Genomic DNA, 56,210 nt, shown 5'->3' on the forward strand with positions numbered 1-56,210 from the left:
GCGATCGAGTCGGGCACGACCGGCGTCGCGGGATCGGCGCCCAGGACCGCGCCGCGCGGATAGCGGTAGCCCAGTGCCACGTTGAGGATGCCGCCCTTCCCGCCGCCGGGGCCGCCGGGCCCGCCGGCGGGTGTGTATCCGGGGTGGCTGTGCTCCACCGAGCGGGACGAGGCGCGGGCACTGGTCGCCTCCGCGACGGGCCGGCGTTCGGCGTCGTACGACCGCAGCAGCGCGGGGCCGGCCCAGCCACCGAGCACGGCGGCCAGCTTCCAGGCGAGGTTGTGGGCGTCCTGGATCCCGGTGTTGGAGCCGAACGCCCCGGTGGGTGACATCTCGTGGGCCGAGTCACCGGCCAGGAACACCCGGCCCTCGGCGTACCGCTCGGCGACCCGCTCGGCGGCGTGCCAGGCGGCCCGGCCGGTGATCGTCACGTCGAGGTCGGGCACCCCGACGGCGCGCCGGATGTGGGCCACGCACCGCTCGTCGGTGAACTCCTCCAGGGTTTCGCCGTGTTCGGGGTGCCAGGGAGCGTGGAACACCCAGTGCTCCCGGTTGTCGACCGGCAGCAGGGCCCCGTCGGCGTCGGGACCGGTGAGGTAGCAGACGATGAACCTCCGGTCGCCGACGACCTCGGCGAGGTCGCGGGAGGTGAAGGTGACGCTGACGTTGTGGAACAGGTCACCCGGGCCGTTCTGCCCGATGCCGAGCCGCTCGCGGACCGGGCTGCGCGGACCGTCCGCGGCCACGAGATAGTCCGCCCGTAGGGTGGTGTGCTCGCCCGTCTCACGGCTCTTGACCAGCGCCGTCACCCCGTCGGGGTCCTGGTCGAACGACATCATCTCGGTGCCGAAGCGCAGGTCCCCGCCGAGTTCCCGGGCACTCCTCAGCAGCACGGGTTCGAGGTCGTTCTGGCTGCACAGGCACCAACCGGCGGGGCTGAACCGGGCGAGCCCGCCGCCCGGGTCGATCCGCCGGAACAGCCACTCGCCGGCGTCACCCACCAAGGTCGGCGTCTGCAGGATGCCGTGGTTGTCCGCCAGGACCGACGCGGCCTCCTCGATGCGCCGGTCGACCCCGGCCGCCCGGAACAGCTCCATCGTGCGCACGTTGTTTCCGCGACCGCGCGGGTGGATCGAGGTGCCCGCGTGGCGTTCCACCAGCGTGTGCGGCACCCCGAGCCGCCCCAGGAACAGGGACATGGACAGACCCACCAGGGAGCCGCCGACGATGAGGACGGGCGTGCGGTGCCCCACCTCGTCGGCCGTGTCCGATCGGTTCATTGAAACGCCTCCAGCGTCGCCCTCGACGGGCTGAGGAACGGGACGCACATTCCATGCCCGGTGCGGGCCGTGCCGCGTCCCGGCGGCACCCGGATGGCGCGCGGTTCACCCAGGTGCGCCACGTCGCTCGCGCGCACCGTGGGTCGCGTCAACGATCGACACATGGCGACCCCGGCCCATCGGACACGGAGGTCGTTCCTGATCTTCCGGAAGAAGAGGAGAGGTGCGCCGTATGACCACGTCGGGACGCATATCGCAGTCGGCTTTCGACGGCTCGAGGCTGCGGGTGATCCTTCTGCTCGACTTGTACGAAGGAGCCCAGGAGCAGTTCCTCGACGCGTACGAGCACATGCGCAACAAGGTCGCGTCCGTCCCCGGTCACATCAGTGACCAGCTGTGCCAGTCGATCGAGAACCCCTCGCAGTGGCTCATCACCAGCGAGTGGGAGAGCGCCCCGCCGTTCCTCGCGTGGGTGAACAGCGAGGAGCACGTCGAGACCGTCCGCCCGATGCACAGCTGTGTCCGGGACACCCGGTCGATGCGCTACAGCATCCTCCGCGAGACCCGCCCCGGCCGGCCGCTCACCCCCGAGGCCGCTAAGGCCGGCCTGCAGGCGGCGGCCCGTGTGGGCGACGGTGTGGCGCGCCACGCCCTCACCTTCACCGTCAAGCCGGGCTCCGAGTCCAAGGTCGCGGAGCTCCTGGCCGGCTACAAGTCGCCCAGGGCGCAGGTCGACGACACCACGCGGCTGTGCCGCACCTCGCTGTTCATGCACGGCAACCGCGTCGTGCGGGCCGTGGAGGTGGAGGGCGACCTGCTGGCCGCTCTGCGGCATGTCGCACGTCAGCCGGAGGTGCGCGCGGTCGAGGAAGCCATCAACCCCTACCTGGAGCAGGACCGGGATCTGACCGACCCCGAGTCCGCGCGGGTGTTCTTCACCCGGGCCGCGCTCCCGGCCGTGCACCATGTGATGGCCGGGAGCCCGGAACCCGCCGGTCTGCGGCGGCACGCGCTGTACTACCCGGCCGTGGCGGGCCGCGGCATGGATCTGGCCCGGTTCCTCGCCCACCAGGACGAGGCCGCGGCGGACGAACCGGACAGCCCGGTGTACGCGAGCACCGTGTTCCAGCGGGACGACATCGTGGTGCGCCTCGTCGACGTCACCGGCGAACTCGACCGGGACCCGCTCGCCGCCCTCGGCGTCAAGGGCCCGGGGAAGGCGGCGGAACTGGGACGTCTCCTGGACGGCGCCGCGATCGGCGTCGAGGGCGCCCTGGACTCGGAACGCAACCTCAACCGGCTTCTGGCGCACGCCGACATGCTGCCCATCACCGACCGCAGTTCGGCGGAGTCCTGACGCTCGACCGCGGTGACGTCCGCGGCCGTGTCCGCCCGGACGTCACCGGCACACCCGGAGGTATCGATCATGACCAAGCAGCATCCACGCATCGTGGACCTGAGCGAGACGGAACCCAACCGACGGCGCGGAGGTGACCTCAGGACCCTGCTCACACCGGCCACCGTGGGCTCCACCAGCGGCTTCATGGGGCTGGCCATCATCCAGCCCGGCGAGCGCATCGGCGAGCACTACCACCCGTACTCCGAGGAGTTCGTGTACGTCGTCAGCGGCGCCCTCGAAGTGGACCTGGACGGTGAGCCGTTCGGGCTCCGCACCGACCAGGGGCTGATGATCCCCGTCGACATGCGGCACCGCTTCCGCAACGTCGGCGACCGGGAGGCCCGCATGGTCTTCCACCTCGGCCCGCTCGCCCCGCACCCGAGCCTCGGCCACGTCGACACGGAGGAGACGGAAGGCAACACCGCCGGGCCGCAGTTGACGGTCGGCGGGCCCGAGCGCGGCCGGACGGCCGAGCCCAGTGAGGCCATAAAATGACCCGGCGAGTGGCCGTCACCGGTATCGGTGTGGTCGCTCCCGGCGGCATCGGGGCGACGGCGTTCTGGGATCTCCTCGCAGCCGGCCGCACCGCGACCCGCGGCATCTCCCTGTTCGATCCGGAGGGCCTGCGCTCGCGCATCGCCGCCGAATGCGACTTCGACCCGTACGAGCACGGCCTGGACGCGGAGCTGTGCCAACACGCGGACCGCTACATCCAGTTCGCCGTGGTCGCGGCCGGTGAGGCCGTCCGCGACGCCGGACTCGACACGGGGGTCGTGGACCCCTGGCGCACCGCGGTGTCCCTGGGCAGCGCGGTCGGCGGGACCACCCGACTGGAACAGGACTACGTGCTGGTCAGCGAGCGTGGCCGGCGCTGGGACGTGGACCACCGGGCGGCGGATCCCCAGCTCCATCTGGCGTTCTCGCCGAGCACCCTCGCCTCGGTCGTCGCCGAGCGGTTCGACGCCCGGGGCCCGGTGCAGACCGTCTCCACCGGCTGCACCTCCGGACTCGACGCGGTCGGCTACGCCTTCCACACCATCGCCGAGGGCCGGGCCGACGTCTGCGTCGCGGGGGCGTCGGACTCGCCGATCTCACCGATCACGATGGCCTGCTTCGACGCCATCAAGGCGACGTCGCCCAACAACGACGACCCGGAGCACGCCTCCCGGCCCTTCGACGCCCACCGCGACGGCTTCGTGATGGGTGAGGGCGCGGCGGTGCTCGTCCTCGAGGAGTACGAGCACGCCCGGGCCCGCGGCGCCGAGGTCCTCTGTGAGATCAGCGGCTACGCCACCTACGGCAACGCCTACCACATGACCGGTCTGACCAGTGAGGGACTGGAGATGGCCCGGGCGATCGACACCACGCTCGACCAGGCCCGTATCGACCCCACTGCGATCGACTACGTCAACGCGCACGGTTCCGGCACCCGCCAGAACGACCGGCACGAGACGGCCGCCGTGAAGCGGTCCCTGGGCGCCCACGCCTACGAGACGCCCATGAGCTCCATCAAGTCCATGGTGGGTCACTCACTGGGCGCGATCGGCGCGATCGAGGTGGTCGCCTGCGTCCTCGCGCTGAAGCACCAGGTCGTGCCGCCCACGGCGAACTACGAGACCCCCGACCCGGAATGCGACCTGGACTACGTCCCGCGCACCGCCCGCCCGCGGAAGCTGAACAACGTGCTCTCCGTGGGCAGCGGGTTCGGCGGCTTCCAGTCCGCGGTGCTGCTGACCGGGCCGGGCGGGAGGACACGATGAGCAATCGGCGCACCCGGCGCGCGGCCGTCACCGGCATCGGTGTGGTCGCGCCCAACGGACTGGGGACCGACGCCTACGGGAAGTCCGTCGGCGAGGGCCTCGGCGTGCTGGACCTGATCAGCCGTGAGGGCTGCGAGCACCTTCCGCTGCGTGTGGCGGGCGAGGTCCGGGCCTTCGACCCGGCGGCCCTCATCGAGGAGAAGTTCCTCGTCCAGACCGACCGGTTCAGCCACTTCGCGATGGCAGCGGCCGCGCTCGCCCTCGACGACGCCGGACTCGGCGGCGACCCCGCCGAGCCGTTCTCCATCGGGGTGGTGACCGCCGCCGGATCGGGAGGCGGCGAGTTCGGCCAGCGCGAGCTGCAGAAGCTGTGGGGACAGGGCTCGAAGTTCGTCGGCCCGTACCAGTCCATCGCCTGGTTCTACGCGGCGAGCACCGGCCAGATCTCCATCCGCGGCGGCTTCAAGGGGCCGTGCGGGGTGGTGGCGAGCGACGAGGCGGGCGGTCTCGACTCCCTCGCGCACGCGGCGCGTGCCGTGCGGCGCGGCACCGACGTCATGGTGGTGGGAGCCGCGGAGGCACCCCTCGCCCCGTACTCGATGGTCTGCCAGCTCGGCTACCCCGAGCTCAGCACCGTCGACGACCCCGACCGGGCCTACCGCCCGTTCACCGAGAAGGCATGCGGTTTTGTGCCCGCCGAGGGCGGTGCCCTGCTCGTCGTCGAGGACGAGACGCGGGCCCGCGAGCGCGGGGTGCCCGTCCGGGCCACCGTGGCCGGCCATGCCGCCACGTTCACCGGGGCCTCCCGCTGGGCGGAGTCCCGGGAGGGTCTCGCCCGCGCGATCCGCGGCGCCCTCGACGAGGCGGGCTGCGCCCCGGAGGAGATAGACGTCGTGTTCGCCGACGCCCTGGGCGTCCCGGAGGCGGACCGCGCCGAGGCGCTGGCGATCGCCGACGCCCTGGGCGCGCACGGCACCCGGGTCCCGGTCACGGCACCGAAGACCGGCATCGGCCGCGCCTACTGCGCGGCACCCGTGCTGGACACGGTGGCCGCGGTGCTCGCCATGGAACAAGGCCGGGTGCCCCCCACGCCCAACGTGTTCGACATCTGCCACGACCTCGACCTGGTGATGTCGCGCGCTCGCCCCACCGAGCTGCGCACCGCCCTCGTCCTCAGCAGGGGACTGATGGGCTCCAACGCGGCGCTGGTCGTGCGCCGCGGTGACGAATCCGCCCGGTAGTCCGGGCGGGGAAGGAGCAGTCACCCATGATCACCACCGAAGTGACCTTCGACGAGCTGGCCGCCCTGATCAAGCAGGCGGCGGGCATCACCGTCGACCCCAAGGAACTGAAGCAGTCCGCGGATTCCCCCTTCGACTCCTTCGGCCTCGACTCGCTCGGCCTGCTCGGCATCGTCGGCGAGCTGGAGAACCGGTACGGCCGCTCGCTCCCCCCCGACTCGGAGCGCTGCCGGACGCCCCAGGAGTTCCTGAACCTCGTCAACAGCACCCTCAAGGCTGGAGCCTGAACGTGGCCGGACACACCGAGAACAGCATCACCATCGACGCTCCCCTCGACCTGGTGTGGGAGATGACCAACGACCTCGAGAACTGGCCGCGGCTCTTCAGCGAGTACGCGTCCGTCGAGGTCCTCTCCCGTGAGGGGGACACGACGACGTTCCGGCTGACCATGCACCCGGACGAGAACGGCAAGGTGTGGAGCTGGGTGTCGGAGCGCACCCCGGACCGCGAGAAGCTGACCGTCCGCGCCCGCCGCGTCGAGACGGGCCCCTTCGCGCACATGGACATCCTGTGGGAGTACACGGAGCTGCCCGGCGGTGTCCGGATGCGCTGGACGCAGGACTTCGCGATGAAGCCCGACGCCCCGGTCGACGACGAGTGGATGACGGACAACATCAACCGCAACTCCCGCACGCAGATGGCCCTCATCCGGGACCGGATCGAGCAGGTCGCCCGCGACAGCGAGAACGCGTCCGTCGCGTCCTCCCGCTGAGACCCGGTCCAGGAAAGGACAGCCGATGCACCACGCCCTCATCGTCGCCCGCATGGCGCCCGGTTCGGCGCCGCGGATCGCCGACGTGTTCGCCGCCTCCGACCGGGGTGAACTCCCCCACCTGGTCGGTGTCAGCCGGCGCAGCCTCTTCCAGTTCGGTGACGACCTGTACCTGCACCTCATCGAGGCCGAGCAGGACCCTGCGCCCGCCATCGCGAAGGTCGCCGCACACCCCGAGTTCCGCAGCATCAGCGAGCAGCTTCAGGCGTACGTCAGCCCGTACGACCCCCTGACGTGGCGCAGCCCCAAGGACGCCATGGCGCAGTGCTTCTACCGCTGGGAGCGCGGCGCCGGTTCCTGAGCCGACGCCCGGCCGAACCCCGAGGCCGCCGGTCCCGCGTCAGTCGCGGGCCGGCGGCCTCGGGGTTTCGTGGTGGGTGCGCTCAGCCGGGGACGGTGCACTCGAAGGCGTGGAGATAGGCGTTGACCGGGCGGATGCCGTCGATGACCAGGCCCGCGTCGGTCAGGCGGTCGATCATGCTCTGCCGGGTGTGCTTGGCGCCTCCGACGTTGAGGAGCAGCAGCAGGTCCATGGCGGTGGTGAACCGCATCGAGGGGGTGTCGTCGACGAGGTTCTCGATGACCACGACCCGGGCTCCGGGCCGCGCCGCCCCGCGGACGTTGGCCAGCGCCCGGCGGGTGCTGTCGTCGTCCCACTCCAGGACGTTCTTGATGATGTACACGTCCGCCTGGACCGGGACGTCCTCGCGGCAGTCCCCGGACACCACCTCGACCCGGCCGGACAGGGAGCCGCCCGCGCGCAGCCGCGGGTCGGCGTTCTCGACGACGCCGGGCAGATCGAGCAGGGTGCCGCGGAGGTGGGCGTGCTTCTCCAGGAGGCTGGCCAGGACGTGCCCCTGACCGCCCCCGATGTCCACGACCGAGGACGCGTCGCCGAGGTCGAGCAGCAGGGCCACGTCACGTGCGGACTGCTCGCTGGACGTCGTCATGGCCCGGTTGAACACATGGGCCGACTCCGGGGCCGACTCGTTGAGGTACGTGAAGAACTCACGGTCGTACACGTCCTCGAAGACGTTGCGGCCGGAGCGCACCGCCTCGTCGAGCAGTGGCCAGACGTTCCAGGTCCACGGCTCGGTGCACCACAGGGCGATGTACCGCAGGCTGTGCGGATCGTCCTCGCGCAGCAGCCGGGACATCTCGGTGTGCTCGAAGGTGCCGTCGGGGTTCTCGGTGAAGACGCCCTGGCAGGACAGCGCGCGCAGCAGTCTGCGCAGGGTGTGCGGCTGGCTCTTCACCGCCGCCGCCAGGTCGTCCACGGTCATGGGGTTGTCGTCCAGCGCGTCCGCCACGCCCAGGCGGACGGCCGCGCGGACGGCGGCGGCGCACGCCGCCCCGAATACGAGCTCCCTCAGCCGCATGGGCGGCGGCGGAGCCGGATCAACGGTGGTCATCCGTTGCCTCGCTTCTGCTGTTGTGCCGTTTGTGGGGGGGGCGAGTCGGTCAGCACATACCGGCGGGCTCGGAGAGCGTGCAGGTGTTGCTGCTGAACGTGTTGCTCTTCGCGGTGTCCCGGTTGGCCAGGTCGGCCGGGCTGTTGCCGGTCACCAGGTTGTCCCGGATGTCGTTGCGCTCGTTGGGGGTGCCGACGAGGCTCTTGAAGAGGACGATGCCGCCGGACAGCGGGGACGTGCCCTTGTTGTTCTCCACCCGGTTCCAGGCGACCAGCGTCTCCTCGGCGCCGGTGAGGACGATGCCCGAGCCCTGCAGGAAGGGCAGCCGCGGTGTCTTGGCGCAGTACTTGTTGTTGGCGTGGAGGTGATTGCGCGTCACGCTCAGCGCGCCGGCGCGCGGCTTGGACTCGTCGCCCACGACGAACACGGCGGCGCAGTTGCCGGTGGCCTCGTTGCGGTCGACGGTCAGGTTCCGCAGCCGCCGCACGGTGACGCCGACCCGGTTGCCGGTCGTCGTGTTGTGCCGGATCACCGTCTTGTCGGCGTCGCGGGCGCCTTCCTCGGTGTCGACGGTGTTGGCCACGAACAGTCCGGCGTCGCCGTTGTTCCGCGCGATGTTGTGGCTGAGCACGCTGTGTACGGAGCGTTCCTCGGCGATGCCCCACTGGCCGTTCTTCTCCGCGATGACCTCCCGGACCTTCAGCCGGTCGGTGCCGGTGGCCCACAGTCCGTTCTTCGCGAAGCCCCGAAGCGTCAGCGACCGAACGGTGACGTCCTTGAGGGGAGCCTTGTCGCTGCCGGTCACACAGACGCCGTTCCCGGCCTTGGCGCAGGCGTTCTGGCCGGCCGCAGAGGGGGGCGTCAGCACGGTGAGCCGCGCACTGGTGCCGCGCAGGGTGATGTCCGACTCGGTGATGTCGACGCTCTGCCGGTAGGTGCCGGGCGCGAGGAGGACGGTGTCCCCCGGCTCGGCGGCGTCCACGGCCTTCTGGATGGACTGCCCCGGCTGAACGCTGTGCACGGTCGGATGGTGGACCGACGGAGCGGCCCCCAGCCCCGCGGCCACGACGGCGGTGGTGCAGGCGAGATACGCGATGTGTCGTTTGTTCATGAGGCCGAAGCTATGAGCGGGGGTTGCGCCCCGCCACCGGTGATCACCCAGCCGGGCAGGAGACACCCGGCTGCCCGACCGGACCGCCCCGGCACGGCCGCCCGGCAGCGTCACGTTCGTCCTCGGCGCGGTCGTCGAACATCGTGCTTCTCTCGGCGGTTTGTCGGTGCGGGTGTCGGTGCGTGTGAGGACCGCCGTTGACGTCGTGGGTCACTCCGGTGAGGTAGGCGGATGACGGGCGGGCGAGGAAGGCGATCACGTCGGCGACGGTGCGCCCTACCCGGATCTCGGCGGTCATCGCGGCCTTGCGAGCCGGGTCGGGCTTGCCGACGGTGATGTCGGTGTCGATGAGGCCGGGAGCCACCGAGTTGATGGGCAGACCGGACGCCTTCCCCCAGCGGTCGGACAGGGCGCCCCACAGGATGGTGGCCGCGATGCCCGTCGCCGCCGCGCTCACCAGGGCGGTCGGGCTGACCGTCCCGGACGCGTCGGGCGCGATGCCGTCGTCCAGGCAGGACAGGACGAAGGTCACCGACACGGCGTGGGCGGCGGTCTGCGCCATGCGCAGACAGAACGCCCGCGGCACAGTGCGCCAGTGGTTGCGCAGCACGTCGGCCAGCGGGTTCTTCGCCACGTGTCCGGACTGCTTGAGTTCCTCGAACTCCGGCGACTCGGCGACCTTCGTGAGATGGCCGCGGCATCGAGCACCTGAGCGCCGCCGCGGGCGCTCAGGTGAGGCCGGCCGCCGTGACGGCCAGGGCGGTGCGCAGGGTCGCCGCGAGGTCGGCCCGGGCCGCCTCGGGCCCGGCCGCCGGCCCGGTCGTCCGGTGGGCGTGGTGTTCGACCGCCGCGCGCAGCGCGGCGTTGAGCATGGCGGCCCAGATGGCCGGCCGTACGTCGTCGGCGGGCAGTCCGGCTCGCTCGGCGAGGGCGCTCGCGAACGCGGGTTCCGCCTCGTCATGGGTCTGCAGCCAGACCGCGCGCAGGCCCGGTTCGGTCCGGGTCAGTCGCACCAGGGCGCCGACGTCCAGGCCGGGCAGGCCCGCGTCGGCCGTCCAGACGTGGTCGAAGGCCTCCTGGAGGGGCCGGCCGGGACGCCACTGCCGAAGTGCCGCGGCGACCGTGTCGATGCCGGTCGAGAACAGCGGCCGTACGCAGCTCTCCTTGGTGGGGAAGTAGCGCCACACGGTCCGCGCCGAGACGCCGACCGCCTGCCCGATCTGCTCGCCGGTGGTCGCGGCGACGCCCTGGGCGATGAACAGGCCGACCGCGGCGCGGGCGATCTCCAGCCGGACGGCGGCCTTGCGTTCCTCGGTCAGCGGTGGTCGCCCCGTCCGTCCGCGGGCTGCGGTCATCTGCCCCTCCGGCGCCGGTGATCCCTGTCAGGCGTATTCTGCCCCAGGACTTTATGTCACTCAGAGACATAAAGTTGTGGGGTGCCGGCGCGGCGCGCGACGAGTCCGCCGCGTGAGCACGCACTCTCATCGACTCTCCTGAACGGAGCACTTCATGACGGCCGGCCTGAACGGACGCAGCGTGATCGTCACCGGAGCGGGATCGGGCATAGGACGCGCGGCCGCGCTCGCCTTCGCCGCCCAGGGCGACCGCGTCGTGGTGGCGGACCTCGACGCCGAACGGGCCGACACGGTCGTCGAGGAGATCGAGGAGGCGGGCGGCACCGCGGTGGCCGTCACGGGCGACCTGAGCGAACAGGCCGTCGTGGACCGGGTCACGGCGACGGCGGTGGAGCGGTTCGGCGCAGTGGACGTCCTGGTGAACAACGCCGGGATCATGGACAGCATGTCGGCACCGGCCGACGTGAGCGACGCCGAGTGGGAGCGGGTCATACGGGTCAACCTCACCGCGCCCTTCCTGCTCTCGCGCGCCGTGCTTCCGCACATGCTGGCCGCGGGCCGCGGCGCCATCGTGAACACCGCCTCCGAGGCCGCCCTGCGCGGCAGCGCGGCGGGCGTCGCCTACACGGCGTCCAAGCACGGCGTGGTGGGACTGACGAAGTCCCTCGCCGTGATGTACCGCGGGAGCGGGATCCGGGCCAACGCCGTCTGTCCGGGCGGCACCGCGACCGCCATCGCGGTGGAAGCCGACCGATCCGCACACGGCCCGGCTACCCTCGCACCGCACTTCGTCAACCTGGGCCGGGTGTCGCGGCCGGAGGAGCAGGCGGCGGCGATCCTGTTCCTCGCCTCGGACGCCGCGAGCAACATCAACGGCGCGATCCTGCCCGTCGACGACGGCTGGTCCGCGGTCTGACACCGCGTCGGCCGCCGGCGCTTCCGCGCCCGGTGAGAGGGCGCTGCCGGCCGCGCCGCGCGCGGGCCGGCCTTCCGCGTGTGCCGCGGGCCGCTGCAGGGCCGGTCGTCCGGATCAGGTCGGCTGAGAGAGACGGTGCCTCTCAGCCGACCCGAGCCCCGCCCGGGTCGGCATGTCCGAACGGCGGGCCCTCAGCTCCGAGCGGGATTCCCGTCCCGGAGGATGTCGTCCATGGACTCCTCGCGCCATCGCCTCAGCAGGTCGTGGAAGGCGACCGCCCCGTCGGGGTAGGCGATCGGGCCGTTGGGCCGGCCCCGCCCTTCACCGTTGTAGTAGCCGGGGGTGCACTCGGCGTGGAACCACTCGTGGTCGGGGGCGCCCTCGGCCAGAACCGCGATCCAGGCGTCCTCCGCCTCGCGGGACGGTTCGATGACGGCGCCCTTGGCCTCGGCGGCCGCGACGAGGGCTGCGGCGTGGACGGCGTGCTCGTCCAGCACGTGCGTGTAGTTGACGCTGCTGGCGCTCTGCGTCCCGCCCAGCTGGATCAGGTTCGGGAAGCCGTTGCTGGTGAAGCCGTGCAGGGTGCGCGGCCCCCGCTGCCTCCACGCCTGCTGGAGTCGGACGCCGTCCCGGCCGTGGACGGGCAGTCTGCCGGAGTGGACACCGGAGACGCCGACGGAGAAGCCGGTGGCGAAGATCAGGCAGTCGAGTGCGTACGCGGTGCCGCCGACCACCACCCCGTGTTCGGTCATCCGCTCGATGCCGTGGGTGTCGGCGGTGTCGACCAGGGTGACGTTGTCCCGGTTGAACGCCTGGTAGTACGCGTCGGAGAAGGTGGGGCGCTTGCAGGCGTACCGGTACCAGGGCTTCAGTCTCTCCGCCGTGTCCGCGTCGGCGACGATCCGCTCGACGCGGGCGCGGATGTCGTTCATCTTGGCGGCGTCCGCGACCTCGTAGGCCGCTTCGAAGGCCGTCCGGTCGCCTTGGCGGCGGAAGCTCGGCAAGAGCTTCTCCAGGAGGCCGGCCGACGAGGTCCACCCGTCCGCCACGAGATCCTCCTCGGCGGACTCACCCGAGACGATGCGCAGGAAGTTGTCGCGGCGCGCGCGTGCCCAGCCTTCGCGGTCGGCACCGACGTCCTGGGCGGTGGTGCGGCGGTTGGCGCGCACATCCACGGTGGAGGGGGTGCGCTGGAAGACGTAGAGGTGTCCGGCGTCCTCGGCCAGCTTCGGGATGACCTGAACGCCGGTGGCACCGGTGCCGACCACACCCACCCGCTTCCCCGCGAGGCCCGTCAGGCCGCCGTCCGGGGTGCCGCCCGTGTAGGCGTAGTCCCAGCGTGAGGTGTGGAAGGTGTGCCCCTTGAAGTCCTCGATGCCGGGGATGCCGGGGAGTTTCAGCTCGGACAGGGTGCCGGTGGCCGTGATGACGTACGTGGCCCGGAACTCGTCGCCCCGGTCGGTCGTGACGATCCACGCCCGGGACCGCTCGTCCCAGGTCAGTGACGTGACCGCCGTCGAGAACAGGGCGTCCGCGTAGAGGTCGAACTTCTCCGCGATCCGTACCGCGTGCCGGCGGATCTCCTCGCCGGGAGCGTACTTCCACTCCGGCACGTACCCGGTCTCGTCGAGCATCGGCAGGTACACGTGCGACTCGATGTCGCAGTGGATGCCGGGGTACCGGTTCCAGTACCAGGTACCGCCGAAGTCACCGCCCTTCTCGATGACGCGGACGCGCCCGACACCCCGCCCGCGCAACCGCGCCCCCGCGAGGATGCCGCCGAAACCACCGCCGACGACCGCGACGTCCACCCTGTCCCGCAGCGGCTCACGCGCGACGGCTTCCCCCGCGTACGGATCCTCGGCGTAGTAGCCGAATTCGGCGTCGGCGCCGAGGTACTGCCGGGCACCGTCGGGCCGTACCCGTCGCTCCCGTTCGACGCGGTAACGCCGCCTCAGCTCGGCGAGTGCCTCGGAGGACAACGCTTGGGGAGTCGTCATGTGGGGGGACCTCAATTCTTCCGGTTCGCTGCCACGAAAACCGCCCTGTCCACGAACGGGCCGACAGGCCACCGGAATTGGGCGGGCATGCACTACCGTAGCAACTACCGGACAGTGTTGTCCGGTTGGAGCGGAGCAGGAAGAACTCCGCGACCTCGGACAGGAAGAGTGACCCCCATGCAACGACTCCCGATCCGATCCCTCGCCGGGCTCGCCGCCATCGGCCTGCTGGCCCTCACCGGGTGCGGTACGGAAGCAGGCGGCCCCGCCGCGGGCCGGGCGGCGGCCACGGGCGCGGGAAAGGACATCCGCGCGCAGAAGGTCCTGCGACTGACGACGGTGCACGAAGAGACCGGGATGACCCTGCTGGAGGGTCCGGTCTTCGACGAGGACGGCGGCCTGATCGTCGTCGACGTCACCGCGCCCGCCGGCGAGCCGAAGGTGCTGCGCGTCGACGTCGGGAAGAAGACGTCGCGCCAGGTCCACACCGACGACCGCGGCGCCTACACCTCGGCCCAGTTCAGCCCCTACGACGGGCGCCTCTACCTGACCGACTTCTCCCACGGCGACATCGTGAGTCTGGCCCCGGACGGCAGTGACCCGCGCACCTTCTTCTCCGGCGAGGTCGACGGAGCGCGGATGAATCCCGACGACATCGCCTTCGACGAGGAAGGCCATCTGTACGTCAGCGACTCCCGCGGCCTGACCGAGGGCGAGGCGAAGGGGCGCGTGGTGCGGATCGACCGCGACGGGAGGAACGCCACCGTCCTGGCGGACGAGCTGGCGGCGCCGAACGGCATCTCGTTCGACGCGGACTACCGCGGGCTGTGGTTCAGCGAGCTCACACAGAACCGCGTGTCCTACCTCCTCCTCGACGGCAAGGGCGGGGTCGCTTCCCGGCACACCGCCATCCGCGTCGACGGCGGGATCGCGCAGACGGACTCGATCGCCGTGGACGCGGACGGCAACCTCTACCAGGCCCTGCACGGCCGGCCCGCGATGGCGGTGTACGACCGGCACGGTGAGCGCCTGGCCACCGTCGAGGTTCCCGCCCGGGCCGCCGAGGGGCTCGAATCGGCGACCAACGTGGCCATCACGCCCGGCGGGACCAAGGCCTACATGACCGTCAGCGGACCCGCCGGGGGCTATCTGTACACCTTCGACGCGTTGGCCGAGGGCATCCGGCAGTCCAACGGCGGCTGACCGCGCTCCTCACTCGCCGAAGGGGCGCACCGGCCCCACCTCGACACCGAGCAGCCGCCATGCCGCCAGCGCCCGGCGTTCCCGCTGCTCCCGGGTGGGGCCGGTGACGGCACCGGACACCATGCCGACGGCGATCATGAGGTCGTCGGCCTGCGCGGCGAGCCGATGACCGTCCGGCAGATGCCGGCGCAGGGCCACCTCCACCCGCCGGGACAGGGCCTGGGCGTAGGCGGGGACGTCGGCGTGACCGCCCGCCCCATCGGCGTGCAGGACACTCACGAAAGCGGCCGACTCCGTCTGGTGCCAGGTGAGGATACCGAGGACCTGGGTGATGTCCGCGCCGTCCGCTGCCGCCGCCTGCTCGATCTGCCGGACGTTCTCCTCCAGTACGGCGATGGCCACGGCGGCCCGGTCGGGAAAATGCCGGTACAGCACTCCCTGACCGACGCCGGCCCGGCGCGCGATCGCGGACAGCGGGGCGTTCAGGCCGTGCTCCGCGTAGATCTCCCGGGCGGCACCGATGAGAGCGGCACGGTTGCGGGCGGCGGCTTTCGGCCCGTCGTTCGCGGGCCGTCGCTCATCGGACAGGGGCTGCTGCGTCACCCCGCGAGGGTACCGAGCCGGTGCCCGGGCGGTCACGGCCGGCGCCCTCGGTCACTCCTCGGGGGCGAGCGGATCAGTGGGCCGTCGAGTGCTTCGGCCGGCCACTGCGGCGCCCGGGGGCCGCTTCGGGCTCCGGAAGCCGTCTTCAGAACGCGCGGAACTCCTCGAAGGGCGGCTCGAAGGAGGGATCAGGCAGGCGAAAGGCCCTGCAGCGACTCCCTGGTCCGGCCTGAGGAGCGGCACCGGCCGCCGTCACGGTTTCGCCGGGAAAGGCGTCGGGAATCGCCCTCCACCCCAGGTTCCGCTCGTAGTAGTGCACGGCGGTTCGCACGGACGGGGTCCAGGCGTCGTCGACCACGATCAGCCCGCCGGGCCGGACGATCTTCCGCAGGAAGTAGAGATCGACGAAGACTTCGTGGAACCGGTGACTGCCGTCGACGAACGCCGCGTCTGCGGCGAGTCCCTCGGCGAGGAGCCGCGGGAGGCCGATCGATGACGGCGCGAGCACGAGCGAGGCGATCGAGTCCAGCCCGGCCGAGCACAGCAGGTCCCAGCCGACGTTGGACCAGGCACGTTCCTGGAAGGGATCGATGATCACGTGCCGGGGGTGCGGCGCATTCACCGTGATCAGCGCCTCACCGATCGCGAGCGCGGAACTGGCGTACGCGAGACCGACCTCGACAACCGTCTGCGCGCCCTCACGGATCAGCAGGTCGCGCAACTGGTCGCACGCGCGTTCCGGCACCGTGACCTTCTCGAAGTCCGCCTCTCGGTCCCGCGTGCGGGCGGGCCCCTCCCGCACGAGCCGACGGCGCACCTCGCGGACCCGCGCCCTGCGTTCCTCCATGGTCACCATGCCGCCCAGCCCTCCACGGCTCGCCCGTCTCCCTCGCCACCAGGGTCACAGCCCGGCGCCGTCCCGCCGGTCCATCGTGAGGGACAGTCACGTCGGCTCTGACGCGAATCGACCGCCGCACGCGCAATTGCCCATATGTGGCGCGGCGCGTGCGCCGGATGTCGCCGGATGTCGGAGTGCGACCGGCTCCGCGCGGTCGGCCTCCGGACCCAGAACGCCCAAGCCCCGGCCGCGCACCGCGGCGCCGGCGACCGCCTCCGGCGTTTCGGCCACTTCCCCGCCGGAGCCGGCCTTTGCGTGCCAAGGGTGGGTGCATCTCACACGCTGCGCGGAGCCCGTGTTTCCGGGGTTCCGAGGCCGACCGAAACACATGTGTTCGAAAGGGCGGCAGGGTCGTTGAGCCCCGGGAACCACCGCGCGACCGAAGGGGGATCACGTTGACCTCGGCCAACGCAGAAGAACAGGCGACCTCCGGCACACCGGACGGGAACGCCCAGGACACCGCAGCCGGCGTACACGACGAGGAGTTCCAGTACCGCGACGAGTCACGTCTCAAGGCCGGTGCGCAGATGACGACCGGCACGATGGCGAGGCGCCTGCCGGCGCTGGTGGTCCGGTCCTTGAGAATGGCCTGGCAGACCGACCGCGCCGCCACGGCCGGCCTGCTGGCGTGCCAGGTCGGCACCGGCGTGCTCGCCGCCCTGGGGCTGCTCGCCGTCACGGGCACGATCAACGCGCTGATCTCGTCCGGTGACATCACCGAGCGGCTGAGGGAGGCTGCTCCGCGGCTGGTGGTCATCGCCGCGGCGACCGGCCTGCGCGCCCTGCTGGGCATCGTGGTGACGTGGCTGACCGGCCGTCTGCGGCCGGTGCTGGCCCGGGCGGCCGAGGTGACGATGATCGAGGCCGCGCTCGGCGCTGAGCCGGCGGCGAACAACAAGCCCGGCTACAACGACTTCTACGACATCGCCGACCGCGGCGCCCAGGTGACTCCCGACCTCGTGGCCGAGGCCCAGGACGTCCTCGCCGCGACGGCGACGCTCACCGCCGGAGCGACCGTCCTCGCCGTGCTCCACCCGGTACTTCTCCCTCTGCTGCTCCTGGCGTGCCTGCCGCAGGCCGCCGCGTACGTCCGGGCCGCCCGCGTGCTGTACCTGGCGGGGCTGGAGACCTCCGGGCGGCGCCGGATGCTGTTCAAACTCCGGTGGCACATGGCCTACACGGAGTCCGGCGAGGAGATGCGGGCCTGTCTGGCCGGACCGTTCCTCATCGGCCGGTACCGGCGGCTCGCCGCCTCGGTCAACGCGGCCGAGCGCGAGGCCGCGGACACCGGGGCCTGGATGGGCGTGGCCGGTGCGGTCGCCGGCGGCGTGGCGTCGGCCGCCGTGTGGGCCGCGCTGCTCTGGCTCCTGGCCTCCGGCCGCATGGACCTCGCCGCCGGGGGCGGCGCGGTCTTCGCCCTGCAGACGGCGACCACGTCCGTGCGCGGCATCATCAACAGCGGGGCCCGGCTGGTCCGCACCGGCTGGTACGTGCAGGACTGGCAGAACTTCCTCGACAACGCCCACGGGCAGGCCATGGCGGATTCCCGGGGTACCAAGACCCTGCCGAGGGCGCCGGAGCGGTTCGAGGTGCGCGACATCGACTACCGGTACGACGGTGCCCCCAGGAACAGTCTCAGCGGGGTGTCGCTCCAGGTACGGCGCGGCGAGATCGTGGCGCTGGTCGGGGAGAACGGGTCGGGCAAGTCCACCCTCTCCCGGCTGATCTGCGGCCTGCTGCTGCCCACGTCCGGCGAGGTGGCATGGGATCACATGACCACGTCGCAGCTGGACCCCTGGGAGGCGTGGAAGCACGTGGCCCTGATCCCGCAGAAGTACACCCATCTGCCGCTGACCCTGCGGGACAACATCACCTTCGGGCAGGGCGACACCGGCGACGCCGCCGTACTGGCGGCCTGCAAGGCGTCCGGGGCGGTGGAGATGCTGCCCGGCCTGCGGTCGGGGCTGGACACCCTGCTGACCTCGGAGTGGTTCGGTGGCCAGCAACTGTCCGGAGGGCAGTGGCAGCGTGTCGTCCTCACCAGGGCGTTCCACCGGAAGGCGACGCTGCTGGTGATGGACGAGCCCACCGCGGCGCTCGACGCGCGGGCGGAGCACCACATCTTCACCGGCTTGCGGGACCTGGCGAAGGACCGGGCGATCCTGCTGATCACCCACCGGCTCGCCAACGTCGCCGTGGCGGACAGGATCGTCGTCCTGGACCGAGGGCGGATCGTGCAGGAAGGCACGTACGACCAGCTCACGCGTGAGCCGGGCCTGTTCCGCTCCCTGTGGGAACTTCAGCAACGGACCGGCAATGAGAGCGGCGGTGACGCATGACCACGGGCATGCCCGGTGCACGGTGCGGGCGAGGGATCGCCGGAGGTCTCCCGTTGACAAGCATAAGCTAATGAGATTAGCTTATGGCTAACAACGTTAGCCAACCCTGGGAGCCGTCATGACCGAGTACCTCGCCGTCGACGGCGGCACGATCGCTTACGAGGTGGCGGGGTCCGGACCGCTGATCGTTCTCGCGCACGGCATGGGCGACAGCCGCGCCGCGTACCGTGCCGTGATCCCTCAGCTGGTGGCGGCGGGCCATCGGGTCGCCGCCGTCGATCTGCGCGGCTGCGGCGAGTCCGGCGTCGGCTGGCCTTCCTGGAACCGCACCGCCATCGCCGGCGACCTGCTCGCCGTGATCCGCCACCTGGGCGGCCCGGCCGTGCTCGTCGGCCACTCGGTCTCCGGCGGCGCCGCCACCATCGCCGCGGCACAGGAGCCCTCACTGATCACCGCTGTCGTCGAGCTGGCGCCCTTCACCCGCAAGCAGTCGATCCGCCTCGGCGACCTGCGGGTGAAGCGCTTCCGGCAGGGCATGCTGCGGCTGCTCGGCACGGGCGCGTTCGGCAGTGTGCCGCTCTGGCGCTCCTACCTCGATGTGGCCTACCCCGGCGCCAGGCCGGCCGACTGGGCCGAGCGGCTCGGCCGCATCGAGGCCCTGCTGCGCGAGCCGGGCCGGATGAAGGCGATGCGGGGCATGGGCCGCAGCGCCCCGACCGACGCCGGCGCACAGCTGGGCAACGTCCGTTGCCCGGTCCTGGTCGTGATGGGCACCCTCGACCCCGACTGGGCCGACCCGCACGCCGAGGGTTCGGCGGTCGTGGACGCCCTGCCGTCCGGCCTCGGGCGCCTCGAGATGATCGAGGGTGCCGGTCACTACCCGCACGACCAGTTCCCCGACCAGGTGGTTTCCCTCATGCTCGCCTTCCTCCGATCGGACGCCGCCCGTGCCTAGGGCCGGCCTGGACCCGGCGGGCGTGGTCGCGGCCGGTGCCGCCCTCGCCGACGAGGTGGGCCTCGCCAACCTGACGATGGGTCTGCTGGCGGAGCGGGTGGGCGTGCGCACCCCGTCCCTCTACAAGCACGTGGGCGGCCAGGAAGACCTCAACCGGCGCATCGCGGTCCTGGCGATGGACGAGGCCGCCGACGCCGTCGGCCACGCGGTCCAGGGGTACGCGGGCCGCGACGCCCTGGCGGCAGCGGCCCGCGCCTTCCGTGCCTTCGTCCTGAAGCACCCGGGCCGGTACGCCGCGACAATCGGCGTGGAACCGTCGGGTCCGGACGACCCCCTGGCCACCGCCGGTCAGCGGCTGCTCGACGCGTTCACCGCGGTCCTGCGCGGCTACGACATCGCGGAGTCCGACGTGGACCACGCCCTGCGCACGCTCCGCAGCCTCTGCCACGGCTTCGCCACCTTGCAGGCGGCCAACGGCTTCCAGTGGAGCGCCGACATCGACGACAGCTTCGAGTGGCTGATCGCCTTCGCCGACCGGGGCCTGCGCGCCCTGTGAGGGTGCCCCCGCCGTTGATCACCCGGCCTTCGCCTGCCGGCGCGGACAGGTGACGAAGACCTGCCGGTCACTGGCGGTGGACGACTCCCCCAACAGGTCACGCGGCACCGCGTCGTACGCCACCACGCGGCCGTGCGCGTCGAGGGTCGGGTCGGACGCCGGCCTCTGGTTGACGGTGCCGTCGGGCCGGGCGGTGACCATGTCCGTGCGGCCGGTGCGCAGGTCCATCAGGTAGATCACCTGGAGCGGACCGCGAGGCTCCCGCTCCTCGGCCGCCACGAAGACGATGTGCCGGCCGTCCGCGCTCAGACGGCCGGTGTGCGTGGAGAACTGCGGCCTGGGGCCCAGGATGTGACGCAGCGCTCCGCTCCTCAGGTCCTTGAGGAAGACGTCACCGGTGTCGCTGGTTCCCCTGGGCCGCAAGGTACGGCACTTGATGCGGAAGACGACATGACGGCCGTCCGCACTCATCACCGGGTCGGTGACGTGGTGCTCGGCCGGGTCGTCCACGCACTCGGGGTCGATGCGTACCCGCCTGTCCGTGCGGCGGTCGAGCGCGTAGACGTGCGTCGTGCCGCCCTCGGCGTCGCCCGTCCCGCGGTCCGACGACAGGTAGGCGATGTGCCGGCCGTCGTGGCTCAGGGACGGCGTCCCGACCCACTGCTCATCGCCCGCCACGGGATCGTCGACCCACTCGCCGGTGTCCCGCCCGAGGTCGCGCAGCCGGATGCGGGAGGGTGCCGCCGTGTCCGCCGTCGGCCGGGCCGTGAAGGTCACGTACCGTCCGTTTCCGCTGATGGTCGGCGCGTTCGTGCTGCTGAACCTGGCATGGGTGCCGTCACTGACCAGTTCGGTACGGCCACTGCGCAGGTGGTACACATACGCCCGGGTGCCATCCAGCGTCGGGAAGGCCACCCGCGTGCCATCGGCGCTGATGGACGGAGCGCGGTTCGGCGCTCCCCGGTCCATCCCGTCGGTCAGGTCGCTGGCCCAGTGCACCCGCCCGGTCCGCAGGTCCTTCACGTAGACGTCGCTGACGTCGTCGGTGTCGCCCGGCGCCAGGTTCGAGGCGCGTGACCAGAAGGCCACATGGCGGCCGTTGGCACTGATCGCTGCGTACTGGCTCTGTTCGTTGCCCATCACATCGCCGGACGTGACGTTCACGTACTGTGTGCCCGGCTTCAGTTCCAACGCCCCTGCGGGCGTGGCCTGCACGACTGCGCACACCACTGCCACCGTACCGACGGCAGCCGCTGACCACCCACGACGCATTCGTCCCCCCGGTCGCCACGTCTCCCCCGGCCCTGCGGCTCGGGCTCACCTTCATGCAATCGGCTCGCGGATGCGCAGTCAATGCGTTCGTTGCCGTAGACCCGGCACGCTCAACTGGCCCTCCGTGCTCACGTCACGATCTCTGTTTCCCTGTCGGCCCGGCCCGGCCCGCCCGCACGGCTCGTTCCGCCGCACGCCGGGCCGGGCACGGCGCTGCCCGAGCACGCCACGGGGCGAACGGCAAACACGGCTGGACGCGGCGAGCAGCGCCGCACTGTCAGTGGTGGGTGGCAGCATCGGGCGCATGACGGACACCATGGCATTCGACTGGCGGTCCTTCCTGCTCAGGTGGAGCGGGGAGTGGGCGGATTCCCTGCCGGAGGGCGAGACGCGGAGCGAGGACGACGAGGCCGCGCGGCGGGCGCGTTGGCTGGGCTTCCCGCCCGCGTCCGAGGAGCGGATCGCCGCCCTGGAGGAGCGCCTCGGCCGACGCCTGCCCCCGTCGTACCGAGCGTTCCTCGAGGTCAGCGACGGGTGGCGGCACGCCGGTGGGTTCGTGTGGCTGCTGGCGGGGACCGAGGACGCACACTGGCACCGCGACGAGTCGGGGCTGGCGGACATGTTCGAGGGGTACCTGGACGAGGACGCCGGGCCCGAGGAACGGCAGGAGGCGGATCTCTGGCGGCGCGGGCTGCAGCTCGACGTCGAGTCCGACGTCACCCACGTCCTCATGGATCCCGAGGACGTGGATGAGGACGGCGAGTGGGCCGTGTACACGTGGTCGAGCTGGCGGGCCGCGCCGCCCGAGCGGCACGCCGACTTCCTCGCGTTCATGCGGGACATGTACCGGCAGTTCCACAGCCTGCGGGCGCACCGGGGCGACGGGGAGCCGGTGTTCGCCAACGACACGACGCGAGAGCTGGACGCCCTGGTGGAGGAGGCCCGGACGGAGGCGCTGCGCGGCGGCTGGGAGCGGGCCGTGAAGGGGCTGGACGAGGCCAAGGGGTACGGCAGGCCGCGGGCCGCCGGGCTGGGCGACCAGATACGCCGCCTCCTCGGCCAGACCTCCATGGTGTACTACGACGGCCTGGTAACGGACCCGCGATACGCTCCCGAGCTGCTGCCACCCCTGGTGGCCGAGCACGCGGCGCACTCGTACCGGGACGACTCCACGCTGGGATTCCATCTGCGGGGCGCCGACGAGGACGTGGTGTCACTGGCTTATGCGACGCTGGAGCGGGTGCGCGGTGGCACCTACCGGTACTCGGCGGCCGGGCCGTTCGGGGAGGCGGTCGAGCGGGCGCGGGGGCTGGCGCGGTGGGGAGACACCGACGGGGCGTGGCGGACGCTGATCGACGCTCTGTCCGTGTGGGAGCCGCTGGGACCGGACCACCTGGCGCCGCTGGGGTGGGTGGCCGACCCCCTGCTCGGGCCATTGCTCACCCCGGAGCGGGGCCGCGAACTGCTGTCCACGCCAAGGGGCGGGCAGGCGGGTGAGGGACCGAGGCCGACGGCCGGAATCGACCCGGGCGACCTGGTCTGGCTCGCGGAGCCGGACCCGGGCAACAACCGCACGTCGTACCGGTTCGTCCTGGTGGAGGGGGTGGAGCCGGAGGAGTTGCCCGCACGTCTCGCGGACGGTGAGGGCTCCGTGCTGAACGAACCCATGACCTTCTGGGAGGCGCGCCACAGGTCGTCGCACCGTCGGACGGAGTTCTCGTCCTACGACGACAGGGCTCTCATGGCGGTCGGCCGGGCCGGCGCCGGTTGGAGCTTCGCCTTCGACGGCGAACCCGCCCCGTTCGACCGGCGGCGATTCGTCTCCCCGGCCGCGGCCGCCGGCGCGGGCACCCGCGCGGTGGTGGTGTGGAGCGGCCTGAGGACATGGCACGGACAACCGTTCTTCCACCTGTCGGTGGCGCGAGACGGTGCCGAGCAGTACTCGTTCACGTACGCGGACGGAGAGGTCCACAGAAGCGGAGAGATACCGCGGGCGCTGGACCCCAGCCGGTTCTTCGGCGACCTGGCGGACGGCGCCGCGGTGGAAAGGTCGCTGCTGGATGCGGTGGGCCGGGAGTTCGGTGCCCGTCTGCCACGTCACGCCATCGTCAATGGGCGGCTGCACACGTTCGCCACCCGCTCCTGGACACGGCCGCCGAGGGACGGAGAGACGTACGCGGTGATCCGCATGCACCTCTGAGCCGCACTCCCCGAGGAGGGCGAGAACGGACCAGGGCCTGTCCGGCGGATCATGTGACCACTAGGCTGCGACGATGGAACGCGCCGCCGACGTGCCCGGGAGTTCCGCCCGGTCCGCGGATCAGGACCGGGTGAATGACTACGACAGGTTCGCCGAGGCGTATGCGGCGGAGAACGAGAACAACCTCGTGAACGCGTACTACGAGCGGCCCGCGATGCTGGCCCTCGCCGGGGACGTGACCGGCCGTCGGATCCTGGACGCCGGCTGCGGCTCGGGCCCCCTGTCCGCCGCACTGCGCGACCGCGGTGCCGTCGTCACCGGCATCGACGCCAGCGCCGGGATGCTGGCGCTGGCCAGGCGGCGGCTCGGTGACGACGTGGCCCTGCACGTGGTCGACCTGAGCGGCCCTCTGCCGTTCGACGACGGTGCGTTCGACGACGTGGTCGCGTCGCTGGTCCTGCACTACCTGGAGGACTGGGGGCCGACACTGGCCGAGTTGCGGCGCGTGCTCAGGCCCGGCGGCCGGCTGATCGCGTCGGTGGACCACCCGTTCGTGGCCTACACGTTCCAGGATCCCCGGCCCGACTACTTCGCGACCACCAGCTATGCCTTCGAATGGACGTTCGGCGGGCAGTCCGTCCCGATGAGGTTGTGGCGCAAGCCGTTGCACGCGATGACCGATGCCTTCACCACCGCCGGCTTCCGCCTTTCCGTCATCGGCGAGCCGCAGCCCGACCCGGCCGCCCGTGAACTGTTCCCCGACGGCTTCCACGACCTTTCGACCAGAACGACCTTCCTTTTCTTCGTCGTCGAGGTACCGCCGTCGGCGGCGGGCTCGGCCGGCCAGGGCCTGTCCGATTCCCTGGGGGCGGGTGGCTGCCGCCTCCCTTCCTCCGGGTGAAGCCCGGTGGCGGTCCGGCGTGAGACCGCGCATGCCGGCCGCGGTGGCGGGTACGACCCCTGCCGTACGGAGCGTCGCGTAGGCGGCCGAAGAGCGAGGGGTGTCACAAGTGATTCGAAAGCTGCAGGCGGTCGCGCTGGACTGCGCTGATCCGGTACGGCTCGCCGAGTTCTACGCCGATCTGCTCGGTGGCCGGGTGGTCGCGAACCCGGAGGATCCCGGCTGGGTCGAGGTGCACGGGTTCGAGGGGACGCCGCTGGCCTGCCAGCGGGTGGACGGCTACCGACCGCCCGAATGGCCCGGCCAGGAGCGACCGCAGCAGATCCACCTGGACTTCGACGTGGACGACCTCGACGGAGAGGAGAAGCGGGCGCTCGCCCTCGGTGCGACCGTGCTGGAGCGGACGGACCAGCTCCGCCCGGGGGTCAACTGGCGGATCTACGCGGACCCGGCCGGCCACCCGTTCTGCCTCTGCCTCCACTGAGTCCATCGGGCCCAGGTCCTGGCTCTGTCCTGGCGCTCCGTCCCCACTCGATGGCTGCCGACGCCTGCGCAGGACGAGCGCAGAGCAGGGCACTTCCTGGCCTTCGTCGGCATCGCCGCCACCCTCGCCCGCCACCTCCGCCCCACCGACCGGGCCGGCCTGCTATTCGGTTGCCGCAGGCCGGCCCGGTCGGATAAGAAGCCTGCATGTTGAAGGGCAACACGGTCGGGCTGAGGGCCCGGCACGAGGACGACATCCCGGTCCTGCGGGCGGAGCTCTACGACGACGTGGTCAACGCCTCGCGGGCCGAAAGCCGTCCGTGGCGGCCGGTCACGCCCGACTCGAAGGACCCGCGGCTCGTGGCGGACGACAACGAGCAGGGGCGCGTCCCGTTCTCCGTGGTGGAGCTGGACGGTGGCACCCTGGTCGGCAGCGCGAACCTGTGGGGCATCGACACCCACAACCGGTCCGCGCACATCGGGCTGGGGCTGCTGCCGTCCTCCCGCGGCAAGGGCTACGGCACCGACGTGGTCGCGGTGCTGTGCCACTACGGTTTCGTCGTGCGCGGCCTGCATCGGCTGCAGATCGAGACGCTGTCGGACAACGCCGCGATGCTGCGCTCCGCCGAGCGCAACGGCTTCGTCCGCGAGGGCGTGCTGCGCTCCTCGGCCTGGGTGATGGGCGAGTTCCTGGACGAGGTGCTGCTCGGGCTCCTCGCCCAGGACTGGAAGCCGGACTCGAAGGGCTAGATGTGCTGTTCGCCGTCCTCGGCACCGGCGGATCGGGTCACCCGGACCGCGAGGTGACCGACGTCGCGGTCCGCTTCGCGGCGCGGATTCCCCTCCTGCCGGTGCGACTGATCGCCGAAGGGTGCGGTTCATCGCGACTTCCCCGTCACGCTCGAGCGCTGAGCCCTCCCGGGGGCCGGGGGCCCGTCCGGCGCGAGCCGCCGGACAGGCCCTGGCCGAGGTCGGGTGCGCTCGTCTCCGGCGGGACGGACACCGCTTTGGCGGCGGGCCGGAGGATGCGCCGGCGGGTCCTCGCCAGTGACGCGGGGTCGGCGCGGTCCACGTGCCAGGGGCGGTGGAGGTGATCGGAGTCCCGCCGTGGGACCAGATGGACGTGCAGATGGAAGACGTCCTGCCAGCCGGCCGACCGGTTCGCCTGGAAGAGAGTCATACCGTCCGGCTCCAGGACGTCCCTCAGGACGCGGGCCATGCGGTGGACCGTACGCATGACCGCGGCGGCGTCCTCCTCGGAGACGGCCCATATGTCCGCCGCGTGGCGCCTGGGGATGACGAGGGTGTGGCCCTCCATGACCGCGGTGTTGTCGAGGAAGGCGACAGTCCGCTCGTCCTCGAAGAGGATCTCCGAGTGGAGCCGGCCGGACACGATGTCGCAGAACACGCACTCGGGCGCTGCCGGAGTCCCGGTCCGCATGTCAGCCGGCCCTCTTCGAGCCGGTGTCGACGTGGTGCAGCCCTCGGTGTACGGCGGCCGGGCCCACCGGACTGTCCCAGCCCCGCCGCCGGACGGACGTGCCGACGTGGAAGGCCCGCACGCCCCGGGCGCGCTGGAGAGGGACGTGTTCCACCGCGAGCCCTCCGCCGGCCATGACGTTCATGGTGTAGCCGGGCTCGCCCCGGCGGTCGGCCTCGGCCGGCAGGGTGCGCAGGCCGGCCGCGACACCGGTGACGCCGCCGGCGGACAGGACGGTGTCCGGCCCGGGCAGCCCATCGAGGGCACGCCGGACCGCCGCCCGGTCTCTCGCCTGGTCCAGGGCCCGGTGGAAGGACCAGCCGCAGCCCGGGATCGAGTCGAGCACGGCGCGCACCGCGGGCAGGTCCAGAGCGCCGTCCGGTGTGAGGAAGCCGAGGACGAACGCACCAGCGCCCGCCCGGCGCAGCACGGCGGCGGTGGCGCACAGCTCGTCCAGGTCGGCGACCTGGGAGCCGCCCTCGTCGCGCACCATCACGCGTACCGGAACGGGGACCGCCTCCCTGGTGCGGACGAATTCCGAGGGCGAGGGCGACATGCCGTCGGCTTCCATGTCGGAGGCCGGCTCCAGCCGGTCGGCGCCGCCCTCCACCGCCGCGACGGCCTCCTCGGCGGAGGTGACGACCACTTCCCGGACGGCTTCGCTCATGGTTCACACCTCCGACCGCGTCGCCGCGATCACGGAGGGGGTCGGGGGTGGCCAGGTCATGTCGGTGAGGTCGGGGACGATGAGGTCGGCCGCGGCCAGCGCCGCCGTCGACTGGGTGGAGGTGATCGCCACGCAGTCGGCGCCGGCGCGCTTGGCCGCCGTCACCCCGGCGGGGGCGTCCTCGAACACCACGACGGTGGAGGGCTCCACCCCCAGGACCGCACAGCACGCGAGACACCCCTGCGGATCCGGTTTCCCCCGGGTCACGTCGTCGGACGTGACCAGAGTGTCGAAGAGGTCCAGCGCGCCGACCGCGCCGAGTTCGTGCCGGGCGTAGTCCCGGGTGCCGGAGGTGACCAGTCCGAGCGGCACGCCGGATTCGCGCAGCCGGTTCAGCAGTTCCAGGGCGCCGGGCACCGGCCTGACGGGGGGCATGTCCGGCAGGGTCGTGTAACCCTGGGCCTCGGCGAGGAGTTCCTCCACGGTGTGCCCGGGAAACCGGCCGGCGTGATCGATCAGCGCCTCTCTCGGGGGCCGTCCGGCGAAGCCCATGATGGTGGCCTCGTCGTAGGGGACCCCGTGGTGGCGGAAGAGCCGCGACCACGCCTCACGGCTGCGGGGCTCCGTGTCGATCAGGGTGCCGTCGAGGTCGAACAGCGCGGCGGTGTACATGTCGTGTTCCTTCGGAGGTAGAGGGCAGGATCCGGTCTCACCGCAACCGGGAGGAGAGGGCGGCCAGTTCTCGTGCGGTCCTGGAGAGCGGGAAACGTGCCGCGTTGCGGAATCCGGAGCGACGGAGTTCGTCCAGCGCGTCCCGGTCGTCACGCAGTCCGGTCAGCTCGGCCAGGGCCCGCCGCGGATCGGCGAGGAGGTCGAGGGGCAGGGCCGAGTCGCCCAGCGCGTCCCTCAGCCCGGGCACCGGCTGGTAGGCCACCGGAAGCCCGCATGCCTGGGCCTCCACGGCCACCAGGCCGAAGGCCTCGAGCTTCGCGGAGGGCATCACCAGCAGATCGTGCTCGGCGAAGGCCGCCCACAGTTCCTCGCGCGTCAGCCAGCCGAGATGGCGCACCTCCGACAGGTCCCGCACGGCGGACAGACCGCGGAACTCGGCCACCGGCGACGCCATCGAGAGCCGAAGCCCCGGTACGCCGGAGAGGGCGGCGACCAGTTCGGCGGCTCCCTTCTCCGCGGTGAGGCGGCCGGCGTACAGCACGCGCAGCTCCGCGTCGTCCCGGCGTGCGCGCGCGGGCGGCTGGGCCAGCAGCGTGTCGGGGACGCCCCAGGGGATGTGGACGATGCGGTCGCTCTCGACCGGTGCCAGGTGCCGCAGTTGGTCGGCCATCCCGATGGTCGGTACGACCAGGGAGCGGGCGGCCGCCACCGCTTCACGCAGCACCTCGCCCTGGGTCGGGTACTCCCCGGCGAAGAGCAGATCCGTGCCGTGCACCAGTCCGACGGCGGGCAGCTTCGGATAGCCCCGCAGCAGCGCCGGTGTGGCCCCGAACGCCAGGTGCTGGAGATGGACGACGTCCTGCTCGTGGTGGGGAAAGCGCGCGGTGACCGCGTCCGTGAGCCGGTCGACGTAGTCCCAGAAGCCCTCGCCGCTCAGCTGCTTGCCCGGTACGTCCAGGAGGGCGGGGAGCCGGGTGCCGCCCGCGGTGAGTGGCGGCGGGCCGTCGGGGACGAGCATGAACGCGTCGGCCGCCAGCGGACCCGAAGAGTCGAGGTACAGGTCCTTGAGCAGCTCGACGCTGCCGCCCGGGCTGCCCCACGGAAGGTCGAGCCCCGTCAGCACGCGCACCGCGCTCACCGCAGTTCCTCGTACAGCCGCGATATGTCGATCCCGCTGGTCCGCGTGTATTTGCGGCCCATGTTCTGGTAGCTGGACACCTTTCCCGCGGCGACCAGGAAGACGATCTTCCCGAAGGGCATGAGCGGGTAGACCCGGACGGGGCGAGCCACGCGGATCTCCAGGGTCCAGTGGATGGCGTGGCCGACGTGCCCGAGCGGAGCGGACACATGGACCCAGATCCCCAGCGCGCCGAGGCTGCGGTCGCCGTTGATCATCTGGGCGTAGTGCTCGGAGTGGGTGCGCTCGTGCGTGACACCGAGGTACAGCTGTCCGGGCCGCAGCACCATGCCCTCGACAGGAATGACGTGCTCGGTGACGCGGGTCGCCGCCGCGGCGTCCAGTTCGTCGCCCTCGCACACCCGGATGCGGTCCCCCAGGCGCCAGTCGTAGGCGTTCGGTGAGATCCGGTCGGCGTCGAAGGGCTCGATCACGATGTCGCCGCGCTCGACGGCGGCGGCGATGGCTCGACCGGTGAGGATCATGTGGTGGGCACCGCCACGTCCTTGTAGTAGCGGGATTCCTGCGGGCCTTTGGACGCCTGGTACTTGCCCTGGTAGAGGTCGACCTCACCGAGCGACACGAAGAACATGACCTGCCCGATCTTCATCCCGGGATACACCCGCAGCGGCCGGACCGGGGACAGCATCAGCGTCCACTGGCCGTGGAAGCCGATGTCGCCGATGGGCGCCGTGATCTCCACGAACAGTCCGAGGCGCCCGACCGAGGAGCGTCCGAAGAGCAGCGGTACGTAGAGGTCGGAGCCGACCTGCTCCACGGTGTGCCCGAGGTAGAGCTGGTCGGGCCGGAGGACGTAGCCGTCCTCGCCGATGGTGATCTCGCGGGTGGCGTTGGGGTGGTAGGGGTCGATGACGTCCTCGGTGTACGTCAGCAGCTTGTCCCCCAGGCAGACGTTGTAGCTGTTGGGGTTCACCTGGACCGGGTCGAAGGGGGTGATGACGATGCGACCGTCGCTCGCGGCCTCGGTGATCTCGGGACCGGTGAGGATCATGCGGTCCTCCCCGTGGCGCCGCTCGCCGCGGACCCCTCGAAGTCGAAGTCCACCCGGTTCTCGACACCGAGTTCCCGCAGCATGCGCAGGATGCCCGTGAAGTCGGTGACGAGCAGCTCCGCGTGCTGTCCGCCACGGGAGTCCTCGATGATGTCCCGGGCCTTCGGGATCCCGGCGAACCGAAGGACCTTCAGCCACCAGTCGAAGTCCTCGGCGCAGAACGCCTTGATGCCGGCGGGCAGGGACGCCACGAAGAAGTCCTGCTGCCGCCGGCTCAGGTTGACGAAGACGTCCTTCATCACCTCGATCATGACCGGGCCGTGGGCCGACTCGTCGCGGGCGTGCAGCCGGGCGATCGTCGCGTGCAGCGGCTGCACGGTCGTGTCACGGGCCATCAGGTCGAGGAAGGCGTTGACGCTGACCTCTCCGACCGTGGTCCACAGCAGGTAGAGCAGGTCCGCCTCCCAGCGCTCGCCGGCTGCCTCCTGCGCCTCGTACAACAGGCGGTTGGTCACCGGGTGGCCGCAGTCGGGTTCGGCGGTGATCCCCCTGGCGTCCCGGGTGCGCTGCATGCCCAGCATGTGCATGTAGGTGTGCCACACCTCGTCGATGTGGGACTGCCGTACGATCTCCTTGACCTCGAAGCGGTCCACACCGGGGTAGACGGCGTGCCCGAGCTTCTCGAAGGTGGGGTTGACGACGAACTCCTCGGCGGCCACGACGCGTTCGTTGTAGGCGAGCCAGCCCAGGGTGTTCACCGTGCGCCGCTTGCCCTCCGGGGCGTCGCGGAAGTCGGGGTGCTCACCGAAGGGCATCAGGGCGACCGGGTAGTCGAGCAGTTCGGGGTCGTACTCCTGAGGTCCGGTGACCTCGTCCATGTCGGTGCGGACCGTGGCCCGCCTGGGCCAGGCCGCCGCGAGCCGTCGCAGCGTACTGGGACCGACAGGGTCCGTGGCTTCCTCGATGGTGACCAACTCTCCGCTTCCTCCGTGTCGTTGGCGCGTCGCTCGGTCGGTTCGGGCGGCGGTGCGGGCTCGACGGCCCGGTGGTCGCCGGGGCCGAGCGGAGCGCCGATGTCGGTTCAGCTCCGGACCGGCGGCCCGGAGGAGTTCGCAACGGTCCCCCCACGGTGCTTCGGCCGGCGGGCCGTCAGTCCTTTGCCCGGTACTTCGCCAGGTCGCCGATCGGTGCCGTGGAGGGCCGGAATCGCGCGGGTACGAGGTGGCTGACCGCAGATCACCGCACATGAGCTTTGGTCTGGACCAACGTCAACGTAACAGCGTGATATCCGGCACGGCAAGGGCAGTTCGAGTGTGCACGGGCCTCCGGCACGTCCGGTCGAAGGTGAATTCCCCGATCGCAACCGGTAATGCTGCATAAACCTCCGGGGAGTCATCACCGTCCGTCGGCAGTTCGCATTTCTCCGGTGGTTCAACCGCCCACTCGCCACCCTGAGCCGACCGAAACGGCCGCCGTCCAGCGACTGACGCTCAGCCGTCCAGGCTGGTCCGACCATGTGGGGTCGGACGCACAAGGGATATTGGTCTGTACCAAAGAGGCCGTCAAGGGTATTCTGCGACAGCATTCGATTCCCCACTCCCCTTCGACACAGCCAGTTCGGACAACACGCGACGGCCGTCCGAGCCGCGATGACCCCGGAAAGCCAAACCGAGCAGAAGGAAAACGGTGCGACGATACGAGTTGGTCGGCAGGCGCGACATTCGCCTGGTGTGTGACGTTCCTGTGCCGGTACCCGGTCCTCTGGAAGTGCTCATCCGGGTCCGCGCCTGCACCGTCTGCAATCGCAGCGACCTCGCCTACTACCACTACTACGGACTGCGCGACCACTGTGCGCAGGGCTGCTTCGGGCACGAGGTGGCCGGCGTGGTCGAGGCGGTGGGCCCTGGCGTCACACGGGTCGCGCCCGGCCAACGCGTCTTCGTACGCACGCCGTCGACCTCCGGATACGCCGATTTCGCCCTGGCCCGCGAGGTGGCCGTGGGAAGTCTCCCCGACGAAGTGCCCTTCGAACAGGGCGCGATTCTGCAGCTCCTTCCGCTCGCTGTACATGCCACCCGGGGCGTCCGGCTCGGGGACCGGGTCGTCGTCATCGGCCAGGGACCCGTCGGGCTGATGGCGCTGCGCATGGCGGCACTGCGCGGTGCCGCGCACCTCACCGCGGTCGACCTCGACGCGTGGCGGCTGGAGCGCTCGATGCGGCTCGGCGCCGACACGACCCGGCACGTCGACGGAACAACGGAGCAACTCCTGGGTGCGGGATCCGACTTCGACGTGGCGGTGGACGCCGTGGGTACACCCACCACGCTGAACGCCTGCGTGAGTCTTGTGCGGCAGAACGGTCTCGTCGTGATGCTCGGCACCCATCACGTGGACACTCACGTCACCGTCGACCTGGTGACCTGGGAGCGCAAGGGTCTGCGGGTGCACAGTTCCGCCGAACCGCTCGACACTGCGCGGGCCGAGGCCCTCGCCGTCGCGGAACGGCTCGTGCGGACACGGGAGCTGTGTCTCCCCGATCTGCTCACTCACACGTACGCCCTCGACGAGCTGCCGAAGGCGATGGAGCACCTGTCGGCGAGCCGCGTGCTGTATCCGGACGCCGAGCGGGCACCGTACGACGGCCCACCGCGCCATACGCTCAAGGTCGCGATCCTTCCGTGAGGACATGCCGATGAGGTGGGGCATCGCCGGCTACGGCGACGTCGTGGAGCGCCGCGTGCTGCCGGCGATGCGCCTGCTGGGTCATGAGCCCCTCTTCCTGTGGGGGCGCGACCGGCAGCGCGCGCGGGCGTGTGCCGGGCGATGGCGGATCCCCGTGTCGGGCACCGACCTCTCGGAGCTGCTCACCGGCGTCGACGCGGTGTACGTGGCCACTCCTGTCGTCCGGCATGTACCGCTGGCCGAGCACGTGCTGAAGGCAGGCCTGGCGGTACTGGTCGAGAAGCCGCTGGCCGGCGCTCTGCCTGCCGCCTCCTCCCCCGTCACCGACGAGGGACACCGCGCGGGTGTCGCGTACTACCGTCGGCTTGCGCCCGCCGTCCAGCGGCTGCGCGCGGAGCTGACGACATGGACGCCCGAGCGGGTGGACGTGCGGTTCCGGTGCGCGTTCGCACCAGGCCCCGGGCATCCGATGCTGTGGCGCACCGACCCCGCCGTCTCCGGAGGCGGTGTGCTCGCCGACGCGGGCAGCCACCGTCTGGACCTGCTGCTGACGCTGCTGGGGCGCCCCACACAGGTCAGGGCGCGGCTGGGCCGCCGATTCCCGGCGGGCGCCGAACGGTGTGCCGAGGTGGAACTCGACTGGCCCGGAACCCGGGGGCACTGCCTGTTCGAGTGGGGTGACGCGCCCCCCGTCGACCGCCTGGCCATGTACGGCCGTGGCCGCGCCCTCGTCCTCGACCCGCTGGACCGCGGCACGCTGACCGTGTCGCGTCCCGACGGTGTGCGGCGCGAGGCGCACCCGCCGCACGGCAACCCGCACGTGCCCTTGCTGTCGGACTTCGCCGCCGCGGTGCGGGAGGGACGTCCACCGGTGTGCCCAGCCGCCGAGGGCGCCCTGGTCGACGACGTCATCAGGGCCGCGGACCGGTCCGCGGCCCTGGGCGGCGCCCCTGTCAGGCCCGGTCAAGGCTGAACTTCTCCCGGTCGCCATAGGGGTGTGCCCCCGTCCGGTTCATGGGCTCCAGATGGGCGTTGAACGGCTCCCCGTCCTCGCGGGTCATCTCGGGACGGGGATGGTTCAGGTGCAGCAGGGCATCGTCGAAGCGCACCAGGGGAGCCGCGGCGGACAGTCGCGCCACCACGTCGTCGTCCTCTCCGCCCCACCCCTCGAAGCGCTCGTCGAACCCGCCGATCGTGTGGAACAGGCCGGTGCGCAGCCACACACAGCCGCCCGGTGGTTCTCGCAGCAGCAGACCCCGGAGAACGGACCCCGGCACCTCGGCCGCGCCCGCAACGACGCGGGTGGCGAGGGCGCGCAGTGTGGAGGGCTCGTCGAGGGACAGCGACCAGCGGAACGGAAGGTGGGTACCGTGTCCGCCGTCGCGCAGCCGCGCCGTGTTCCGGGCGACGAAGTGCCGGTCCACGAGGATGTCGGCGTCCAGGACGCAGCTGTAGCGGATGTCCCGCGGCGCCGACACCATGCCGACGTTGACCGCCCACGCCTTGTTGAACAGTCCGTCCTTGCGCGCGAAGACGTAGTCGTCGACGAGGCCCGCCACCGCCTCGCGCGAGCGGGGCTCCACGTCCGTCTCCACCACCGTCACCCGGTGCGCGGGCCCGCCGCTCTGGTCCGCGAGTGCCCGCAGGCAGGCCAGCAGGTTGCGGGTCCGAAGCCCGGACTCCCGGTCGCGGAAGGGGATCACGACGTGCACCAGGGCGTCGTCGGCGCGCGGCTGGACGCGGCGCGGGGCCGGCCCGCCGATGAGCGCGGGGGGTGCGCAGGACTCGGTGGTGTAGTCGGCCCCGAGGTGGTAGTCGATCCAGATCTGCTCATCGGCGGCGCCCACCGTGCGCGCCACCTCGGGTACACGGTCCCCGCGTTGTCCGAGAAGGGTGGTCAGGGACGCGCGCAGCTCCAACTGCGCGGCCACCCGCGTGGGGTGTCGGAGCACCGCGGCGTACGTCACCGCGGCGGGTGAATCGGCGACCAGGGCGGCGAGGGCGGCGTCGACCGCGCGATAGTGGTCCTCGCTCTTCGCCCAGTAGTCGGCGGCGATGTCCGGTACGGCGGGGTCGTGGGCCAGCACGGCGTGGGCCGTCAGCCGTTCGGCCAGCTCGTCGATCGCGGACTGTGCGGGAATGGGGGTCATGGGCTTGCTCCGTTCGGCTGCGGTCGGGGGGTCAGGCTCCGTCGTCTGCCGACCAGGGACGCTGCCAGCGCGTGTCGGGTCTGTCGCCGGAGCGGATGAACCGCACGTCCACCGACAGGCGCATGGCGGCGGTCGTCGTGTCCAGTGACGCGTGAATGATCTGCGGCATGTGCACCAACAGGTCGCCGGCCGCGAAGTCGGCGCACAGCCAGCGACGGCCGAGACGGCGGGCCGTCGCCGCGAGGTCGTGGGAGATGGGCCGCCGGTCGTGCGGGCGGTCCGTGATGTCGCGCAGCGGTGCGTAGTCCTCGGGGGCCAGCGTGTGCGAGCCCTCCAGGTAGATCAGCGGCCCGGTGGCGACCGGGCAGTCACCGACCGGGATCCACATGGTGAGCACCCTGGGCGGGGCCGCGTCCAGGTAGTCCATGTCCACATGGGCGCGCGAGGCACGGGCCGACCCGCTGTGGAAGTGCCGCAGGATCCGCCGGGGCAGCATCTCGCACGAGCCGCCCAGCAGGCCCTCGGCGATCGTCCGCAGCCGTCTGTCCGCCAGGAACCGCTCGAAGGGCGCCGACCGCACGAAGGCATGCGCCGGGTGTCCGGCGACGCCGTGCTCCGGCAGCCCTTCGGGAACGGTGCCGGAGAAGACGCCGTCCTCGGGCCGGGCACCGGGCTCCAGGTACCCCGGAGGAAACAGGGTGAAGTACTCGCCGCGCAGGCGCAGCACCTCGGAGCGGTCGAGAACGTCCGGCAGGTACAGATACCCGTCGGAGCGCAGCCGTTGCCGCAGGGCGGCCGGATCGTCGAGCCGGTCGGCGCTGGGCCTGAGAGGGCCGAAGAGCTCTGGGGAGAAGGGGATGGGCAGGCCGTTGGAGTACAGCTCGGCAGCCGCCGACGGTGCGGAAAGCGTCATGATCGAAGTCCTTGGCGTCGAGGAGGTGGGCAGGGGCGGGAGGTCAGTAGACGCCCTCCGTGGCCTCCTCCTCCGCGGCATCACCGTCGTACGGCCGCACCGCCGCCACTCCGTCCCACGGGAACCAGGGGTGCGGGCCCGTGCGGACGGCGCTGTCGCGCTCCAGGAGGTTCGGGATGAACAGGTCCTGCAGGAGTGTCGTGGCCCGTACCCGGCCGCGCTCCCCCACCGCCACCTGCCGCCAGGGGTCCTGTGGATCGACGACTGTGAGCACGGCGAAGGGCGGCGGCACGTGGTACGTGTGCGTGACCTTCTCGCCGTACCCCGCGTCCGCGGACGTGTCCTGTCCGGGCGCGGTCACGCCCGGTACGGTCGTCCCCGGACCCAGGTCCGCCTGGAGCGCGTGACCCACGAGCGTGTTCCCGTAGGTGTCGATCCACTGGACACCCGTCAGGTGCTCCTCACGCAGGAACGCCGCCTCGGCCGGAGTGCACGACGTGCCGCCGGTGCACACGGCACGCACGCCGTACGTATGCAGCGGGCGGGGCAGCCGCATGGCCAGTTCGACCAGCAGCCGGGAGGTGGTGAACAGCAGCTCCGGGCGCTCCGCGGACAGCAGGGGAAGGGTCTGGGCGATCAGGTGCTCGGTGTACTCGCCGGCCTCACCGCCCGCCCGCAGTGCCGTCTTGACCCAGCGCGGATCGAAGTCGATGCAGTGCACCGCGCCACGCCAGCTGTCCGCGAGACCCTCGACGAAATGTCCGTAGGCGTGCGGACCCATCGGGGTCATCGCCAGAACGTCGCCGCCGCGGACCCCGCGCGCCTCCAGCATGGTCCGGTACATCTCCACGTCGTGCGCGAGCCGGGTGACGTTGACGATCCGGCACGGGGTGCCGGTCGTGCCGCCGGTCTCGAAGACGCGGAAGGGCCGGTCCCGGTAGCCGCGCGGGATCAGGTCGCGGGCGCGCGCGGTGCGCAGTCCGGTCTTGTCGAAGAGTCCGAAGAGCCGCAGGGCCGCGAAGCCGTCCACGTCCCTCAGCGGGTCGAAGCCGAGGGCGTCCCGGCGGGAGACCCAGAAGGGGGATCCGGTCTCGGGTGAGAAATGCCACCGCATCATGCGGCGTGTCCACGCGTCGAGGTCGACGGTGAGCTCTGGTACACGCTCGCGCATGACGGCGTACGCGGTCGCGGCGTCCGGTGTGGAGCCGCCACGCGGCGGGGCCGGTACGCCGCCCTGTCGGGTGCCTGGTGCGGTCGTTGTCATGCGGTTCTCCTCCGTGCCGCCGACTGCGGCGGTTCGTACACGAACAGGGATCCGTCCGCGATCCGCGCCGCGTCCCGTTCGCTCACGGTCACCACGGCGGCGAACGGAAAGGGCACCTCATGACCGATCAGCGGGTGCCCTGCCGGGTCCTCGGGGCCGTCGCCGAGGAGCACCAGGTGCGGTGTCACGCAGGGGGCGCCGTCGGGCCCGGCGGCGACCGGCGGCCGGCGGGTGAGCAGCCGGTCTCCCGGGCGCATCCGCGCGGCCACGGAGCGGGCTGCGCGCTGCGCGGCACCCGGCTCCCGGCTGACGGTCAACGGCCATTTGCTGGGCGGGAGTTCGTCGAGTGCGGCGGCCAGCCGCGATGCCAGGGGCTGGGCGGGGCCGGCGCACACGACCGTGCGCACATTGCTGCAGAACCTCCCCGCGTCGGCGGCGATGAGCGGCACCAACCACTCCACGGCCCGGTCCGGACACAGAGGGTCGGGTACCAGCGCGCAGCCGCGGCCGGGTCCGTGCAGGGTCAGGCCGGGCAGGGAGCGGACGGACCGGGCCAGACCCGAGCCGCCGAAGACGACTTGACGGTCGGTTCGGCGTATCAGGCCGGACAGAGCCCCTCGGCCGGTCGGGTACAGGGCGATCCGCTCCGCGGGCCATCCCGCCCTCAGCAGGGCCGCGACCAGGCGTGCCGCGGAGAGCGGTTCGCGACGGCTCGGCCGGACCCAGACGGCCGCGGACCGCTCGACCTGTTCCAGCACCGCGGCGAGGCAGGTGAACGTGTTGCCGGGCAGCGCCACCAGGGCCAGCGCCTCATCGTCCGCGGGCCGCGGCCGCTCGATGAGCCCGGCGCGCAGCATCGCGCACCAGCGGTCGGTCAGCGACGCCGGGATCCCTGCCGTCCGCCACAGGGCCGCGCGGAAGTCGTCAGCGCTTTGCGGGCCGAGCCCGCCGACGTCGAGGACGCCGTGCTCGAACTCGTGCAGCGCCTTCAGGAGCAGTCCCCTGCGGTCGGTCGGCGCGGCCGGCAGCCCTGGGGCCACGCCGTCCCACCAGGAGCGGTCCGCGGCGACGACGATCTCCGGGACGAGGGCCAGCCGCGTCCCCGTGTCCCCGGGAAGCGCCGCGAGGTCGAGCGACGGGTGCCAGGCACCCCGGCGGAAGGCGTGGACGAGGGCACCGGGCGTCACGACAGTTCGCCGCGCAGCGCGGAGACCACCCGTACCTGCTCGGCGTGGGTGAGGGACGGATACAGGGGCAGGGCGATGTGGTGCCGGGCGAACCACCGGGCTCGCGGGTGGTCCTGGGACTCGGTGCGGTCGGCGAAGAAGGGGTGGTCGCACAGCAGGTTGTCGTACACCTCTCCGGCGAGGTAGATCCCGTGCCGCTCGCGCAGCCGCTTCTTCAGCAGGCTGCGGTCGGCGGACTCGTCCAGGTACACCAGGTACTTGTAGTAGTTGCTGCGCACGCTGCCGGGCACCGGGTGAGCCCTCACCCGGGGCACCCCGGCCAGCAGGTCGTCGTAGTGTGCGGCCAGGTCCCGGCGGGCACCCACGGTGCGGGCGAAACGCTCCAGGTCCACGGTGCCCACCGCGGCGTGCAGTTCGCTCATGCGCCAGTTGCTGCCCGGCCGGTCGTGCAGGGTGGAGCCGGCCGCGCTCTTGCCGTGGTCCCGCCAGCGCCGTATGTGGTCGAGGTCGCCGGTGTCCGCGCAGCTGAGCAGTCCGCCCTCGGCGCTGGTCGCGACCTTCGTCGGGAAGAAGGAGAACGCGCCGAAGCGGCCGAGGGCACCCGCCGGGCGGTCGCCGAGCGTGCTGCCGAAGGCATGGGCCGCGTCCTCCAGAACCGGTATGCCGCGTTCGCGGCACTGGTCGAGGATGTGGTCGAGCGCCGGTGCGACGATGCCGCCGATGTGGACGGGCACCACGGCCGCGGTGTCCGGGTGGCGGTCGAGGGCCGCGGACAGTGCCTCCGGGTCCATGCCGAGGCCGTCGAGCTCGAGGTCGACGAAGTCGACTCGGGACGCTCCGGCTCGCACGGCTGCCGCGGCCGTCGCGAAGAACGTGTTGGCGGGCACGAGAACGGTGCGTCCCTGCACGCCGATCACCCGAAGGGCGATCTCGAGGGCGGCGGAGCCGGACGCCACGGCGGCACCGGGGCGGCCGGTCCACTCCCGGGTCAGCTCCTCGAACCGGGCCACCAGCGGACCTTGGGTGAGGACACCCGACTCGAGCGCGGCGTCGACCCGGTCGGTGACTGCGCGCCGTTCGACCACGTCGAACCGGATGCGCTGGGCGGCCACGGCCACGGGCGTCGACGGACGCTGCGCGAAGGCGCGGGTGAAGAAGGCCACCGCATGGTCGACGTGGGTGCCGTGGCCCATGGGGAGCTCCAGTACCTCGGGTGGCGGCGCATGGGCCGCCGAGTAGGCCGCGCCGACCGCCCGGCCGGCGGCGCGGGCGTCGTCGGTGTCCAGGTAGGGGTCGGACGTGCCGAACTGCAGCTGGAGCGGCGTGGGGGCGAGAGCCCCGTACAGTGCGGGCAGATCCGTGTACTCCAGGATGCCCGGCAGTACGGCGCCTTCGAATCCGGTCAGGTGCCGTGCGTACAGCGAGGCGTAGGAGCCGAGGTGGCCGGCCGCGCAGAGCGGCGGCTCGTCCTCGGTGAGCAGCGCGGTGTGCAGGGCGACGGCCGCGCCGAGGCTGTGTCCGAACAGCCCGACACGGCCGGCGTCCACGCGCTCGTGCGCGCGCAGGACATCGAGGACGCCGAGGGCGTCACCGACCAGGGCGCCGAGCAAGGAGCGGCCGGTGAGCGCGAAGGCGTGGGCGAGAAGGGCCCCTTCGTCCCGTCCGGTCAGCCGCTGCGGGTCGAATCCCCCGGTGAGGGCGTATTCGAAGGTGAGCGTGGTGAATCCGGCGCGGGCGAGGTGTTCCGCCATGTTGCGGTCCGGGTGGTCGGGGACGACCTCGCCGGTGAGCTGTTCCCTGCGTGCGTTCTTCCCACCCAGCACCAGGATGCCGGGACCGCGCGCGGACGCGGGTGAGAGCAGGGTGGCCCGGAACTCGCCGCGAAGGGGGGAGTCGAGGATCCATTGCTCCCGGTGCAGCCCGTCGCGTACGTCGACGCCTGTGGTGACCGTACGCACGGGCACGCGTTCGACGCGTGCCAGCCGTTCGACCGTGGAACGGATCCGGCGGGCACGGGCCGCCGGCCCGGCGTCGGGAGCGGGCGGTGAGGGCGTCGGCCGGGCTTCGAGAAGACGGGACAAGTGGCGGATCTGCATGGCGAGTCGGGCACCCCGTTTCGTGGGACGGCGGAAGAGTCACCGGGCGGCGGTGCGTCAGACGAAGTCCTCATGCAGCGTGCTCGGCACCTCCACCGCATAGGCGTCCAGCGCCTGCTCCAGCTCGATCCGGCCGCGGTGCAGCTGCTCCAGCAGTTCGTTCTGCGGTCGGTAGAAGCAGGATTTGCACAGGTCGGTGCGACGGGGGTTGGCGGCCTCCCACTCGGCGCGGGGTCCGCCCTCCAGCACGTCCAGGTAGCCCTGCTCGAGCACGTTGCCGATCAGGTAGCGGCTGTTGAGGTGGACCTGGGGGCAGGGGTAGAGGTTGCCGTCGGCGCCGACGGCGGTGACGAAGCGGCTGTAGTGGCAGCGCTCGAAGTCCCCCTCCACCGTCTCGACCCGGTCCATCGGGCCCCGGTCGAGCTTGGGGATCGAGACCTCGAAGTCGTCCGAGGAGAGCGCCTTGGCCTCGTTGAGCGCCTCCGCGATCTCGGGCAGGACCGCGTCGATGGTCTCGTGTCCCAGGGCGCTGTAGAACTCCGGCTCGAACCGGACGTAGTGGGCGCCCGCCTCCCGGCCGATGCGGGCCGCCTGGAGGATCTCCCGGTGGTTCCGCTCGGTGATGACGAAGTTGAAGCCGATCCGGAAGTCCGGGGCCACCGCGGCCTCGCGAAGCCTTCCCACCGTCTGGACGAAGGAGGTGAAGGTGCGCTCCCGGTCCCGCGTGATGGCGTTGTAGGTGGCCTCGGTTCCGGCGTTGAGCCCGATCCGCACCCAGGTGTGGGTGGCGACGACGGTGTCGGCGACGGCCGGCCGGCCGAGCCTGGACCCGTTGGTGATCAGCCCGATGCGCAGCCCCGCGTCGTGGCCGGCGCGGCTGATCTCGGCGTACCCGGGGTGGATGGTGCACTCGCCGCTGCCGCAGAACGTCACCGCCCGGCCGTCGTTCTCGGCGAACTGCCGCAGAAGCGTCACGGCCTTGGCCGTGGGGAGGGCGTCCTTGAACGAGAACAGGTCGTAGAACTGCTCCTCGTTCGGAGAATGGAAGTTGCAGAAGTGACAGCGCTGGTTGCAGGCGCCCATGATGCCGATCCGCATGTGGATCGGTTTGAAATCCTGATCGGCGACGAACTTCCGCAGAAGTTCTCCATGGGCCATCACTTTTTGCGTGGAATGAGCCTGGTCAAGGCTGACGACGGGTAATTCCGTCCTGCCTTCGGCAGTTACGGCCGTAGGTTTTCCAGTGTTACCGGAAATATGCACGATCCCCCCAAGCACAGCCAACTGGTCGGGTGTTCGATTGGTGCGGACCAACCGTAGATAGGCGTTCACGAAGCTGTCAACCAATCGTTCACAGCGAACGTCCGCTTCGGTGGCCACCCCTGTCAACCTGCAGCAACTCAGGTCACAGGCACGATTGAAACGGAGAACTCTCTTGACAGTCCGCATTGGTCCACACCAGGCTGTCCCGGGGCCCGAACCGGAACCCACCAGACCATTCCTGCCCAGAATGCAGGCCTGCAGAAAACGGACAGTCGATACGGCACTCGAAAGCACAAGGTACGGGGGGGCACATGCCTGTCATCTTCAATATTCTCGGCCCACTGAGCGTCGCGGTCGACGGTGAATTAGTACCCATAGGGGGGAGACGGGCCCGCATCGTCCTCGCGGTTCTGGCACTCGAGGCGAATTGGGTCGTACCCGTCGACGATCTCGTCGATGCCGTGTGGGGCTCCTCCCCGCCGGCCAGCGCCCGCACCCAGATTCGCATCTGCATATCTTCGATGCGTCGGAGCTTCGCGGCGGCCGGCGCCCCCGACCTCATTGAGACCCATCCGCAGGGATACCGACTGATCCTGGCGGAGGACCAGTTGGACGCCACGATCTTCGACGCCCGAGTGCGCCGGGCCAGGTCCCTGATCGCAGGCGGCCACCTCAAGGAGGCGACCGACACCCTGCGCCGGGCCCTGTCCCTGTGGACCGGTCCCGCCCTCGTGGGTCTGACGAGCCCGCCCGTGCAATCCGGCGCGCGTCGCCTGGAGGAAGCGCGGCTGCGCGCAGTGGAGGAGCGGGTGCGGCTGGACCTGGAGCTGGGCCGGCACCAGGACATCATCGGCGAGCTGATGCAGCTCGCCGCGGACCACCCCTACCGGGAACATCTGCACGCTCAGCTCATGCTGGGGCTGTACCGGTCGCACCGCACGGCGGAGGCCCTGGAGGTCTACCGGCGGATCCGCTCCACCCTGGTCGAGGAACTGGGTATCGAGCCGGGACCGGAGCTGGCCGATCTGGAGAAGTCGATCCTGCTGGGCATGGAGCGGGACCAGGTCGTCGGCAACGGGGCGTGGGCGAGCTGAGAGGGGCCCACCGGTGCCGGCGCGGAGCCCAGGTGCCGCGCCCGCGCTTCGTCGCGCCCCGCTGCTCACAGCGACAGCCACAGGTCCTGCAACCGGTGTTCGGACAGCCCGTCGGTGGGTCGCAGGTCGTACCGGTGCACCTGTACCGGGCCAACAGTGAAGGCCCAGTCCACCCGCCACAGCGGCAGCGCCCGGTTGAACACACTGTCCCATTCGAAGCCGGCCGGAGCGCCGAACTTCCAGCTCAGCGGGAACAGGTCGTCGTTGGCGCGCAGGGCGTCGTCGGCCCGGTCCTTCACGCCCTCCATGTCCCTCATGGCATCCGTGGCGTTGAAGTCCCCGGCGATCACGGTGGGATGGGGATTGCGGTCGAGGTCTCGTTCCAGTCCGCGGAACTCCTCCTGCCGCCAGGCGAACTTGCGGGCGAAGTAGGAGTCGAAGTCGTAGCCCGAGAAGAGGTTGAGATTGTCGACAGCGAGCGGCACCGTGATGTGGACGTTGTAGATGCTCAGGACCCTGTCTCCGACCCGCAGGTCCGTGCGCATCACCTTGTCGCGGGCGAAGACCCGGCTGAAGGGGGTCCCGGGGTTGGCGTCGATCTCGGCACCGGGGCCCACCGGCGGCTGGGCGACGATCGGGAACCGGGACAGGGTCAGCAGTTCCCCCCGGCGTGCGATGTGGTAGCCGGGGAACTCCGCGCGCAGCCGGGCGTCGTCGTGCAGTTCCCGGTAGCCGTCCTCGCCGAGGCCGGGCTGCCAGATCACGTGCTCCTGGAGGAGGTAGACGTCGGCCTTGGTCCGGTGCAGCACCGAGTAGACCTTCTCGGGACTGGTGGCCTGGCCCCAGTACTGGGTGTTGAGCGAGACCACGTGCAGCGCGCCCGGCGGCACCTTCCCCGGGTCGCGCCACAGCGCGGGCCAGTTCACCGCGGATCCGGTGACCAGCGCCAGCAGCAGCGCGGCGGAGGTGGCGCCCGCGGCCCACAGTCGCCGTCGGCCGCAGGCGGCGGCACTGGCCACGAGCAGGACGAGCGGAACACCCACCAGCAGCAGCGGAGGGACCGCGTCCAGCAGGATGGACCAGTGCCATCGTCCGCTGACCAGCCATCGGACGACGGCGTAGAGCAGCCAGATCCCGGCCACGGCGACAAGCGCTCGTCCGTACCACAGCCGGAGCAGACGCGCGGTACGACGCAGCCGGCTCCCGCCGGTGCCCTGCCGGGGCGTGGCCGGCACGACCTCCTCGTCGGTCCGCGGGTCGGCCAATACCGGTTCGGACGTCACGCGGTCACCTCACGTCGGTACATGCGGCGGAAGCGACGGCTGAACACCCATTGGGTCAGTCCCACCGCGAGGCCGGCGACGACAGCCGTGTTCATCAGAAGGTGGCAGCCGATGAAGAAGACCAGGAAACCGGCGCCCCGGTGCCGGGCGACGAAGGCGTACTGCCCCAAGTCGGCCAGGACGAACAGCAGGAGCGCGGCCGCCGGCACCACCGCCGCCACCGGCCACACCGCCACCGCCGGCAGACTGACCAGCACCAGCGTCGCCAGCACGGAGGCGGCGGCGCGCCCGCCCGTCTCCATGCCCTGCATCGCCCGGCCCCGGTCCAGGTAGAACGGCACTCGCAGCCGACTGCGTACGAACGCTTTGCGCAGCAGGGGGCGCATCGCGGTCTCGTCGGCGAGACGGCCGCGGATGCGGGAGGTCAGGAGCATCGGGTGGAGCGCGGCGAGCCGTTCGGCGTGATCGATCTCCTCGGTCTGGCGCAGCGCCGGATTGAACCAGCCCGCCTTCAGGAAGGCGGACCGGCGCACCGCGCCGAGAGCGTAGTAGCCGCCGCTGACCAGGCCCTCGGCGCTCTTGCGCCAGTAGTGGTACTGGAGGATGCGGTAGTCGCACACGAGCCCCTCGTCGAACAGCGGCTCCTTGTCGGGGATCCCGAACACGGCGCCGTACGAAGGGTTCTCCTCGAAGAGAGCCACGGCCTGGGCGATCGCCTCCGGGTGCATGGTCACGTCGGCGTCCAGGAAGAAGATGATGTCGCCGGAGGCGTGTCGGACGCCCAGGTTGCGGGTGGCCCCCGGGCCGCCGTTGCGCTCGGCCCGCACCAGCGTGACCGGGTGCCGCGCGGCCAGTGCGGCCGAGTCGTCCGTGCTGGAGTCGTCCACGACGATCACCTCCAGCCTGGGATATGTCTGCGCCCGTACGGAGTTCAGGCACAGGTCGATGGTGCGGCGGTCGTTGTACACGGGGACGACCACCGACACGAGGGGTTCAGCCATGGGATTGGTCCTCGGTCGGGTCGGACATCTGGTGGAGGTGGGCCGGCTGTCGGACTAGGTGAGTTGGAAGACCAGCAGCAGGGCGGCCCAGAGTGAGGAGTTCGTACGCATGACGCGGTCGCGCAGCAGGACCCGGACGGGGCTGCCGCCCTCGGCCTTGACGACCACGATCTGCAGGTAGCGGAACAGCGCGAACAGGGCACAGGGGGCGGTCAGCAGTGCGCCGACCTCGTAGCCGGACTCGGTGCGCAGGTAGAGCAGGTAGCCGACCATGGTCAGGGCCGAGCACATCACCAGCACCAGGTCCAGGAAGTGAGTGGAGTAACCGACCAGCGCGGGCCGGTGCCCGGTGCCCGAGACGCTCAGTTCGTGGCGGCGCTTGCCGAGAATCAGCAGCAGGCAGAGCGTCAGGACCGTGAGGACGAGCCAGCCGGAGACCGCATGGCCACTCGCCTCGTATCCGCCGAGCAGCCGCAGCACGAATCCGGTGGCGACGATGAACACGTCGAGCAGCGGAAGGTGCTTGAGCCGCCAGCTGTAGGCGGCGTTGACCACGAGGTAGACCAGCACCGCCCACGCGCCCTCGGGGGCGAGCAGCACCAGCAGCGGCACGAGGAGGGCGGCGAGGGCGAGGCCGAGGGCCGTGGCGGCCGCCCGGCTCACCTGGCCCGAGGCAAGCGGCCGGTGGCGTTTGACGGGGTGCCGCCGGTCCCGCTCCACGTCCGCCATGTCGTTGACCACGTACACGAGCGACGAGGCCAGGACGAAGGCGAGCGTGGCGATGGCCACACGGCCGGCGGCCTGCCAGCTCCAGACGGCGCCCAGCAGCGGCAGCGGCACCACCAGGAGGTTCTTCGGCCACTGACCGGGCCGGATGAGGGCGAGCAGGCCGGCCGCCGGGCTCCTAACCGGTGCGACGTCCTCGGGTGTGGCGGGCGTGGCCCGTTCGTCCAGGAAGCTCATGGCGTGCTCCTCAGAAGAAGATCTTCACTGCGGACAGCAGTCCCTGGCGCCACGGGTCCCGGCTGGTACGGCCGGCGGATCCGCCGGAGGGGGTCTCGTGACGGGCGGTGCGCCACCACTCGTAGGTACGCAGGACGGCGTCGCGGTTGGAGTACTTGGGGGTGAAGCCCAGCCGTCGCGTGGCCTTGTCGATGCTCACGTAGGAGTCGTCCATCAGCTTGTGCAGCAACCGGCCGTACACCGGGGACAGCCGGGCCTTCTGCAGGGCGTTCAGCACGCCCAGGGCCGGCCGGGCGGGCAGGCCGATGACGCGCTTGCCGTGGCCCGCGACGTCCAGGACGGCCTGGAAGTCCTCACGGATGGTGCCGAATTCGGCGGCGGCCAGGTTGTACGTGTCGTTGGCGACGTCCTCCGGTGCGGTGAGCACGGTCACGATCGCGTCCACCAGGTCGTCGATGGCGAACATCTGGATGCGAACGTCGCCCCGTCCCAGCACCGGGAAGTTGCGGCCCTCTTCCGCCCACTCGAACAGCATCGAGAACAGTCCCATGCGGCCCGGCCCGACGAAGGTCTTGGGCCGCAGGATCGGCACGCACATGCCCTGCGCCCGGTACCGCTCCGCGACCTCCTCGGCGGCGGCCTTGGCCCGGCTGTAGGTGTCCACGGGCTCGCGCGGGTATTCCTCGGTTGTCGGGACCACCCGGGGCAGCCCGTACACGGCGGTCGAGGATATGTGCACCACACGTGGTGTGCGGGCCGCACTCGCCGCGGCGAACACGTTCTTCGTGCCTGCGACGATGATGGAGCGGATCTGGTCGTCGGGGTAACTGGGCAGCGCGGCCGCCGCGTGCACCAGGACATCCGCGCCGTCCACCGCCTGCCGCATGACCTCCCGGTCGCGGATGTCCCCGACCAGCGTCACGCCCGGTCCGGGGCGCAGGTCGACTCCCCGCACCTGCCGGCCGTCGGCCAGTAGCCGCTCGGCCAGGCGGCCGCCGAGCATGCCCGCCGCGCCAGTGATCGCGATCACCACTGTGAGCTCACCTTCTGCTTGATGAAACGGGTGACCAGCCGGCCCAGGCCGCGGCCCAGGACCTCGCCGAGTGCGTCGACCGCGCGCTCGGCCTCGTCGGGCTCGGTGACCAGTGAGGGGCCGAGGATCAGCGGGTTGCGGCCGTTGAGCGTGTAGTAGGCGAAGATGTCGTGGTCCTCGTACAGGGCGTTGATCACCGCGCAGGTGACCAACTTGGCCTTGAACCGTGGGTCCTTGGCCATGCCGCCCGGTGCGAGCTTCGCCACCAGGTCGAGGATCTTCGGGCCGCCGTCGATGAACACGCCCCACAGCGCGCCGGCGCCCGCCACGTGTCCGATCGCGTCGGGGTGCTCCTTGGCGAGCCGGGCCAGTCCGGGTTCCAGTACGGCCTCCAGGGCGCGGGCGCGCGCCGGATAGTCGTCCTCCACGGCGATGTTGACGGCCTCCAGTGCGGTGGCGCACTCCTCGCCGAAGCCGTAGTAAGTGGTGGAGGTGGAGTTGAGCAGCGCGTCGCCGAGATTGTCGTAGGCCTTGCGGAAGACGGGCTCGCGCGCGACGTAGGCGGAGACGGAGGACTTGCCGCCGCCGAAGGACTTGGAGGTGGTGACCACGTCCGGGATCAGTCCGGGGTAGCGCGTGAAGTAGAACATGCTGCCGGTCTTGCCCCAGCCCGTGTAGATCTCGTCGAAGATCAGCACGATGTCGTGCCGCGTGCACAACTCCCGCAGACCCCGCAGGAAGTGCTCGGAGCACCACTGGATGGTCGAGGCGCTGAAGGGCTCGATGAGGATCGCGTAGACGTCCTTGGGATGGCGCCCGATCGCCGAGCGCACCGAGTCCAGGTCGCCGTAGCGGAAGGTGTCGACGCCGGGGATGGTCGGGAAGGCGAACTGGTTCTGGCCGGTGAGCCCGCCCGATCCGAGCAGCTTGCCGTGGAAGGCGCAGTCCGCGCGCAGCACGGTGCCGCGCTGTGCGTTGTGGTACTTGTACGCGAGCTTGACCGCCCCTTCGACCGCCTCCGCACCGGAGTTGGGCAGGAACGACATGGTGAGGTCGCCGGGCATCACCTCGGCGAGGTTGTGACCGAGCGCGGCCAGATAGGGCGAGAAGTAGGTCTTGTGGACCTCCATCCGACGCTCCCTCGCGAACCGCTCGCGGACGGCGAGGATCCGGGGGTGGTTGTGACCGTGGTTGAGGACGCCGACGCCGCCGGTCAGGTCGAGGACGCGTCGGCCGTCCTTGAGGGTGAGGTAGGCGCCCTCGGCGTGGTCGACGAGTTCGCGGCCGAAGCCGAACGAGGTCATCAGGGAGACCTGGCTCTTGTTCACATGGCGTCGGTAGAGGTCGTGTACCTCTCCGACCTCGAGTCGTTCGGCGTCATCAAGGGTGTACACGGTTTTTCTCCTCACGGGCGTGCGGGCCGGACGGGGCCGCGGAGGGCGCGGCGGTCGGCGCGTCTGGGGGAACGTCGGAAGAAGGGACGGGAGGCACGGGGGTGGCAGCTGTCCGGCTCGCCGGCACGGCGGCGCGGCGTGCCCAGGCGAGCACCACGGCTGAGCTGCCCAGCTCGGCCACCACGCAGACGAGGCGGCTGGCCAGGGCCGCGGTGGCGGCGGCACCCGGGGACAGGACGGTGGCGAGGGCGGCGGTGATGGTGAGTTCTCGCACGCCCCAGCCGTCCGGGATGATCAGGGCGAGGCTGCTGACGACGGTGGCGAGGGCGAAGGCACCGACCGACGCACCCAGCCCGGCCCACACCGGTGCGCCCAGCGCCAGCACCAGGAACCACAGGTGCAGCCCGGAGGCCAGCCAGGAGGCGACGGCCAGCAGTATGGCCCGCCGCACCGCGGGGTCCCCGGGCGGCTGCACGGGCCTGCGCAGCAGCCGGGCCAGGGCGGCGACCGGCCCGGTGGCGAGTGCGGGTCGCACCAGGCAGAGCACGAACAGCAGGGCCGGGGCCAGGAGCCACGGCCACTGACCGGGCAGCGCGACCGGCGCCGCCAGCAGGGCGACTCCCGCTCCGGTGAGGATGGTCAGGGCCAGGCTCAGCACGTACGCCGACGTCATCTGCGCGGCCGGAATGCCGACGGCGCGCCCGTGCGCCACGTGGGTGAGCACGCCCCAGACCCGTCCCGGGAGGTACTTGCTGAGCTGACCGAGGAAGTACACCTTCGCCGCGTACAGGCCGCGCATCGCGTGGTCGCCGGGGATCAGCACCCGCCAGGCGCGCACCGCGAGCACGAGTCCGGCGACGTTCGTGAGCACCGCGCCGGCCAGCAGCGGCAGCACCTCGGGCCGGGCGAACTCCCGTGCGGCGGAGACACCTCCCTGGCGCACGAGGAAGTAGACACCGACGAGAGCGGCGAGCACGATCACCGGAGTGAGCAGGCGGCGCAGCCGGTCGATCATCGCTTCGCCTCCGTCGGCGCGGGTGTGCCGTGCCCGGCCCGTGTCCTGCCGCGCGGCCACAGGGCGCCGAGCGCGGCACCGCAGAGCAGGGCGGCGTGGGTCGCCAGGTGGACGCCCACGAAGAACGGCAGGAACCGTGCGCCCCGCTGCCGGGCGACGAACCGCAGCAGCCCGGCGTTGGCGGCGCAGAAGGCGAGCAGGAGGGCCACGGGCAACACGGGCAGCCACACGGCGAAGGGCAGTGAGGTGTAGAGCGCTGCGGCCGAGGCCACCGAGGCGGGGCTGTTGGCCGTGAGGTTCCTGCGCCCGCCCCGGCGCGCCGACCGGAGGGCCGGAACCAGCAGCAGGGCCCGTCTAAACGTTTCCCCGAGCAGCGCGCCGAGCCGGTCCTCCTCGTCGTGCCGGGCCACGATCCGGTCGGTGAGCACGATCTTCCAGTGCGGCGCGAGCCGGTCGCTGAACTCCAGGTCCTCCGAGTCGCGCAATCGCTCGTCGAAGCCGCCCAGTCGCTCGAAGACCTCGCGGCGCACGGCGGCCTGCGCGAAGAACGCGGTCTCCACCTCGCCGACACCGCGCAGTCGCCACCAGTGGGCGTGCAGCACCTTGTAGTGCTCGACCGGTCCGTCGTCGAAGAGCGGCTCGGGCGCGATCACACCGTGCGCGCACCCGCACTCGGGGTCGGCGTCCAGGATCTCCAGCGCGTTGGCCACCGAGTCGGGGCCGAGCGCCTCGTCGGAGTCCAGGAAGAAGAGGATGTCGCCGGTGGCGGCGGCGATGCCGGCGTTCCTGGCGGCGGAGACACCGCGGTTGGGTTCGTGCCGGACGAGCGTGCAGGGATATCCCCGGGCGATCCGCGCCGTGGCGTCGGTGCTGCCGTCGTCCACCACGATCACCTCGTGGATCGGACAGGTCTGGGCGTACACCGAGTCCAGGCACGCTGCGAGGGTGCGGGCGGAGTTGTAGGCCGGGATCACTACCGACACGGAATGCGGCATGCCGCTCAGTTCAGTTGCGCTGCGTATCGGCTCCGTATCGATTCTGTATCGGGCGACGCCGCGTGGGTGGGATCCACCGTGCGCGTACGGCCCCCTGGGGGCAGCTGTTACTCTTCAGCCGCTCGTTCGCCGAAGATCCGTACGAACGCACACTGGAGGGACGTGTGTCGGCTCCCCCGGACAGCATGGCGCCTTCCTCCACCTCGCCTTCCCCGGTGGCTCACGACGGGCGCCGCCGGACTGTGGCCGGGAGGACTCTGGTCGCGCTGACCGCCCTGTGGGCGGGGTACTCACTGCTCAACTTCGCGCTCGGCGGGCGCTGGTGGCTGTGGCTGCTCGCCGATCTGGTCCCGCCGCTCTGCTTCCTGGCGGTGCCCCTCGTGCTGCTCGCCCTCGCGCGGCTGCCGGCCGCGCGTCCGGTGCGCCGGCGGCTGGTTCCGGTCCTGGCGCTCCTGCTGATCACCGGGCTGACCCGCTCCGGCGTCAACTGGGACGCGCTGCGCTCCGGCGAGGGTGCGGGGCCGACGCCCGCGGGGGCGGTGAGGGTCGTCTCGTGGAACACGGAGTACTGGGACACCACCGACGACCCCGACCGGTTCTACCGCTATCTCAAGGCGAAGGACGCCGACGTCTACCTTCTGCAGGAGTACCTCGCGTGGGTGGACGAACGGCCCACGCCCATCGACGAACTGGCCCGGATCCGACGGGAGTTCCCCGGGTACCACATCGCGGTGCTGGGTGAGCAGGTGACACTCTCCCGTTTCCCCGTCGTCGCCCGCCCCGCCGTCGGTCCGGCCCGCGGCACGGGCGGGGGCTCACCGTGGCGGGAGGTCTTCGAGCGGGGCAAGGTGCTGCGCACGGACATCGACGTGCACGGCCGGGTCATCTCGTTCTACAACGTGCACATCCCCGTACAACTCGACATCCTGCGCAGCCCGCTCACCGGTGGCTTCTACGACGAGGTCCACCGGCGTGCCGCCGCGCGGGAGCGGCAGTACGCGGCCCTGTTGCGGGACGTGGACGCCAACCCCCGTCCCGTGTTCGTGGCCGGGGACTTCAACACCACACCGGCCATGGGCGACTTGGACGGGCTGCGCGACACGCTGCGGGACGCGCTGCCCGCCTCCGGCACGCTCCTGCCGGGCACGTGGAACACCGAAGGGCTGGGACTGTGGCGGCTGGACTGGGCGTTCACCGACGACCAGCTGCGGGTGCACCGGTACGACTTCGACGACCCGGCCGGACTCTCCGACCACCAGGCGCAGGACCTGGTGGTGTCGCCGGCCCCCCGAGCGGCGAGCGGCGCCCGGTCCCTCTCCGGGCGCCGCTCCCGTCACGCGCGGTGGCCTGCTACCGGCCCGCCTCGTCCAGGCGGCGGCGCTGCTCCGCGCTCAGCGTCACGGCGAGCGCTTCGAGGGCCTCCTCGACCTGGCTCACCCTGCTCACGCCGACGATGGGCACGACCTGCGGGTCGTGGTCGAGCAGCCAGGCGAGTACGACCTGGTTGACGGTCACGTCGAGTTCGTCGGCCACCTCACGCAGGACCGCCAGCCGAGGGGCTGTGCCGGGGTGGTCGTAGGCGGAGGGCACGGGCACGTCCTCGCGGGTGTAGCCGCCCGACAGCAGGGGGCTGTAGGCCCACAGGCGCAGGTCGGGTTCGGAGCGTACGTAGTCGAGCAGTTCGGGGGTGACATGGACGTGCGCCGACGAGGGAAGGGGCAGGTCGAAACGAGGCTGCAGATACGAGTAGCGGTACTGCAGATGCGTGTAGCGGGGCCGGTCGCCGGCGAGTGCGCGGGCGCGTTCGGTGCGCCACACGGCATGGTTGCTGACGCCGAGTTCACCGGCCTTGCCCTCTTCGACGAGGTCGGCGAGGGCGTGCACGGTCTCGTCGAGCGGCACGGTCCGGTCCTCGATGTGGGCCCAGTACACCTCGACGCGGTCGGTGCCCAGACGACGGAGGCTGTGTTCCAGCGCGGATCGCAGGGCCTTGGCCGAAAGGCCTTCGGCGGCCTCGAGTCCGGCACCGGGGACCGCTGGGCGCGCCCCCGCCTTGGTACCGATCCGCACGGCGTCCCGCGAGCCGCGGGACGCCAGCCACTTGCCGATGACGACCTCGCTCTCGTCCCCGGTCGCGCCGTCCACCCAGAAGGCGTAGTTGTTCGCGGTGTCGAGGGTCGTTCCTCCCAACTCGGTGAACCGGTCGAGGATGTCGAACGAGGTCTTCTCGTCCACGGTGGTGCCGAAGGCCAAGGTGCCGAGGGCGATGGTGCGTTGCTGGTGTGACATCTGGAGTGGTTCCTCCGGGTTCGGGAGCCGGGCGTCCACCCGTGTATACCGCCCGAACCCCGCATAGGTCTAGGCCAATTGGTCTTTGGGGGCCGCCGTCGTGGACGCGGGGGCTCCGACCCGGCGAGCGGTCAACGAGGCGAGAAGTGTGACGGCCAGGGCCGCGGCACAGACCGCGGCGAAGGCGGCGGCGTCGGTGCCGGCGGCCGTGTGCAGGGCGTTGAACAGAGCGCCGCACACCCCGATGAGCAGCACGCTGCACAGACTGTCGGCGACCTGCAGGGCGGCGGTGTTGGCGCCTTGCCGTCCGGGCGGTGACTGGTCGAGGGTGAGCACGCCGACGCTCGGGAGCAGCAGGCCCATGCCGAAGGCCGCCACGGTGAAGCCGACCGGCGCCGTGACGGCGGGCGCCGCGCGCAGCACTCCGGCAAGGGTCACCGCGGTTCCCGCGGCGTGGATCAGGGCCCCCAGCAGGATGACTCGTTCACGTCGCGGGAACAGTCGGGGCCTGCCCTGCAGCCAGGAGGCGGCGGCCCAGGCGAGCGCCGCGCAGGTGAGGGAGTAACCCGCGGCCGTGGGCGACCAGCCGCGTTCGTTGACCAGCAGCAGCGGCACGTACGACTCGATCGTGAAGTAGGCGCCGGCGGTCAGCCCGCGCACCAGCACCAGGGCCGGTATGCCGGGCCGCGCACGCAGCGTTCCGGCGGGCAGCAGCCCGCGCAGACCCGCCGCGACGGCCAGGAGCCCGACCACGGCGAGCACCGCGGTGCGTGGAGAGGCCTGGGAACCGGCGTACTGCAGCAGCCCCGCCCCGAACGCGACGGTGACCGCCGGGCCGACGCGGGTGGTGGGTTCCTCCGGCTGCGTCCCGTCGTGCGGCAGGGCGGCGAGCGGGCGTCGGAGCAGGGCCGTCGCGACAAGCGTGAACACGGCGATGCCGTGGAACACCCAGCGCCAGGAGAGGTGTTCGGTGACGGCGCCGGCGATCGCGGGGCCCACCATGGAGGGCAGGATCCAGCACGCCGTGACGACGGAGAACATGCGCGGGCGCAGCGCGGCCGGATAGCCGCGTCCGACCATGACGTACAAGGCAACGGTCACGGCCCCGCCGCCGGCGCCCTGCAGCAGGCGGCCGGCCAGGAACGGCGTGATGGAGGGCGCCGCCCCCGCGAGCACCGAACCGCCGACGAAGCACAGGCAACCCGCGTTGAGTGGCGCCGCCGGTCCCCTCCGGTCGGCCCAGCCGCCGCCGACGACCGTGCCGGCCAGGCTGGCGCTGAGGTACCCGCCGAAGGCGATGGCGTAGAGCGGCAGAGCGTTCAGTTCCTGCACCGCGATGGGCATCGCGGTGCCCAGTGCCAGTCCGGCGAAGGCGACCAGGAAGAAGGTGGCGGCGATCGCGAGTGTGCGGGGACGGTGGGGGCCGGACAGCAGTCCGGGCTCGCTGGGGGCGACCCCGGAGCCGTCGGATAACAGCGGCATGGAGCTCCTTGCGTGGAGGGATCAGCGGCCGTCAGCCCGCGGGCCGGATCGCAGTCGCCGAACGTGTACCGGACTCGATCGCCATCGGCATCCCGCCGGCCGGTCGCACCCGTTCGACGCGACGAAGGATCGCGGTCACCGGCCCGGGGGCCGCGCCATGGGGCCTTCCCTCGTTCCGGTCGCCGCCGACATCGATGCTCATGTTCCGCCTTCGACTCCGGTGCCCGACGCAGCCCGCAGTCAGCGGCCGCAGCTCGCTCGCACGGCCGAGGTGTCGGACGCCGTACGCTCGGCGACTCCGTTTATAGCCGCGGGTTCCGGGTTTGGTCTAGTCCATACGTCGACTCACGGCCGGACAGCCCCGCTTCGGCCCCCGACGCTCCCCCGAGGAAGGCCGAAAACAGCCTCTCTGCGCCCACCTGGCGAGCGGGGACAGGGCGGGAGTTCAGCCCGCGGCTTCGCACAGCGGGTCGTGCGGCTTCAGTGCCGCCGGCAGTGGGGCGGCAGGCGGCGCGATGTGCTGCCGGCGCGGGAGCGGAGCCGCAGGTGACCAAGGGCCCGGCGCGCGGGAACGCCGCCGCCGGGCCCTTCGCGGGTCAGCGGGCCGCGGTGGCGGGGCCGACGGGGGTGTCCCCGCGCAATGTGATGCGGTGCATGACGCGGTGCTGGTCGCCGTAGTCGCGGTTGGCGTAGTGGGCGGTGCTGCGGTTGTCCCACAGGGCGACGTCACCCGGCTGCCAGCGGTGCCGCACGACGTGCTCGGGCTTGGTGAGGTGGGCGTACAGGATGTCGAGGATGCCCCGGCTCTCGTGCTCCGAGACGCCCACGATGTGCGAGGTGAAGCCGGGGTTCACGAACAGGCCCTTGCGGCCGCTCTCGGGGTGCACCCGCACCACCGGGTGCTCGACGGGCCTCAGCTCGGTGAACGCCTCGCCCTCCCACAGGTTGCCGCGGCCCTTCCGGCGCTGGGCCAGGTAGTAGCCGAACTCGCGGGTGCCGTCGTGGACGGCGGTCAGCGTGTCGACGTACGCCCGCAGGCCCGGCGACAGCGACTCGTAGGCGAGCTGGCTGTCGGCCCAGCTGGTGTCGCCGCCGTTGGGCGGCAGCACCACGGCCCGCAGCACGGAGATCGCCGGGGGCCTGGGCACGAACGTCACGTCCGTGTGCCACACGTCGGCGAACCCGTTGTCCTGGCTGTCCAGGGAGTACACCTCGGGAGCGACGTCACCGGAGTCGTGGACGGGATGCCCGACGGTGACCTCGCCCAGACGCCTGCCGAAGTCGATCTGTGCGGCGTCGTCGAGGCCGTGCTGGCCGCGCACGAACAGCACCTTGTACCCGACGAGCGCCTGACGCAGGGCGAGGACCTGGTCGTCGTCGAGGCGGGCGAGGTCGATGCCGTGGATCTCGGCGCCGAAGCGCGGGCCGAGTTCGCGGACCGGCAGCGTCGTCGCGGTGGGCCGCTCACTGAGGATGCTCATCTGTGTGTGTCCTTTCGTGTGATACGGGGATCAGGCCGCCGCGGCGGCCTTGACGGCGTGGGAGACCCGCGCGCGCAGCTCGGCGAACTCCCGGGAGCCGCGCAGTTCCTCCGCGTCGATGTCGCCGCGGGGCAGGGTGATCGGCAGGTCCAGGGCGACGGTTCCCGGGCTCCTGGTCAGCACGACGATGCGGGACCCGAGGAAGACCGCCTCGTCCGCCGAGTGCGTGACGAACACCGTGGTCCGTCCGGTCCGGTCGGTCACCCGGCGGACGTCCTGCTGGAGCCGCTCCCGGGTCAGCGCGTCCAGCGCCGCGAACGGCTCGTCGAGGAGGAGCAGCGGGTTCTCGGCGGCGAGCGCCCGGGCGATGGCGACGCGCTGCTGCTGGCCGCCGGAGATCTCCCAGACGCGCCGCTCCTCGGTGCCTTCGAGGCCGACCCGGGCCAGCAGCTCCGCGCGGCGCCCGGGCCACTGCGCGCGGGGCACCCCCGCGTACCGCAGCGCCAGGTCGACATTGCCGCGCACGGTCCGCCACGGGAACAGCCGCGGCGTCTGGAACACCACGCCGGCCGTCCCGCCGGGCCGTGGCTCGGCCCCGGAGACCCGCACCGAGCCGCCGGTGGGCCGTTCGAACCCGGCGATCAGCCGCAACAGGGTGCTCTTGCCGCAGCCGGAGGCGCCGACCAGAACCAGGAACTGTCCGGCCGGCACGGTCAGATCGACCGGGCCGACAGCGGTGAACCCCTCGCCGCCTCGGCCGTACCGATGGGTGACGTGGTCGAGGCGGACGGACCCGGCGCGCGCGGAGTCCACCTCGTCCCGGGTGCCGGTGAGCTCACTTGACGGCATCGGACAGCCCCTTGAGGTAGAAGGCCTTGCGGACGACGTCCCCGGACGGTGC

The 56,210-nt window shown here is 71.5% G+C and carries 53 protein-coding genes and 2 pseudogenes (2 of these 55 running past the window's edge); 21 read left to right on the forward strand and 34 right to left on the reverse strand.

What is annotated here, in order from left to right:
- On the reverse strand, positions 1–1,280 hold the 5' portion of the coding sequence (locus tag IE178_RS03155; protein ID WP_193511207.1) for an FAD-dependent oxidoreductase. Its footprint begins 373 nt before the window's first position; 1,280 of the gene's 1,653 nt are visible here — the first part of the coding sequence; it begins with the start codon at positions 1,278–1,280; its stop codon lies off the left edge, out of view.
- A 232-nt stretch (positions 1,281–1,512) separates the two neighbouring features.
- On the opposite strand from IE178_RS03155, the gene IE178_RS03160 reads away from it, so the two are divergent.
- The 7 genes from IE178_RS03160 to IE178_RS03190 all read left to right on the forward strand — a co-directional run bounded on the left by IE178_RS03160 (position 1,513) and on the right by IE178_RS03190 (position 6,813).
- Complete coding sequence (locus IE178_RS03160) at positions 1,513–2,637, forward strand: SchA/CurD-like domain-containing protein (RefSeq protein ID WP_193511208.1); 1,125 nt, start codon at positions 1,513–1,515, stop codon at positions 2,635–2,637.
- Between the two features lie 69 nt (positions 2,638–2,706).
- Positions 2,707–3,174, forward strand: coding sequence for a cupin domain-containing protein (locus tag IE178_RS03165; protein WP_193511209.1), 468 nt, complete (start codon positions 2,707–2,709; stop codon positions 3,172–3,174).
- Positions 3,171–4,439: a beta-ketoacyl-[acyl-carrier-protein] synthase family protein gene (locus IE178_RS03170; protein ID WP_193511210.1), complete on the forward strand. Its 1,269-nt coding sequence runs from the start codon at positions 3,171–3,173 to the stop codon at positions 4,437–4,439. Before IE178_RS03165 ends, IE178_RS03170 begins: the two co-directional genes overlap by 4 nt.
- Positions 4,436–5,680 carry a ketosynthase chain-length factor gene (locus IE178_RS03175; protein WP_193511211.1) on the forward strand — a complete coding sequence of 415 codons (1,245 nt, stop codon included), beginning with the start codon at positions 4,436–4,438 and terminating at the stop codon, positions 5,678–5,680. The genes IE178_RS03170 and IE178_RS03175 overlap by 4 nt, the downstream gene beginning before the upstream one ends.
- A gap of 26 nt (positions 5,681–5,706) precedes the next feature.
- Positions 5,707–5,967 carry an acyl carrier protein gene (locus tag IE178_RS03180; RefSeq protein WP_184761961.1) on the forward strand — a complete coding sequence of 87 codons (261 nt, stop codon included), beginning with the start codon at positions 5,707–5,709 and terminating at the stop codon, positions 5,965–5,967.
- 2 nt (positions 5,968–5,969) lie between these two features.
- On the forward strand, positions 5,970–6,452 hold the full coding sequence (locus IE178_RS03185; protein ID WP_184761962.1) for an SRPBCC family protein: 483 nt from the start codon (positions 5,970–5,972) through the stop codon (positions 6,450–6,452).
- Between the two features lie 25 nt (positions 6,453–6,477).
- A complete protein-coding gene (locus IE178_RS03190) occupies positions 6,478–6,813 on the forward strand; it encodes a TcmI family type II polyketide cyclase (protein WP_184761963.1) in 336 nt (111 codons plus the stop codon).
- Positions 6,814–6,895: 82 nt separating this feature from the next.
- Here IE178_RS03190 and IE178_RS03195 read toward each other — a convergent pair whose 3' ends face one another.
- The 4 genes from IE178_RS03195 to IE178_RS03210 all read right to left on the reverse strand — a co-directional run bounded on the left by IE178_RS03195 (position 6,896) and on the right by IE178_RS03210 (position 10,390).
- Positions 6,896–7,924 carry a methyltransferase gene (locus tag IE178_RS03195; protein WP_184761964.1) on the reverse strand — a complete coding sequence of 343 codons (1,029 nt, stop codon included), beginning with the start codon at positions 7,922–7,924 and terminating at the stop codon, positions 6,896–6,898.
- 49 nt (positions 7,925–7,973) lie between these two features.
- Positions 7,974–9,035, reverse strand: coding sequence for a right-handed parallel beta-helix repeat-containing protein (locus IE178_RS03200; RefSeq protein WP_184761965.1), 1,062 nt, complete (start codon positions 9,033–9,035; stop codon positions 7,974–7,976).
- Between the two features lie 43 nt (positions 9,036–9,078).
- On the reverse strand, positions 9,079–9,669 hold the full coding sequence (locus IE178_RS03205) for an SDR family oxidoreductase (protein WP_318279814.1): 591 nt from the start codon (positions 9,667–9,669) through the stop codon (positions 9,079–9,081).
- Between the two features lie 94 nt (positions 9,670–9,763).
- The gene (locus tag IE178_RS03210) at positions 9,764–10,390 is read right to left on the reverse strand and encodes a TetR/AcrR family transcriptional regulator (protein WP_184761966.1); all 627 of its coding nucleotides are present in this window, start codon (positions 10,388–10,390) and stop codon (positions 9,764–9,766) included.
- 154 nt (positions 10,391–10,544) lie between these two features.
- Between IE178_RS03210 and IE178_RS03215 the strand changes: the two genes are divergently transcribed.
- Positions 10,545–11,306 (forward strand): SDR family NAD(P)-dependent oxidoreductase, encoded by a 762-nt coding sequence (locus tag IE178_RS03215; protein WP_184761967.1) that lies wholly within the window; start codon positions 10,545–10,547, stop codon positions 11,304–11,306.
- 191 nt (positions 11,307–11,497) lie between these two features.
- Here the strand turns inward: IE178_RS03215 and IE178_RS03220 are convergent, their stop codons facing one another.
- Positions 11,498–13,306: a flavin-containing monooxygenase gene (locus IE178_RS03220; RefSeq protein WP_193511212.1), complete on the reverse strand. Its 1,809-nt coding sequence runs from the start codon at positions 13,304–13,306 to the stop codon at positions 11,498–11,500.
- A gap of 177 nt (positions 13,307–13,483) precedes the next feature.
- Between IE178_RS03220 and IE178_RS03225 the strand changes: the two genes are divergently transcribed.
- On the forward strand, positions 13,484–14,509 hold the full coding sequence (locus IE178_RS03225) for an SMP-30/gluconolactonase/LRE family protein (protein WP_193511213.1): 1,026 nt from the start codon (positions 13,484–13,486) through the stop codon (positions 14,507–14,509).
- Positions 14,510–14,518: 9 nt separating this feature from the next.
- Here IE178_RS03225 and IE178_RS03230 read toward each other — a convergent pair whose 3' ends face one another.
- Together IE178_RS03230 and IE178_RS03235 are read right to left on the reverse strand one after the other, a co-directional pair.
- Positions 14,519–15,112 carry a TetR/AcrR family transcriptional regulator gene (locus tag IE178_RS03230; RefSeq protein WP_184761970.1) on the reverse strand — a complete coding sequence of 198 codons (594 nt, stop codon included), beginning with the start codon at positions 15,110–15,112 and terminating at the stop codon, positions 14,519–14,521.
- Positions 15,113–15,257: 145 nt separating this feature from the next.
- Positions 15,258–15,968: a class I SAM-dependent methyltransferase gene (locus tag IE178_RS03235; protein ID WP_193511214.1), complete on the reverse strand. Its 711-nt coding sequence runs from the start codon at positions 15,966–15,968 to the stop codon at positions 15,258–15,260.
- 437 nt (positions 15,969–16,405) lie between these two features.
- On the opposite strand from IE178_RS03235, the gene IE178_RS03240 reads away from it, so the two are divergent.
- The 3 genes from IE178_RS03240 to IE178_RS03250 all read left to right on the forward strand — a co-directional run bounded on the left by IE178_RS03240 (position 16,406) and on the right by IE178_RS03250 (position 19,860).
- Positions 16,406–18,349, forward strand: coding sequence for an ATP-binding cassette domain-containing protein (locus tag IE178_RS03240; RefSeq protein ID WP_193511215.1), 1,944 nt, complete (start codon positions 16,406–16,408; stop codon positions 18,347–18,349).
- A gap of 118 nt (positions 18,350–18,467) precedes the next feature.
- Positions 18,468–19,304: an alpha/beta fold hydrolase gene (locus tag IE178_RS03245; RefSeq protein WP_193511216.1), complete on the forward strand. Its 837-nt coding sequence runs from the start codon at positions 18,468–18,470 to the stop codon at positions 19,302–19,304.
- Between the two features lie 22 nt (positions 19,305–19,326).
- Positions 19,327–19,860 (forward strand): TetR/AcrR family transcriptional regulator, encoded by a 534-nt coding sequence (locus tag IE178_RS03250; protein WP_193511459.1) that lies wholly within the window; start codon positions 19,327–19,329, stop codon positions 19,858–19,860.
- A gap of 18 nt (positions 19,861–19,878) precedes the next feature.
- On the opposite strand, the gene IE178_RS03255 is transcribed toward IE178_RS03250, so the two are convergent.
- The gene (locus IE178_RS03255; protein ID WP_318279815.1) at positions 19,879–21,087 is read right to left on the reverse strand and encodes a TolB family protein; all 1,209 of its coding nucleotides are present in this window, start codon (positions 21,085–21,087) and stop codon (positions 19,879–19,881) included.
- A 349-nt stretch (positions 21,088–21,436) separates the two neighbouring features.
- Here IE178_RS03255 and IE178_RS03260 point away from each other — a divergent pair, with 349 nt between their 5' ends.
- The 5 genes and pseudogenes from IE178_RS03260 to IE178_RS36865 form a co-directional block, all read left to right on the forward strand.
- A complete protein-coding gene (locus IE178_RS03260) occupies positions 21,437–23,332 on the forward strand; it encodes an SMI1/KNR4 family protein (RefSeq protein ID WP_184761989.1) in 1,896 nt (631 codons plus the stop codon).
- Positions 23,333–23,405: 73 nt separating this feature from the next.
- A complete protein-coding gene (locus IE178_RS03265; protein WP_318279816.1) occupies positions 23,406–24,233 on the forward strand; it encodes a class I SAM-dependent methyltransferase in 828 nt (275 codons plus the stop codon).
- Positions 24,234–24,342: 109 nt separating this feature from the next.
- The gene (locus IE178_RS03270; RefSeq protein ID WP_184761991.1) at positions 24,343–24,717 is read left to right on the forward strand and encodes a VOC family protein; all 375 of its coding nucleotides are present in this window, start codon (positions 24,343–24,345) and stop codon (positions 24,715–24,717) included.
- A 206-nt stretch (positions 24,718–24,923) separates the two neighbouring features.
- Positions 24,924–25,466 (forward strand): GNAT family N-acetyltransferase, encoded by a 543-nt coding sequence (locus IE178_RS03275; RefSeq protein ID WP_184761992.1) that lies wholly within the window; start codon positions 24,924–24,926, stop codon positions 25,464–25,466.
- A gap of 17 nt (positions 25,467–25,483) precedes the next feature.
- Positions 25,484–25,603 (forward strand): annotated as a pseudogene (locus IE178_RS36865) (DUF1062 domain-containing protein); the annotation flags it as partial.
- An 8-nt stretch (positions 25,604–25,611) separates the two neighbouring features.
- On the opposite strand, the gene IE178_RS03280 reads toward IE178_RS36865, so the two are convergent.
- Genes IE178_RS03280 through IE178_RS03310 form a run of 7 tightly spaced genes read right to left on the reverse strand, consistent with a single transcriptional unit; the run spans position 25,612 to position 30,698 of the window.
- Positions 25,612–26,157, reverse strand: coding sequence for an HIT family protein (locus IE178_RS03280; protein WP_193511217.1), 546 nt, complete (start codon positions 26,155–26,157; stop codon positions 25,612–25,614).
- Position 26,158: 1 nt separating this feature from the next.
- The gene (locus tag IE178_RS03285; RefSeq protein ID WP_193511218.1) at positions 26,159–26,863 is read right to left on the reverse strand and encodes a copper homeostasis protein CutC; all 705 of its coding nucleotides are present in this window, start codon (positions 26,861–26,863) and stop codon (positions 26,159–26,161) included.
- 3 nt (positions 26,864–26,866) lie between these two features.
- Positions 26,867–27,535 carry an HAD family hydrolase gene (locus IE178_RS03290; protein ID WP_193511219.1) on the reverse strand — a complete coding sequence of 223 codons (669 nt, stop codon included), beginning with the start codon at positions 27,533–27,535 and terminating at the stop codon, positions 26,867–26,869.
- Positions 27,536–27,572: 37 nt separating this feature from the next.
- The gene (locus IE178_RS03295; RefSeq protein ID WP_193511220.1) at positions 27,573–28,673 is read right to left on the reverse strand and encodes a glycosyltransferase family 4 protein; all 1,101 of its coding nucleotides are present in this window, start codon (positions 28,671–28,673) and stop codon (positions 27,573–27,575) included.
- The gene (locus IE178_RS03300; RefSeq protein WP_193511221.1) at positions 28,670–29,197 is read right to left on the reverse strand and encodes a dCTP deaminase; all 528 of its coding nucleotides are present in this window, start codon (positions 29,195–29,197) and stop codon (positions 28,670–28,672) included. Before IE178_RS03300 ends, IE178_RS03295 begins: the two co-directional genes overlap by 4 nt.
- Entirely contained in the window at positions 29,194–29,724 is a 531-nt protein-coding gene (dcd, locus tag IE178_RS03305) for a dCTP deaminase (protein WP_193511222.1), read from the reverse strand. The genes IE178_RS03300 and dcd overlap by 4 nt, the downstream gene beginning before the upstream one ends.
- Positions 29,721–30,698, reverse strand: coding sequence for a diiron oxygenase (locus IE178_RS03310; protein ID WP_193511223.1), 978 nt, complete (start codon positions 30,696–30,698; stop codon positions 29,721–29,723). Before IE178_RS03310 ends, dcd begins: the two co-directional genes overlap by 4 nt.
- Before the next feature lie 754 nt (positions 30,699–31,452).
- Between IE178_RS03310 and IE178_RS03315 the strand changes: the two genes are divergently transcribed.
- Both IE178_RS03315 and IE178_RS03320 read left to right on the forward strand, forming a co-directional pair.
- Positions 31,453–32,406: a zinc-dependent alcohol dehydrogenase gene (locus tag IE178_RS03315; RefSeq protein WP_229875401.1), complete on the forward strand. Its 954-nt coding sequence runs from the start codon at positions 31,453–31,455 to the stop codon at positions 32,404–32,406.
- Between the two features lie 10 nt (positions 32,407–32,416).
- A complete protein-coding gene (locus tag IE178_RS03320) occupies positions 32,417–33,379 on the forward strand; it encodes a Gfo/Idh/MocA family protein (protein WP_318279817.1) in 963 nt (320 codons plus the stop codon).
- Here the strand turns inward: IE178_RS03320 and IE178_RS03325 are convergent.
- The 6 genes from IE178_RS03325 to IE178_RS03350 are packed head-to-tail and all read right to left on the reverse strand — an operon-like array spanning position 33,360 to position 41,174.
- Positions 33,360–34,556, reverse strand: a complete 1,197-nt coding sequence (locus IE178_RS03325) for a galactosyltransferase-related protein (protein ID WP_193511225.1) — start codon at positions 34,554–34,556, stop codon at positions 33,360–33,362. The two genes, IE178_RS03320 and IE178_RS03325, sit on opposite strands and share 20 nt — an antisense overlap.
- Before the next feature lie 31 nt (positions 34,557–34,587).
- Entirely contained in the window at positions 34,588–35,469 is an 882-nt protein-coding gene (locus tag IE178_RS03330; RefSeq protein WP_193511226.1) for a phytanoyl-CoA dioxygenase family protein, read from the reverse strand.
- A 43-nt stretch (positions 35,470–35,512) separates the two neighbouring features.
- Positions 35,513–36,733 (reverse strand): phenylacetate--CoA ligase family protein, encoded by a 1,221-nt coding sequence (locus tag IE178_RS03335; RefSeq protein ID WP_318279818.1) that lies wholly within the window; start codon positions 36,731–36,733, stop codon positions 35,513–35,515.
- Positions 36,730–37,920: a hypothetical protein gene (locus tag IE178_RS03340; protein WP_193511227.1), complete on the reverse strand. Its 1,191-nt coding sequence runs from the start codon at positions 37,918–37,920 to the stop codon at positions 36,730–36,732. Before IE178_RS03340 ends, IE178_RS03335 begins: the two co-directional genes overlap by 4 nt.
- A complete protein-coding gene (locus tag IE178_RS03345) occupies positions 37,917–40,016 on the reverse strand; it encodes a DegT/DnrJ/EryC1/StrS family aminotransferase (RefSeq protein WP_193511228.1) in 2,100 nt (699 codons plus the stop codon). Before IE178_RS03345 ends, IE178_RS03340 begins: the two co-directional genes overlap by 4 nt.
- Positions 40,017–40,073: 57 nt before the next feature.
- The gene (locus IE178_RS03350; protein WP_184762000.1) at positions 40,074–41,174 is read right to left on the reverse strand and encodes a radical SAM protein; all 1,101 of its coding nucleotides are present in this window, start codon (positions 41,172–41,174) and stop codon (positions 40,074–40,076) included.
- Between the two features lie 416 nt (positions 41,175–41,590).
- Here IE178_RS03350 and IE178_RS03355 point away from each other — a divergent pair, with 416 nt between their 5' ends.
- Positions 41,591–42,373: an AfsR/SARP family transcriptional regulator gene (locus IE178_RS03355; RefSeq protein WP_184762001.1), complete on the forward strand. Its 783-nt coding sequence runs from the start codon at positions 41,591–41,593 to the stop codon at positions 42,371–42,373.
- Positions 42,374–42,438: 65 nt separating this feature from the next.
- Here IE178_RS03355 and IE178_RS03360 read toward each other — a convergent pair whose 3' ends face one another.
- The 7 genes from IE178_RS03360 to IE178_RS03390 are packed head-to-tail and all read right to left on the reverse strand — an operon-like array spanning position 42,439 to position 50,045.
- Complete coding sequence (locus IE178_RS03360) at positions 42,439–43,656, reverse strand: endonuclease/exonuclease/phosphatase family protein (protein ID WP_193511229.1); 1,218 nt, start codon at positions 43,654–43,656, stop codon at positions 42,439–42,441.
- On the reverse strand, positions 43,653–44,657 hold the full coding sequence (locus IE178_RS03365; protein WP_184762003.1) for a glycosyltransferase family 2 protein: 1,005 nt from the start codon (positions 44,655–44,657) through the stop codon (positions 43,653–43,655). The genes IE178_RS03360 and IE178_RS03365 overlap by 4 nt, the downstream gene beginning before the upstream one ends.
- Positions 44,658–44,711: 54 nt before the next feature.
- Positions 44,712–45,620, reverse strand: coding sequence for a UbiA prenyltransferase family protein (locus IE178_RS03370; protein ID WP_193511230.1), 909 nt, complete (start codon positions 45,618–45,620; stop codon positions 44,712–44,714).
- Positions 45,621–45,630: 10 nt separating this feature from the next.
- Positions 45,631–46,653, reverse strand: coding sequence for an NAD-dependent epimerase/dehydratase family protein (locus IE178_RS03375; protein WP_184762005.1), 1,023 nt, complete (start codon positions 46,651–46,653; stop codon positions 45,631–45,633).
- On the reverse strand, positions 46,647–48,047 hold the full coding sequence (locus IE178_RS03380) for an aspartate aminotransferase family protein (protein ID WP_184762006.1): 1,401 nt from the start codon (positions 48,045–48,047) through the stop codon (positions 46,647–46,649). The genes IE178_RS03375 and IE178_RS03380 overlap by 7 nt, the downstream gene beginning before the upstream one ends.
- Positions 48,034–49,062, reverse strand: a complete 1,029-nt coding sequence (locus tag IE178_RS03385) for a lysylphosphatidylglycerol synthase domain-containing protein (protein WP_193511231.1) — start codon at positions 49,060–49,062, stop codon at positions 48,034–48,036. The genes IE178_RS03380 and IE178_RS03385 overlap by 14 nt, the downstream gene beginning before the upstream one ends.
- Positions 49,059–50,045, reverse strand: a complete 987-nt coding sequence (locus IE178_RS03390) for a glycosyltransferase (RefSeq protein ID WP_318279819.1) — start codon at positions 50,043–50,045, stop codon at positions 49,059–49,061. Before IE178_RS03390 ends, IE178_RS03385 begins: the two co-directional genes overlap by 4 nt.
- A gap of 197 nt (positions 50,046–50,242) precedes the next feature.
- Here IE178_RS03390 and IE178_RS03395 point away from each other — a divergent pair.
- Positions 50,243–51,301, forward strand: a pseudogene (locus IE178_RS03395) (endonuclease/exonuclease/phosphatase family protein); the annotation flags it as partial.
- A gap of 106 nt (positions 51,302–51,407) precedes the next feature.
- Here the strand turns inward: IE178_RS03395 and IE178_RS03400 are convergent.
- The 5 genes from IE178_RS03400 to IE178_RS03420 all read right to left on the reverse strand — a co-directional run.
- Complete coding sequence (locus tag IE178_RS03400) at positions 51,408–52,346, reverse strand: aldo/keto reductase (RefSeq protein ID WP_193511233.1); 939 nt, start codon at positions 52,344–52,346, stop codon at positions 51,408–51,410.
- Between the two features lie 69 nt (positions 52,347–52,415).
- Positions 52,416–53,828, reverse strand: a complete 1,413-nt coding sequence (locus tag IE178_RS03405; RefSeq protein ID WP_193511234.1) for an MFS transporter — start codon at positions 53,826–53,828, stop codon at positions 52,416–52,418.
- Between the two features lie 596 nt (positions 53,829–54,424).
- Complete coding sequence (locus tag IE178_RS03410) at positions 54,425–55,309, reverse strand: TauD/TfdA dioxygenase family protein (RefSeq protein ID WP_193511235.1); 885 nt, start codon at positions 55,307–55,309, stop codon at positions 54,425–54,427.
- A gap of 30 nt (positions 55,310–55,339) precedes the next feature.
- The gene (locus IE178_RS03415; protein WP_193511236.1) at positions 55,340–56,158 is read right to left on the reverse strand and encodes an ABC transporter ATP-binding protein; all 819 of its coding nucleotides are present in this window, start codon (positions 56,156–56,158) and stop codon (positions 55,340–55,342) included.
- Positions 56,145–56,210, reverse strand: the final stretch of a protein-coding gene (locus IE178_RS03420; RefSeq protein WP_193511237.1) for a taurine ABC transporter substrate-binding protein. 987 nt of this gene lie beyond the right edge of the window; the window shows 66 of its 1,053 coding nt (coding positions 988–1,053); its start codon lies beyond the right edge, outside the window; it ends in the stop codon at positions 56,145–56,147. The genes IE178_RS03415 and IE178_RS03420 overlap by 14 nt, the downstream gene beginning before the upstream one ends.

Source organism: Streptomyces griseoloalbus (assembly GCA_014650015.1).
GTDB classification, from domain to species: Bacteria; Actinomycetota; Actinomycetes; order Streptomycetales; family Streptomycetaceae; genus Streptomyces; species Streptomyces griseoloalbus.

Excerpts from the sequence above, each read along its gene's own strand:
- IE178_RS03160 (WP_193511208.1), top strand. The coding sequence starts at position 1,513 with ATGACCACGTCGGGACGCATATCGCAGTCGGCTTTCGACGGCTCGAGG.
- IE178_RS03165 (WP_193511209.1), top strand. The coding sequence starts at position 2,707 with ATGACCAAGCAGCATCCACGCATCGTGGACCTGAGCGAGACGGAACCC.
- IE178_RS03170 (WP_193511210.1), top strand. The coding sequence starts at position 3,171 with ATGACCCGGCGAGTGGCCGTCACCGGTATCGGTGTGGTCGCTCCCGGC.
- IE178_RS03175 (WP_193511211.1), top strand. The coding sequence starts at position 4,436 with ATGAGCAATCGGCGCACCCGGCGCGCGGCCGTCACCGGCATCGGTGTG.
- IE178_RS03180 (WP_184761961.1), top strand. The coding sequence starts at position 5,707 with ATGATCACCACCGAAGTGACCTTCGACGAGCTGGCCGCCCTGATCAAG.
- IE178_RS03190 (WP_184761963.1), top strand. The coding sequence starts at position 6,478 with ATGCACCACGCCCTCATCGTCGCCCGCATGGCGCCCGGTTCGGCGCCG.
- IE178_RS03195 (WP_184761964.1), bottom strand. The coding sequence starts at position 7,924 with ATGACCACCGTTGATCCGGCTCCGCCGCCGCCCATGCGGCTGAGGGAG.
- IE178_RS03200 (WP_184761965.1), bottom strand. The coding sequence starts at position 9,035 with ATGAACAAACGACACATCGCGTATCTCGCCTGCACCACCGCCGTCGTG.
- IE178_RS03210 (WP_184761966.1), bottom strand. The coding sequence starts at position 10,390 with ATGACCGCAGCCCGCGGACGGACGGGGCGACCACCGCTGACCGAGGAA.
- IE178_RS03215 (WP_184761967.1), top strand. The coding sequence starts at position 10,545 with ATGACGGCCGGCCTGAACGGACGCAGCGTGATCGTCACCGGAGCGGGA.
- IE178_RS03220 (WP_193511212.1), bottom strand. The coding sequence starts at position 13,306 with ATGACGACTCCCCAAGCGTTGTCCTCCGAGGCACTCGCCGAGCTGAGG.
- IE178_RS03225 (WP_193511213.1), top strand. The coding sequence starts at position 13,484 with ATGCAACGACTCCCGATCCGATCCCTCGCCGGGCTCGCCGCCATCGGC.
- IE178_RS03235 (WP_193511214.1), bottom strand. The coding sequence starts at position 15,968 with ATGGTGACCATGGAGGAACGCAGGGCGCGGGTCCGCGAGGTGCGCCGT.
- IE178_RS03245 (WP_193511216.1), top strand. The coding sequence starts at position 18,468 with ATGACCGAGTACCTCGCCGTCGACGGCGGCACGATCGCTTACGAGGTG.
- IE178_RS03260 (WP_184761989.1), top strand. The coding sequence starts at position 21,437 with ATGACGGACACCATGGCATTCGACTGGCGGTCCTTCCTGCTCAGGTGG.
- IE178_RS03265 (WP_318279816.1), top strand. The coding sequence starts at position 23,406 with ATGGAACGCGCCGCCGACGTGCCCGGGAGTTCCGCCCGGTCCGCGGAT.
- IE178_RS03275 (WP_184761992.1), top strand. The coding sequence starts at position 24,924 with ATGTTGAAGGGCAACACGGTCGGGCTGAGGGCCCGGCACGAGGACGAC.
- IE178_RS03280 (WP_193511217.1), bottom strand. The coding sequence starts at position 26,157 with ATGCGGACCGGGACTCCGGCAGCGCCCGAGTGCGTGTTCTGCGACATC.
- IE178_RS03285 (WP_193511218.1), bottom strand. The coding sequence starts at position 26,863 with ATGAGCGAAGCCGTCCGGGAAGTGGTCGTCACCTCCGCCGAGGAGGCC.
- IE178_RS03290 (WP_193511219.1), bottom strand. The coding sequence starts at position 27,535 with ATGTACACCGCCGCGCTGTTCGACCTCGACGGCACCCTGATCGACACG.
- IE178_RS03300 (WP_193511221.1), bottom strand. The coding sequence starts at position 29,197 with ATGATCCTCACCGGTCGAGCCATCGCCGCCGCCGTCGAGCGCGGCGAC.
- dcd (WP_193511222.1), bottom strand. The coding sequence starts at position 29,724 with ATGATCCTCACCGGTCCCGAGATCACCGAGGCCGCGAGCGACGGTCGC.
- IE178_RS03320 (WP_318279817.1), top strand. The coding sequence starts at position 32,417 with ATGAGGTGGGGCATCGCCGGCTACGGCGACGTCGTGGAGCGCCGCGTG.
- IE178_RS03325 (WP_193511225.1), bottom strand. The coding sequence starts at position 34,556 with ATGACCCCCATTCCCGCACAGTCCGCGATCGACGAGCTGGCCGAACGG.
- IE178_RS03330 (WP_193511226.1), bottom strand. The coding sequence starts at position 35,469 with ATGACGCTTTCCGCACCGTCGGCGGCTGCCGAGCTGTACTCCAACGGC.
- IE178_RS03335 (WP_318279818.1), bottom strand. The coding sequence starts at position 36,733 with ATGACAACGACCGCACCAGGCACCCGACAGGGCGGCGTACCGGCCCCG.
- IE178_RS03345 (WP_193511228.1), bottom strand. The coding sequence starts at position 40,016 with ATGCAGATCCGCCACTTGTCCCGTCTTCTCGAAGCCCGGCCGACGCCC.
- IE178_RS03350 (WP_184762000.1), bottom strand. The coding sequence starts at position 41,174 with ATGGCCCATGGAGAACTTCTGCGGAAGTTCGTCGCCGATCAGGATTTC.
- IE178_RS03355 (WP_184762001.1), top strand. The coding sequence starts at position 41,591 with ATGCCTGTCATCTTCAATATTCTCGGCCCACTGAGCGTCGCGGTCGAC.
- IE178_RS03365 (WP_184762003.1), bottom strand. The coding sequence starts at position 44,657 with ATGGCTGAACCCCTCGTGTCGGTGGTCGTCCCCGTGTACAACGACCGC.
- IE178_RS03370 (WP_193511230.1), bottom strand. The coding sequence starts at position 45,620 with ATGAGCTTCCTGGACGAACGGGCCACGCCCGCCACACCCGAGGACGTC.
- IE178_RS03385 (WP_193511231.1), bottom strand. The coding sequence starts at position 49,062 with ATGATCGACCGGCTGCGCCGCCTGCTCACTCCGGTGATCGTGCTCGCC.
- IE178_RS03400 (WP_193511233.1), bottom strand. The coding sequence starts at position 52,346 with ATGTCACACCAGCAACGCACCATCGCCCTCGGCACCTTGGCCTTCGGC.
- IE178_RS03405 (WP_193511234.1), bottom strand. The coding sequence starts at position 53,828 with ATGCCGCTGTTATCCGACGGCTCCGGGGTCGCCCCCAGCGAGCCCGGA.
- IE178_RS03410 (WP_193511235.1), bottom strand. The coding sequence starts at position 55,309 with ATGAGCATCCTCAGTGAGCGGCCCACCGCGACGACGCTGCCGGTCCGC.
- IE178_RS03415 (WP_193511236.1), bottom strand. The coding sequence starts at position 56,158 with ATGCCGTCAAGTGAGCTCACCGGCACCCGGGACGAGGTGGACTCCGCG.